Raw genomic sequence first — 57,525 nt, 5'->3', positions numbered from 1 at the left:
TGCCTCAGGTGGAAACGTGCGATCTGCCCCTTCTAAACCCCCAATCCAGGAGAGCTTTAAATCCGACACATTGTCGTCAAAGATCTGCTGTGCAGTTACTCCTTCTAGGAGTAGGGGTTGGGTCATGGAGTGGAGCCCCAGGTCTGGAGTAGGTGGCACACTTGTTCTGGACTGCTTTCGGAGGCTAGCGCCTTACGTGCGTCTGGATCAGATAGTAACTGGGCAATCGAGGACAAAATCTCAAGGTGTTGCTGGGTCGCTTTTTCTGGAACCAGCAAAAATATCAAAATAGAAACGGCTTCACCGTCAGGTGCGGCAAACTCGATTGGATCTTTTAATTTAATAAACGCGGCGATAGGCTGTTTAAGTCCTTTAACGCGGCCATGGGGAATGGCAACGCCTGCGCCTAATGCGGTTGACCCCAAATCTTCACGATCATTGAGAAAGCCCACAATGGCATCAGCTTCAAGGCCGGCTTGCTTGGAGAATAACTTCCCTACGGCCGCAAATGCCTCGGCACGACTCTTGGAGGAGTCATTTAAGGCAATGCGGTCTAGGGTGAAAAGTTCAGTCAGGGCATTCATGTCAAATGATTATATGTGTCCTGACGCCAAGACTTACTCAAAATGCTTTTCGTGATGATGATCTTGAATCTTTTCTTTGTGTTTGACAACTTGGCGCTCGAGTTTATCGACTACGGCATCCATGGCATGGTAGAGATCGGCGTTATGGGCTTCAGCAAAGAGCTCCTTGCCTTTGAGGTGAATAGTGATCTCAGCAGTCTGGCGTAAATCTTTCTCTTTTGCGTTATCCACAATGAAAAAAGCGGAGGCATCTAGAACGTGATCGAAGTGCTTACGAATTTTGGCCAACCCACTTTCGAGGTGGGTACGCATGGCTGGAGTAACTTCAACATGACGGCTATTAATTTTTAAATTCATCAGCAGCTCCTATTCAAAACAAAATGCATGCGCAAAAATTACCCGGGGTGCGCAGCATGCCCCTGTAATGTCGTACTTGTTTATTTGGAAATGGACTTCATGTACCTCCAGCGTATCAGCGATTTTGCTGAAAACCAAGGGGGCAGCTCACTTTTATTGAATAAATATTCGAAAAAATCAGAATATTTACATGCGGAAGTTTTCGCCTAAATAGACTCTTCTGACCGCATCGTTCTCAATAATTTGGTCGGGCTTACCTTCGGCTAGGACGCTACCTTCACTAATGATGTAGGCGTGGTCGCAAATACCTAAAGTTTCGCGAACATTATGGTCGGTAATCAAGACCCCAATCTGGCGATCCCTTAAAAAGCGAACGATTCGTTGAATTTCACCGACGGCAATTGGGTCCACGCCTGCAAATGGCTCATCTAGCAAAATGAACTTCGGTTGGGAGGCCAATGCCCTGGCGATCTCTACACGGCGGCGTTCGCCGCCAGATAGAGAGAGGGCGGGATTGTTGCGGAGGTGGCCGATCTGCAGTTCGCCTAGTAACTCATTTAAGCGATGTTCAATCTCTGCTTTACTTAAAGGTTTGCCACCTTGCACCTGAAGCTCTAGTACTGCTTGAATATTCTCGGCGACATTGAGCTTTCTGAATACAGAGGCTTCCTGTGGCAGATAAGACAGACCCATGCGGGCTCGTTCATGAATAGGTAGATGGGTGATATCCGCGCCATCAAGAATGATGCGACCGCCATCAAGCGGTACCAAGCCAACAATCATGTAGAAGGAAGTGGTCTTGCCGGCGCCATTCGGTCCAAGTAAGCCCACCACTTCTCCGCATTTCACTTCCACTGAAACATCTCGCACCACGGTACGGGAGCCATAGCGCTTCTGTAAATTATGAGCGCTCAGGGTTGCGGGGGTTTGCTTGCTGCTGGAATCCGTGGTCATTTCTCTAGTGTAGCTTTTCGTCTTGGTGAAAGGATGGCTCGGGCCAGAGGCAAGTCTTCTGCTTTGGCATCTGCGGGGGGTGAGACTCGATAGTATTGCTTAACATCGTCATACTCAATTTTCCAGCCACGCAATTGATCTAGCATTTGCATATTATGGAGACGCTTGAGACTGGCTTCTCCGGCAAGAGTGAGTAACTCTGTTTTTGCGTTGTAGGTGACACTTTGCCCACGACCTTGCATGAACTCGTCAGCTGGGCCCTCACGTCTTTGCCTAAAGCTGGCAGTCGATTTAGAGTTGCCCTCAACATCTACATACTCATAACCCTCTGGGTCGACTTTGATATTCCCTTTTTCGCCGGTAATGAGAATGCTGCCTTTAATAAGTACAACTTCACCATCTAATTCGTAGACCTGCTGCACATCATTTACGGATACTTTTTCGGCCTCTAGGATGAGGGGCTTATCTTGATCTGCTTTTTCAGCAAAGGCGTTAGAAGTGGCGCAGCTAGCAACCCATAAGCTAGCAACAGCAAGCTGTCGTAATGTGACAAATATTTTGCTCTTCATGGTTGCGCTCCGGGTTGGACGCGCTCGATGCGACCTTTTACCTGACCAGACAGAACCATGCTTTGCTCAATATTATTAAAGACACCACCATCACTTGAGTGCATTACAGACATGCCTTGCTCAAGGGTGATGGGTTTGTTAGTTTCAATGATGTCGTCGTTGATTAACACCTTGAAGTAAGAGGAGCGTGCAAGCATGCGTGGTCTTGCTGGTTCGGTAGCAGTTGCTGCTTGGGGTGGCCGGAAAATTTCAGCGTTATCTGTTAAATCCAAGATAGTCAGGTCACCATCTAAATGTCCCGTATCCGACTTGACGGTAACCGGAGATTTCTCGGGCGGGAATAAACGGATGCGAGGCGTCTCGATATCAATCGAAGCATCGTCGTCATAGTGGGTTACCTTCTTGCCCAATACGCGGTATTTGGTATTTCCAACTTCATTCAGAGCAGATAGAGCGCCATTTTGAATGGTGTAGTCGGGCTCATGTAACCGGACGCGCTCAATCCGAGATTTTTCAGTAGGGGCGCTCTTTTTAACCAGCCAGAAGGTGACTAGAGTCAAGCTACCCATCAAAATTAAAGGCATAAGGCGCAGTAGTCCACGCGATAAGCCGAGTTTAATTTTTTGAGAGGTAAGCGGCATCGCCAATACCTTAGCCTTTGGCCTGGGCAAGTAATTCGTCGTAGCGGTTTTGTGCTTTCAGAATGAGATCGCAAACCTCGCGTACAGCGCCGCTGCCACCAGATCGCGTAGTAACAAAATGAGCGATGTCTTTTACAGCCTCATGACCTTGAGCGGGACAAATTTTTAATCCAGCAGATTTCATCATTTGAAAGTCTGGCCAATCATCACCCATCACTGCGCAATCGGCAGATTGAAGGCCCAGGGATTGAAGAATCCCCTCTAGGGCAAGGGCTTTATTTTCCACGCCCATGTGTACATGTTTGATGCCCAATTCTTCGCAGCGCGCTAAAACCATTTTTGAGCTACGGCCAGTGATGATTGCGGTTGGAATGCCAACCTTCTCAAGTAGCTTGATTCCCAATCCATCTTGAATATCAAAAGCTTTGATGGATTCTTTGCCGCTATCACCGATAAAAACTTGACCGTTGGTTAATACGCCATCGACATCTAGCACGAGGAGTTTGACTGCACCAGCGCGCTCCCATGCCTGTGGATGTTGGCTTAGAGGGTTGGTGTTGTGGGTATTAAAAGCGCTTGGCATGTATGTGAATAGATGATTTTTGTGAATGAGTTGCAGGTTTAAATCACCTTGGCTGCAAAGAGATCATGCAGATTGAGGGCGCCGAGAAGGGCGCCTTTGGGATCGGTCACCACTAGATGATTGATGCGATGTTTTTCCATCATTTCAATGGCTTCTTCAGCCAACAGCTCTGGAGGTATGGTGCGGGGAGCAGTCGTGACAGCATCCTTTAATGTGAGGCCGTCGAGGTTGGTGCTTTTTTCAAGTAAGCGACGGAGATCTCCGTCAGTAAAGATTCCTGCAACGTGATGATTGGCATCCATAGTAACAACCATCCCCATGCGCTTCGCAGTCATTTCAAGCAAAGCATCTTGTAATGTCGCGGAGATGGAGATCTTCGGAGTTTCATCAAAGTTGCGCATCACTTCGCTGACATGCATGAGTTGCTTACGGCCTAGGCGCCCACCCGGGTGCGAGCGTTGAAAGTCTTCAGCCTGAAAACCACGCGCATCTAGGAGCGCAACTGCTAATGCATCACCCATGGCTAGTGCTGCTGTGGTGCTGGTGGTGGGGGCGAGGTTTAGTGGGCAAGCCTCTTTTTCAACGCTGGTATCAATGTGCGCATCAGCCAGTTTCGCTAAAGAGGAATTTGGAGCGCCAGTGAGGGCAATGAGTTTGGCGCCTGTACGTTTCACAATGGGCACGATGGTGAGTAATTCATCCGTTTCGCCAGAATTAGATAGGGCAACAAAAACATCGTCACGGGTCACCATTCCCAAGTCACCATGACTGGCTTCAGCGGGGTGAACAAAAAAAGCGGGGGAGCCGGTAGAGGCAAATGTGGCAGCAATCTTGCGTGCGATATGGCCTGACTTCCCAATGCCGGAGACTACTATCCGTCCTTTGCAAGAGTGCAAAAGTTCTACTGCCAATATCAGGGCATCGGCATTAGCGCCTTCAAGGCGATCACGCATTGTGTGCAGTGCAGCAGCCTCAATAGTGAGGGTGTCACGCGCAAGCTTTAGGGTTCGGTCACGAGTCTTAGCTATCATGGGGTGAGTATATGCCGTCAGTCCTTCAGTTAACTCTCATCTTGCTGGCCTCCGGAGTGGCCGGGGTGGTTATTTTCCGCTATTTTGGGCTACCCCCTATTTTGGGCTATTTAGCTATCGGGGTCCTCATTGGGCCTCATGCCCTCGCTTTGGCTAATGATTCGGCCACCGTGAAGTATTTGGCCGAATTTGGGGTGGTTTTTCTGATGTTTTCGATTGGCCTGGAGTTTAATCTCCACAAGCTCAGGGCGATGCGCTCGATTGTGTTTGGCTTGGGTGGCAGCCAAGTCATTTTGACCATGCTATTGGCTGTTCCAGCCAGCCTATTGATGAACTGGATTTATCCTATCTCTTGGCAGGCTGCCATTGCCCTCGGGGGCGCCTTGGCCATGTCATCTACTGCCATTGTGACTAAATTGATCTCAGATCGTTCGGAAATTGAAACCGATCATGGCCGCAACATTATTGGTATTTTGTTATTTCAGGATTTAGCAGTTGTTTTTCTGTTGATCCTGCTGCCCTCCTTGGGCAAGAATCCAGGAGATCTCTTTCTTGCGTTAACCGCGGCCTCTATCAAGATTGCCGTTGCCCTTGTTCTGATTTTTGTCATTGGCCAAACTTTAATGAGTCGCTGGTTTAGTTTAGTGGCGAAATTGCGCTCACAAGAGCTCTTCATGCTGAACCTGTTGTTAATTGTTCTGGGTATGGCTGGGTTGACCGAGCACTTTGGATTGTCTTTAGCGTTAGGCGCTTTCTTGGCGGGTATGTTGATTGCTGAGACCCCCTATCGTCATCAAGTGGAGGAGGACGTTAAGCCTTTTAGGGATGTCCTGCTTGGACTCTTCTTTATTACCGTCGGAATGTTGTTGGATTTCGAGGTGATTTACCAACAATGGGTATTGGTTTTACTCCTCTTAGTTGGTCCATTGATATTTAAGTTTGGCCTGATTGCTTTGTTATCACGCGCCTTTGGTTCAAGCCCTGGAATTTCTATACGTACTGGTTTGTGTTTGGCGCAAGCCGGTGAATTTGGTTTCGTGCTGCTCAATCAGATTGATGGCCTAGATTTGATTGATCCTGCATTGAGTCAAGCAGTGCTTGCTGCCATGTTGTTATCCATGTTTGGTGCGCCCTTCCTGATTCAATACAGTGATCGTATTGCGATGCGCTTTTCTAGTAATGAGTGGCTACTGCAATCTTTGGCGCTTACGCGAGTGGCTGCAAAAAGTGTACGTACCGAGAATCATGTAGTGATTTGTGGATTTGGTCGTTCAGGCCAAAGTCTGGCGCGGATGCTCGATCAAGAAAAGATTCCATATATCGCCTTGGATATGGATCCTGATCGTGTGAAGGAAGCTGCGGGCGCGGGCGATAACGTGGTGTATGGTGACGCAAGTAGAGAAAATTATTTAGTAGCCGCTGGTTTAGCAAGAGCTAAAGCCGTAGTGATTACTTACGCGGATACCCCTGCGACATTAAGAGTCTTGCATCAAGTAGAACGTTTGCGTCCAGGAATGACTATCTTGGTTCGCACGAAAGACGATGCTGACTTGGCGAAGTTACAGGCGGCAGGCGCAACTGAAGTGGTGCCTGAGTTGATTGAGGGTAGCCTCATGATGGCATCGCATGTGTTGCTGATGATGGGTGTGCCTATGCGCAAGGTAGTGCGTCGCATTACTAGTGCGCGTGAGGCCCGCTATAGCCTATTGCGAGGTTATTTCCGTGGCTCTGCCGATGATGCGGAATCCAAGGAATCTTGGCGTTTACACCCTGTCACTTTATTGCCTGAGTCAGCCAGTATTGGCAAGACTCTTGATGAGCTACATCTTGAAAATGAGGGCGTTAGTGTTCAAGCGGTCAGACGTAAGGTGGGTGGATCTGACTATGTCAAGCTAGAGCTGACTCCGGATTTACGACTTCAGGCCAACGATATCTTGGTGCTTTCAGGCAATTCAGAAGCGACGGATTTAGCCGAATCTAAATTGCTCTGATTGCATCAACACTAACGTTGGTTCAGTTATTTCTTCTTTTTAGCAGAGGTTAATTTACGAACCAGTAGTGGTGCTAAATAGTGACCCGTAAAACTGGCTTCATTTTTAGCAACTTCTTCCGGTGTTCCGGTAGCAATGATTTGTCCGCCACCAGCGCCACCCTTAGGGCCTAAGTCAATAATCCAATCCGCAGTTTTGATCACATCTAAATTGTGTTCAATGATCACGATCGTATTGCCTTGCTTCTTTAAAGTCTGAAGTACTGTCAGCAAAAGTTGGATGTCATGGAAGTGCAGGCCGGTTGTCGGCTCATCCAAGATGTACAAGGTTCTGCCAGTGTCTCGTTTTGATAGCTCTAAGGAAAGCTTGACGCGCTGTGCTTCACCACCAGAGAGCGTAGTGGCGCTTTGGCCTAACTTGACATACCCCAAACCCACATCAAGTAGGGTTTTGAGTTTTCGCTTAACAATCGGAACGGCTTCAAAAAACTCATGCGCTTGCTCGATGGTCATCGATAGCACTTCATGAATGTTTTTACCCTTATAGCGAATGTCTAAAGTTTCACGGTTGTAGCGTTTGCCATGACAAACATCACATGGGACGTAGACGTCTGGCAAGAAATGCATCTCCACCTTTAGTACGCCATCACCTTCACAAGCATCGCAACGGCCACCCTTCACATTGAAAGAGAAGCGTCCCGCTTCGTAGCCACGCTCACGCGCAGCAGGCACTCCGCAGAAGAGCTCTCTGATCGGGGTAAATAAGCCGGTATACGTTGCTGGATTTGAGCGGGGTGTTCTGCCAATCGGTGACTGGTCTACGCTGATAACTTTGTCAAAGTTCTCTAGACCCTTAATGGAATCGTGTGCTGCAGGCTCAGCATTTGAACCGTAAATATGCTGTGCGACAGCATGGTGCAAGGTGTCGTTAATCAGAGTGGATTTACCGGAGCCAGATACGCCAGTCACGCAAGTGAGCAACCCAACCGGAATCTTGGCGTGGACAGATTGCAAGTTATTGCCACGCGCTCCAATAATTTCGAGGAATTTATCATTTACAGGAATACGCTTTTCTGGAACGGCGATGCATTCGCGGCCAGATAAATAAGCGCCAGTTAATGACTTGGGATTGGCTTCCACCTCTTCAGGCGTGCCCTCTGCAACTACTTCGCCACCATGCACTCCTGCACCGGGACCAATATCAATCACATAGTCAGAAGCGCGGATCATATCTTCATCATGCTCAACCACCAGTACGCTATTGCCTAAGTCGCGCAAGTGCTTGAGTGTTCCAATCAGGCGATCGTTATCCCGTTGATGCAAGCCAATAGATGGCTCATCCAATACGTACATAACCCCTGTCAGGCCGGAGCCAATTTGAGATGCAAGACGAATGCGTTGAGCCTCTCCGCCGGAAAGTGTATCGGCGCTACGCTCTAGTGAGAGATAGTCCAAGCCCACATCATTTAAGAAGCGCAGGCGTGAGCCAATCTCTTTGACAATCTTGTCGGCAATCTCGCGTTTAGCGCCTTTGAGTTCAAGCCCTTCAAAATACTCTTTAGCCTCTTTTAAAGGGAGTGCGCTGATCTCGTAAATGGCGCGAGACTGCTTGCCTTCACCTACTTTGACAAAGCGAGCTTCTTTGCGCAAACGACTGCCGTTACAGGCAGGGCAGGTTTGTACGTTCTGATAGCGGGACAATTCTTCACGAACGGTCATCGAATCTGTTTCACGATAGCGTCGCTCAAAATTAGCAACGATGCCTTCAAAGGCATGCTCACGAACGCTGTTTTTACCCCGTTCATTGATGTACTCAAATGGAATGGTGACATCACCCGAGCCTAGCAAGATTAAATCTTGCTGTTTCTTGTTTAGTGTTTCGAATGGCTTTTCCACATCGAAGCCACCATGCTTGGCAAGGGTTTGCAATAGCTTGAAATAAAACTGATTGCGACGATCCCAGCCTTTGATGGCGCCTGATGCGAGTGATAGGTCGGGGTGGGCCACAATCCGCTTTGGGTCAAAGAAGGATTGATGACCAAGGCCGTCACAAGAAGGGCATGCGCCCATCGGGTTATTAAATGAGAAGAGGCGTGGCTCAAGCTCTTGTAATGAATAAGAGCAAATTGGGCAAGCAAACTTGCTTGAGAAAATCATCTCTTTGCCAGTATCCATATCAACAATCATGGCTTTGCCATCGGTCAAACGCAGAGCGGTCTCAAAAGATTCCGCTAAGCGCTGTTGAATGTCTTGTCGAACCTTAATGCGATCTACTACCACTTCAATTGAATGCTTATCGTTTTTCTTGAGGGTGGGTAATTGATCCACTTCAAAAATTTCCGCTTTAGCAGTATTGGTTGTTCCGCCACCAGAGCGAACGCGAAAGCGGACAAATCCTTGCGCTTGCAAATCCTGGAATAAGTCTACGAATTCACCTTTGCGCTCGCTAACCACTGGAGCAAGAATCATTAACTTGGTGTCTTCAGGCATTGCTAAAACGGTATCCACCATTTGAGAAACACTTTGCGCTTCTAGTGGCAGATCATGTTCAGGGCAATGTGGTGTACCTGCGCGCGCAAATAGTAGGCGTAGGTAATCATGAATTTCCGTTACCGTCCCCACGGTTGAGCGTGGATTGTGGCTGGTTGCTTTTTGTTCAATGGAAATTGCTGGAGAGAGACCCTCAATCGTATCGACGTCTGGTTTTTCCATCAGCTGCAAGAACTGGCGGGCATAGGCTGAGAGAGACTCTACATAGCGGCGCTGTCCTTCCGCATACAGGGTGTCAAAAGCGAGGGAGCTTTTGCCTGAACCTGAAAGTCCGGTCAAGACGACCAATTTCTCTCTAGGGATGTCTAGATTGATGTTTTTGAGGTTGTGCGTGCGCGCACCGCGGATCTTAATTTCGTTATTCATGATTTTTTAGCGTAACTTGTTAATATAGCCCTTTCTCATGAATCCTTCTGAACTTCGCTCCACTCTGGCCTTAGCAGGCATCTTTGGCCTCCGTATGCTGGGCCTATTTCTGCTTTTGCCGGTTTTTAGCATCCATGCGCGTGGCTTGCCGGGTGGTGAGCATGCCTTGTGGGTAGGTCTAACCCTGGGGATTTTTAATATTGTTCAGGCTTTTTTCTACATCCCTTTGGGCCGGCTTTCTGATCGTATTGGTCGAAAACCGGTTGTTTTATGGGGGCTTTCCTTATTTGTCGCGGGTGCCTTAATTTGCGCTGCCCAGGATAGTCTCCTGTGGATCGCTATTGGACGGGGCGTGATGGGCGCAGGTGCGGTTTCTGCGGCCATTTCCGCTTGGGTGGCTGACTTGACGCGTGAGCAGGTGCGTACCCGTGCTATGGCCCTAGTAGGTGGCAGTATTGCTCTCTCATTTGCCCTGTCTCTGGTGATAGCGGCTCCAATTTATCGGATGATCAGCTTAAGCGGTATTTTTGTAGTGTTGGCGATTCTGGGCGTGGCAGCGATGTTTGTGGCTTATTACGTGTTGCCAAGCGCTAAGCCTGAAGCAAAGGTGCAGCAGGCTAGCTTGAAAGCAGTTTTCCTGCGCCCTGAGCTAATGCGCCTCAATGCGGGTGTGTTTGTTTTGCATGCGACTCAAGTGGCGATGTTCCTCGTGGTGCCCCGTTTACTTGTTCAAGCAGGTCTCCCTCTGGCATCACATTGGCAGATCTATCTTCCTGTGGTTCTGCTGTCTTTCTTTTTAATGGCACCGATTCTGATTTTTGGTGAAAAGAAGCAGCAGTTGCGCACCATTTTGTTGTTGGCGATTGTCTTGTTATTTGTCGCGGAAATTTTGTTTACTAATACCGCTTCGATTATTTCCATTGCGATTGCTTTATTGATTTACTTTGTAGGATTTAATTTGTTGGAGGCCTTGCAACCCTCCTTGGTATCGCGCTTTGCAAAAGAATCCAAGGGTACCGCATTAGGCGTTTACAACACCACTCAGTCAATTGGTCTTTTTGCTGGAGCTGTGATTGGGGGCTATTTAATGGATAGCCACGGGGATTTATCGGTTTTTGTCATGGGCGCAGTGCTGCTTTTATGCTGGCTTATAATTGCTTGGTCGATGCGTGAATTGCCTGCCAAAGTAGTGAATTCAAGTGATTCCGCGGCAAAGACAACACCTTAGCTTTACATTTAATTAACTGCATTATTTTCTTCGGGAGACAACATGGCTTCGGTAAATAAAGTCATCATCGTAGGTAACGTAGGGCGCGACCCAGAGACACGTTACATGCCAAGCGGCGACGCCGTAACCAATATTTCAGTAGCGACATCTGATCGCTACAAAGATAAGCAATCCGGTGAAATGAAAGAAACTACTGAATGGCATCGTGTTGCCTTCTTTGGCAAGCTTGCTGAGATTGCTGGTCAGTACCTTAAAAAAGGTTCACAGGTATATGTAGAAGGTCGTTTACGTACACGTAAATGGACTGATGCTAGTGGCCAAGAAAAATACTCCACTGAGATCGTTGCAGAGACAATGCAAATGCTCGGCGGCAAGCCTGTAGGTGGAAGTGGTGACGGTGGCGAAAGTTATAGTCGTTCAAAGCCGGCTGAGCAGTCAGCTCCCGCATCATCAAGCGCTGCATCACTTGGCGCAATGGATGACGATATTCCATTTTGATTGATCTCTAAGCAGTCATTTGACTGCGCAGTAATTAACCCCAGCAAGCGCCTGCTTTCTGGGGTTTTCTTTTTGCTACAGACACAGATTAATCCTGAATTTTCTGTATTCATCTTAAAATGAATCCATGAATTTCCTAGGGATAATCAAATCTCCACTTTTGGCATGCATAGCTATTTGTATTACTGCTTTGCCTCAACAATCCTTAGCAACCCCTTTTTTCTTTCCGGACATGAATCCCGCATTTGTAAAAGGGGACCCTCCGGATTGGCTGCATGACGGACGAGGTAACGATGGATATCTCACGATTAGCTCAGAAGTGATTCCTGTGAGTAGCTGTACGCAAATGGCTAGTCGTAGTTTTTGGGGATCGGATAAAACACAACTCGTGTTATCGGTTGCGACCTATGGCTTCAAAGGTAAGCTCGATAAGTTAGAGATTCCGATTGCTACGTTTGATGGTAGAGAGGGTGGTTCTGAGTGCGCCTCTCTGAGCACTACTCCATTATCAGTGGTGCCAACGACTGTATTGGGAACGCATTCCATATTTAATCCAGGGACACTCTCTCTGGTGCTCAATGTGAGAAGTTCGAATGACTCCAACCAGGATTTTGTGGGATCAGCCAAATTATTATTGGGGGCTGCTGCAATTGTGGCGACTGGTGGTTCGGCTGCTGCTATTGGCGGGATTTCGGCAACAGTTGGGAATTCGGTAGTGGGCGAGACACAAAAGAAAGCGAATAGTCTTTTGCAGGGAATGATTGATGCGAAGGTGCCCGTTACTTTTAGCTGGCCAGAGTTACGTAAAGGAATTCGGGCGGTTGAAATCTCAGTTTATAAAGCTGATCAAAGTGTTGGTAACCTCACTGACAAACAAATTCTGCAATTGCAAAAAGACCCCAAAGCAGAAAAACAACTTCTATTTACTGTGAAGCTGGAGTTTCAATTTTTCCGTAGCGTGTTTTATCCAACGGTATCCCACATTGAGGGATTGGCAAGCAGAGAAAATCTTTCATCTGAATACATTTTGAATTTTGTAATGCCGGGTTCGGGTCAAAATTTTATGCAGATCTTAAATAATTCTGCCCCTAGCCTACTGCAGCGTATTTCCAAGGCAGAAGGCTCTGATTTAGCAAAAGCCTGTTCTTCGGGATTTACGAAATTAAAAGCCGCAGGGCTTGATGATGTTGATAGCGCTATTGTTATGAAATCATTTGTTGACGAAGCAAGAGGCGATGCCGATTGGCTTACAAACCCAAGTCTAGTAAAAAGTTGCTTTTCTCAGGTGCCTAGCATTCAAAAAAATCTTGAGTTGATTTATGGCGCCAACACACCACCCTCAAAAGAGGTGCTCGAGCCTTAGTTATTGTCTGGCGTGACGGGTATTGTCTGGCCATGGCGCATTGTGATCGGTGCGGAAGGGGTTGATATCCAAACCGCCGCGACGGGTATAGCGCGCGTAGACTGAGAGCTTCTCTGGCTTGCATTGACGTTTGATGTCACAGAAGATGGTTTCGACGCAATGCTCATGGAACTCACCAAGTTGCCTAAAGCCAATGAGGTAACGCAGCAAGCCCTCTTCCAAAATTGGTCTGCCCTGATAGCGAATTTCCACGCTAGCCCAATCCGGTTGACCGGTAACGGGGCAGTTTGATTTCAGTAAATGAGAGACCAAGCATTGCTCAATGGGCCCAAAAGATTCATTCACTTCAAGCAAGGCGGGATCAGCAGTTAAGCTGGGGTCTATCTCAATATCGAGACGATCCATTAAGACCCCACTCATTTCTCGCATACCCTTTTTGGCGACTAACTCAGTTGGGTTGATGCGTGTAGAAACTGCGCTACCGGCAACGGCAGATAGATCGCTTATTAATCTCTCGCGTACTTCATGTTCATCTTCGAAACGAGCGCTATTCAAGCTATTGAGATAGAGCTTGAACGATTTTGATTCAATCATATTTGGCGAATCTGCCGGCACTTGAAATTCTGCTAGAGCAATTTGTGGCTTCCCTTTTTTATTGAGCCAGCTGAGTTCAAAGGCATTCCAAATATCTACCCCGACAAAGGGCAGGGCTTGATTTGGTTTGATGTCTAACTTCAGTCGATTTTCGGATCGAGGAATTGGGAATAATAGACTGGGATCATATCGGTCTGGATATTGCGAAGCTTGACCTAGTGGAAGTGTTGCCATGGATTTATTTAGTCTTTAGGCTTATTGGATACGCCAGATACAACGTGACCGGTAGGCGCTACCGATGCGGCAGATTGGCAGTGACCTGTTTGATCATCAAAGAAAAAGTCTGGTTCGAATTCGCGGAGGAATTCGCTCTTAGAGAGGCCGCCTAAGAACATCGCCTCATCGACATCAACTCCCCATGCCATCAGGGTGCGGATAGCGCGTTCATGTGCGGGTGCAGAGCGAGCGGTTACGAGCGCAGTGCGGATACGCATCCCCTTTTCACTGGTGGAGCGTTGCAAGCGATGCAATGCTTCTAATAAGGGTTTGAAGGGGCCTGGCGGTAAAGGAATGTCGGCCTTCTTGCTTTCATGATCTACAAAGGCAACTAAGCCTTCGCTCTGAAATACTTGTTCCGCTTCATCTGAAAAGAGAACGGCATCTCCGTCAAATGCGATGCGGATTTCATTGGGATGTGACTCCGCAGTTTTGCTGGACTCTGGATATACGCGCGCGGCAGGAAATCCTGCATCAATAGTGGCGCGAACATCATCCTCGTTTGCCGAGAGAAATAAGTTGGCATGCAGCGAGCGGAGGTAATGATAAGGTGGGCGCCCACGAGTGAACACGCCACGCTCTAGATGCAAGCCATGGTGTTCGGCGGAACGGAAAACTCTCAGACCGCTTACGGGATCATTGCGAGACAGTATGACCACTTCAACACGTTGCTCACCTTCTTCATTGAATGCTAATAGTTTCTTCACTAGCGGGAAAGCCACGCCTGTCTGAGCTGCTTTGGATAAACGCTCCAATTGCAATTTCATATAAGCGCTGTCATCAGTCGATTCAAAGATACGGTTCTCTTCTTCGAAGTCAAAGAGTGCGCGTGATGAAATCGCTACGACAAGTTTTCCGCTGAGTGTGTATGACATTATTTCAAGAACAGACGATAAGCTGGGTTATCGGTTTCATTCCAATGTGGATAACCGAGTGAGGCTAAGAAGTTCTGAAATTTCTTCTGTTCATTTTTAGGTACTTGAATGCCCACCAAGATGCGGCCATAGTCGGCGCCGTGATTGCGATAGTGGAACAAGCTGATATTCCAATTTGGCGCCATGCTAGTGAGGAACTTCATCAGAGCGCCTGGGCGCTCCGGAAATTCAAAGCGATAGAGCAATTCATCTTTGGCAAGTGTTGAGCGGCCACCAACCATATGACGCAGGTGTGACTTGGCTAACTCATCATGCGTGAGATCAATCGTGGCAAATTTTGCCTTGCGGAAATGCTTTGCAATCGCCGCGCTGTCTGTTGCCTTTTGTGTGCCGATGCCTACAAAGATGTGCGCTTCACTTTGATCGGCGATACGATAGTTAAATTCGGTGACATTGCGATTGCCGAGTAGTTCGCAGAAGCGCCGGAAGGAACCGCGCTCCTCAGGAATAGTGACTGCGAAAACCGCTTCGCGGAATTCACCAACGTCAGCGCGTTCAGCAACAAAGCGCAAGCGGCTGAAGTTCATATTGGCGCCACAAGCGATGGCTACTAATGTTTTCTTTTTCAGGCGATGCTTTTCAACATATTTCTTCATCCCTGCAATCGCCAAAGCGCCGGCTGGTTCAAGGATACTGCGCGTATCTGTAAAGACATCATTAATTGCTGCGCAGATTTCATCGGTATCTACTGTGACGATGTCATCGACAACGCGTTTACAGATCCTGAAGGTTTCTTTGCCAACAAGCTTAACGGCCGTGCCATCAGAGAAGAGGCCAACATCCTTCATCTCAATGCGCTTATTTGCTGCGAGCGATCTTCTCATAGCATCAGAGTCGACCGATTGAACGCCAATCACTTTGGTCTTTGGGCTTACCGCTTTGACGTACTCGCCAATGCCAGCAATTAAGCCACCACCACCGATTGCGACAAAAATGGCGTCAATTGGCTCTTGGTATTGTTGAAAGATTTCTTGGGCAATAGTGCCTTGCCCAGCAATGACATCTGGATCATCAAAGGGGTGAACGAAGGTGAGCCCTCGTTTTTTCTCTAAAAGCTCAGAATGCTTGAAGGCATCGCTATAGGATTCGCCATGCAGGATCACTTCAACCCAGGATCCGCCTCGAGCCTTCACGGCATCAATTTTGACGCTTGGAGTGGTGAGGGGCATCACGATTACTGCTTTGCACTTCATTTTTGCTGCCGAGAGGGCAACCCCTTGAGCGTGGTTGCCTGCGGAGGCCGCAATGACGCCCCGTTTTAGGGCTTCCGGGGGTAAATGGGCCATTTTGTTATAGGCGCCACGCAGTTTGAAGGAGAAAACCGGCTGGTTATCCTCTCTTTTGAGCAAAACCTGGTTGCCTAAGCGCTTAGTGAGTTCGGGGGCTAGCTGAAGTTCTGTTTCCCTGGCCACATCGTAGACACGGGCCGATAAAATTTTCTTTAAATAGTTCGTTGCCATGCGATGAGCGTACCATGAATGGCCTCTAAGCCCTTAGATTTGCAAGGGTTTATCCCTCCAGCCAGCATCTTTCTTCGTTTCCTGCCAATATCAGGATCCCTCAATTAAAATGCATATTTATCAAATATGACGCTATGAACGCTCCATTAGCTTTGAACCAGTTGCTAGATTCCGATGCGGGTTCACCCCGCCTTCGTGAAATCCCCTACAACTACACCTCTTTTTCTGATCGAGAAATCGTTATTCGCCTACTAGGCGAGGAGTCATGGCGCGTTCTGAACGATTTGCGTGGGGTGCGCCGCACTGGACGTTCCGCTCGGATGCTCTTTGAGGTGTTGGGTGATATTTGGGTGGTTCAGCGCAACCCTTTCTTGCAAGATGATTTGTTAGATAACGCCAATCGTCGTCAATTGCTGATTGATGCTTTGTGGCATCGCCTTGGTGAAGTGAAAAAACGATCCAGCGGAGATTCTGTCGAGCAGGTTCAAGTTTTATTAAATGCCGCGCATCGCGCTGTGGAAAGTTTTGAGCAGGGTTTTAAAGAAGTTACTGAAATTCGGAAGCGCGCTCGCAAAGAGCTTGGGCGTCACACTGCCTCTGACAATATTTGCTTTGATGGCGTGTCTCGTGCTGCGCACGTAACAGATGCGACTGATTGGCGTGTCGAGTTTCCACTGGTTGTTCTAAAGCCTGACTATGAATCTGAAATTCCTGGATTGGTGAAGGCTTGTATCGAATTGGGCTTAACCATCATTCCACGTGGAGGTGGTACTGGTTATACCGGTGGCGCTATTCCACTCTATGCAATGTCGGCTGTAATCAACACTGAAAAATTGCAAGATATCGATGGCGTGAAGAGCAAACGTTTGCCGGGTGTTGATCACGAAGTATCGACAATTTTCACTGGCGCTGGCGTGGTGACGCGTCGGGTCTCTGACGCTGCAGAGCATGCTGGGCTTGTGTTTGCGGTTGATCCTACCTCTGCCGATGCAAGTTGTATTGGCGGCAATATCGCAATGAATGCTGGCGGTAAAAAGGCGGTTCTCTGGGGTACTGCTTTGGATAACTTGGCCAGCTGGCGCATGGTTGATCCAGAGGGCAATTGGTTAGATATCGAGCGTCTTGATCACAATCTTGGAAAAATTCACGTTGTAGAAAAAGTGCGCTTTCAGTTGACTTGGTCTGATGGCTTAAGTGAGCCAGGCGAGCGTATTCTCAAAACAGAAATTCTTGAGGTCGAAGGAAAGCGTTTCCGCAAAGAAGGTTTAGGTAAGGATGTGACTGATAAATTTTTATCAGGCTTACCTGGCGTTCAGAAAGAAGGCTGCGACGGTTTAATTACCAGTGCAACCTGGATCTTGCATCGCATGCCAAAGTTCATGCGAACAGTTTGTCTGGAGTTTTTTGGTCAGGCGCAAGAAGCTATTCCTAGCATTGTGGAGATTAAGGCTTATCTTGATGGCCTAAGTAAAGACGGTGGACCAATCTTAGCTGGCTTAGAGCATTTGGATGATCGCTATTTAAGGGCGGTCGGTTATTCCACAAAATCCAAGCGCAACAGCTTGCCAAAAATGGTATTGATCGGTGATATCGCTGGCGATGATGAAGAGGCGGTTGCCGCGGCCACTAGTGAAGTCGTGCGCATGTCCAATAACCGTGTGGGTGAAGGTTTTGTTGCGGTCAGCGCTGAAGCGCGTAAAAAGTTTTGGCTGGACCGGGCGCGAACTGCCGCCATTGCGCGTCATACCAATGCGTTCAAGATTAACGAAGACGTGGTGATCCCCTTGCCACGTATGGGTGAGTACACCGAAGGTATTGAGCGTATCAATATCGAACTGTCCCTTAAGAACAAGCTACAAGTATTGGATGGTCTCGAATCATTCTTGAAAAAGAGTGCGTTGCCATTAGGTAAAGCCACTGAAGATTACGAAATACCAACCGCGGAAATTTTGGGTGATCGTGTTCAGCAAGCGCTTGAGTTAATTGCTGGAGTACGGGCACGTTGGTCTGAGTGGTTGGCGCAGATGGATACCCACTTCCCGGATTTACAAAACTACAGTTTGCGCGCTTCTTGGAAATCTGAAGTGCGCTCCGAGCTCAGAATTATTTTTGGTGGACTAGCTTTTGAACCCATCTTAAATGAGCTGGAAGCTATCCATAAAAACATTTTGCGTAAGCGTGTATTTGTGGCATTGCATATGCATGCGGGGGATGGCAACGTTCATACCAATATTCCCGTGAACTCTGATGACTACGAGATGCTGCAAGATGCGCATCGTGCGGTAGATCGGATTATGAAATTAGCTCGCTCATTAGATGGCGTGATTTCTGGTGAGCATGGTATTGGTATTACCAAATTAGAGTACCTCACCGAAGATGAGTTGAAAGATTTCCGTGCTTACAAGAAGCGCGTGGATCCAGATGGACGATTTAATAAAGGTAAGTTGATGCCGCATGCTGATCTCAGCATGGCTTACACGCCGAGTTTTGGCTTGATGGGTCACGAATCCATCATCATGCAACAAAGTGATATTGGTGCAATCGCCGATAGCGTGAAAGATTGCTTGCGTTGCGGCAAATGTAAACCCGTCTGCTCAACGCATGTGCCACGTGCGAATTTACTCTACAGTCCTCGCGACAAAATCTTGGCTACTTCATTGCTGATTGAGGCTTTCCTCTACGAAGAGCAAACTCGCCGTGGTGTATCCATTCGCCATTGGGAAATGTTTGATGACGTTGCTGCGCATTGCACTGTGTGTCATAAGTGTTTGACTCCATGTCCAGTGAAGATTGACTTCGGTGATGTCACCATGAATATGCGTAACTTATTACGCAAGATGGGGCAACAGCGCTTTAACCCAGGAACAGCAGCATCCATGCTCTTCTTGAATGCTACTGATCCAGACACAATCAAGTTAGCTCGTAAGACCATGATTGGTTGGGGTTATAAGCTGCAACGTTTAGGCAATGATGTATTCCGCAAGCTAGCTCGTAAGCAAACTGCGCATCCACCGGCGACTGTCACTAAGCCAAATATCAAAGAGCAGGTGATTTTCTTCGTCAATAAGAAGATGCCCGGCAATCTTCCTAAGAAGACTGCGCGTGCATTGCTCGATATTGAGGATGCAAATTACGTACCGATTATTCGGGATCCAAAAACAACCTCTGCCGATACTGAGGCAGTGTTTTATTTCCCGGGTTGTGGATCAGAACGATTGTTTTCTCAGGTTGGCTTAGCAACGCAAGCAATGTTGTGGAATGTGGGCGTGCAAACTGTATTGCCTCCAGGCTACCTCTGCTGTGGATATCCTCAGCGTGGCAATGGTGACTTTGATAAAGCCGAGAAAATGATTACGGACAATCGCGTGCTTTTCCATCGCGTTGCCAATACTCTGAATTATTTGGATATCAAGACGGTTGTAGTGTCATGCGGTACTTGTTATGACCAGTTGGCGGGTTATCAGTTTGAGCAGATTTTCCCGGGCTGCCGCATCATTGATATTCATGAATACTTGCTGGAGAAGGGCGTCAAACTTGCTAACGTCACTGGCGTGAAGTACATGTATCACGATCCTTGTCACTCCCCGATGAAATTACAGGATCCCATTAAAACGGTGAATGAATTAATTCAATTGGAAGACGGCAATGCGATTCAGAAGAATGATCGTTGTTGTGGTGAGTCTGGAACGCTGGCAGTAACGCGTCCTGATATCTCTACACAAGTACGTTTCCGTAAGCAGATTGAAATGGAAAAGGGCGCGAATGATTTGCGTAAAGGTGACTTTACAGGCGAAGTTAAGGTGCTGACGAGTTGCCCATCTTGCCTGCAAGGTTTGACCCGTTTTGATGCTGATAGCGATACGACTGCCGATTACATCGTGGTTGAGATGGCTCAAAAATTATTAGGCGATGACTGGATGCAGGACTATGTGACCAAGGCTAATCAGGGTGGTATTGAGAGGGTATTGGTTTAATGATTCCAACAAACGTCGTAGTGCACCAGCAGTCTAAAGTGTTAGAGCTCAGCTATGACAACGGCAATACTTACCGTCTACCTTTTGAGTTTCTGAGAGTGGTCTCGCCTTCTGCTGAAGTGCAGGGCCATGGCCCAGGGCAGGAGACACTTCAAACAGGTAAACGGGATGTGCTGATCGCTAACATTGAACCGGTAGGGCATTACGCCCTCAAGCCCTCTTTCTCTGACGGGCATGATTCTGGTTTGTATTCCTGGGATTACTTACACTTTTTATGTGAAAACTATGAGCAATTATGGAAAGAACATCTAGATAAATTAGCTGCCGCTGGTTTAGATCGTGATACTCCAATGAGTGTTGCTGGTGGAAAATCTTGCGGTAGTCATTAAGTATTCTTCAATAAAGTAAAAATATGAGTAAGACCCATTTTGGATATCAAAGCGTTGATGAAGCTGAAAAAGCTGGCAAGGTCGCGGAAGTATTTCACTCAGTAGCGAGTAAGTACGATGTGATGAATGACTTGATGTCTTTTGGCTTGCATCGTTTGTGGAAAAAAATCACCATTGCTCGCGCTCAAGTTCGACCTGGCCAAAAGGTATTGGATATTGCTGGCGGCACAGGTGATTTAGCTGCTGCGTTCGCTCGTGCAGCTGGCTGGGGTCACAATGCGGAAGCGCAGGTATGGCTAAGCGATATCAACGCTTCTATGTTGGGTGTTGGACGTGATCGCCTCCTGGACAAAGGATTGGCTTTGCCTTGTGTTCAGTTTGATGCTGAGAAGATTCCTTTTCCAGCCAACCATTTTGATGTTGTCACAGTGGCTTTTGGTTTGCGCAATATGACCCATAAAGATGTTGCTCTGGGTGAGATGCGTCGCGTGATTAAGCCAGGCGGTCGAGTATTGGTTTTGGAATTTTCAAAGCCGGATGCATTTTTGCAGCCTGTATATGACGCTTACTCTTTTAAAGTGCTCCCTTGGTTGGGGGAAAAGATTGCTCAAGACTCTGAAAGCTATCGGTATTTAGCTGAATCTATTCGGATGCATCCAGATGCCCAAGCCCTTAAAGACATTATGTTGGGGGTTGGCTTTGATGAGGTTGAAACCCACAGAATGACTGGGGGTATCGTTGCCTTGCATATTGGTATTAAATACTAGTGAGTTTGAAATTTTTAGCAGATAAAAATAAGAGCAGTTCAACAGGGGATAAAAGTATGAATAAGCATTTTTTCAAAGCAGTGTTCTTGAGCCTGAGTTTGTTACTTGCTTCCGTAGGTCATGTTGATGCAGCCCGTTTGGGTGGCGGCAGAAGCATTGGTAGGGCGCCGAGTGCACCCATTCAAAAACAGGCGGCACCTGTACAAAAACCTGTGCAACAAGCTCAACCTGCTGCTCCCGCTCCCCAGGCGCCAACCCCTAGCCGCTTTGGCGGTATGGGTGGGATCTTGGGTGGCTTGGCTGCAGGACTTGGTATTGGCTATCTCTTATCTCACTTTGGCCTAGGCGATGCAGCAGCATCTTTGATTGCCGGGCTATTTATTGCGGTTGTAGCTGGCTTTGTAGTGATGTTTCTCATTAGAAAATTACTGCCGGCCTTATCTGGCGCGGGACAATCTCCCCATATTCCTTCGCAGGGAATGCAGCGCACTTCTGACAATTCAGTGACCAGACAAGAGCCTGCGTTTACGCCAGCATCCAATGCATTTGGTGGCGTTGCTTTAGAGGCGCCCGCATTTCAATCAACCCTGCCCCCTGGCTTTGATGAATATGCGTTTTTGGAGAACGCTAAACAATACTTCGTCGGGCTACAAAAGGCGTGGGATCAAGGTGATTTGGCCGCTTTACGTGAATTTACGACCCCTGAAATGTTTGCCACGATTGAGCAGGATCTTTCGGGTCGTGCAGATAGCCTTAATCAAACTGATGTCGTTTCTATTAATGCTCAATTATTGGGTATTGAGACCGCGGACAATGCCTACTTCTGTAGTGTTCAGTTTTCCGGAATGATTCGTGAGCAGGCTGGGGCGCAAGCAAACAATTTCTCCGAAATTTGGAATTTGAGTAAGCCTGTGACGGGTCCTGGTGGTTGGGTGCTGGCCGGCATCCAGCAGTTGGTTTAAGCTTGAGGTACTTTCCATTGAAAGCCCGCACTTGTGCGGGTTTTTTACGCCCATGAATACTGCTTCACCTACCACTCACACTATTGCAGCCGCTGCCGCGTGCCGAGGGATTAATCATGTGCTGATGGCAGAGCCTTGGGCTACGGCTGAGCTAGCTAAGCATTCCGGGAAAGTCATTTTGCTTAAGCTGCCTATTGGCAACCTGGGTTTTGAGTTAACGCCAGGTGGCCTATTGAATTCTGTGGCACCACTTCAGCAACCCTCCTTGGAGTTGGACATTTCCGCAGATGCGCTGGGTTCCCTGCTTGGCGGCCCCGGCAATTTACGTGAGCAAGCAATCAAAGCGGTCAAAATTACTGGTGATGCTGATTTAGCGCAATTATTAGGACGCTTAGCGGGGCAAGTGCGCTGGGAATATGAAGAAGATTTGGCTAAATTGATTGGCGATGCTCCCGCAAACTTTGCTATTCGCCAAGGAAAGAAAGTGGTTTCCTCTGGAAAATCTGCTGTTTCTGACTTGCTGGAAAATGTAGTGGAGTACGTCAGCGAAGAAAGAAAAGTGCTTTTAAATAAACGAGATTTTATGGTTCGCAAGAATGAGTTAAATGAATTGCGTGATGCGGTTGATCGTATGGAAAAGCGGATTCAACTTCTAGAGAAAAAAGGTTAATCCATCATGCGTAGACTTGCTCGCCTCTCTTTTATTTTCTTTACCGCATGGCGTTATGGTTTGTTGCCTTTATTGCGCGATATTCTCAAGCCGGGTATTCGCCGTGGTCTGCTAACGGTAATTTGTTGGACCTCGCCTGGTGAATCTTTGCCTAGGGGCGAGCGTATTCGTTTAACGCTAGAGGCACTGGGTCCAATCTTTGTGAAGTTTGGTCAAGTTCTTTCCACGCGACGGGATTTATTGCCTGAAGATATTGCGAATGAATTAGCGAAGTTACAGGATCAAGTCCCCCCTTTTTCCAATGAAGAATCTTGTCGTTTGATTGAGCAGGCACTCGGACAATCGATTCAAGAAGTGTTTATCAGTTTTGATCCAACCCCAGTGGCTAGCGCTTCTGTGGCACAAGTGCACTTCGGCCTATTGCGTGGAACTGAGAAGCATCCTGAGTGGGAGGGGCGCGCCGTAGCCGTTAAAGTGCTTCGCCCCGGAATCTTACCGGTGATTGAGGGTGACCTTGCGCTGCTCTATGACTTAGCAAAAATTATCGAGAAAAGTTCAGAGGACGGTCGTCGCTTAAAGCCACGCGAGAACGTGGCAGAGTTTGATACCTATTTGCATGATGAATTAGATCTCATGCGTGAGGCGGCAAATGCAAGTCAGTTGCGCCGCTATTTTGTTGATTCAAAAAAATTGATGATCCCTGAAATGTATTGGGATTTATGTCACACCAATGTCATCGTGATGGAGAGGATGGATGGCATCTCCATTGGGCGAACTGCAGAGTTGCGCGCGGCGGGTGTCGACTTTAAGAAATTAGCGGCAGATGGAGTGGAAATATTCTTCACTCAAGTATTTCAGTATGGTTTCTTCCATGCTGATATGCATCCGGGAAATATCATGATTAGCTTGGAGCCGGATACATTTGGCCGCTTCATCTCCCTGGATTTTGGAATTGTTGGCGCGCTTAGTCAGTCTGATAAGAGTTATTTGGCGTTAAATTTCCTGGCATTTTTTAATCGTGATTACCGTCGTGTCGCGGAGTTGCATATCGAGTCTGGTTGGGTTCCTGCTGATACGCGGGTTGAGGAGCTCGAGGGTGCGGTGCGCTCAGTTTGTGAGCCTTATTTTGATCGCCCTTTAAAGGAAATTTCCTTGGGTATTGTGTTGATGCGCTTATTCCAAACCTCTCGCCGCTTTAAGGTGGAGATCCAGCCGCAACTGACGCTCCTGCAAAAAACCTTATTAAATGTTGAGGGACTAGCTCGCCAATTGGATCCGGATCTGGATTTATGGAAAACCGCTAAGCCAATTTTGGAAAAATGGGTCAGCCAGCAATTGGGTTGGAGAGCTTTAGTCGATGGTTTGAAGGCTGAAGCGCCAGGATGGGCGCAGATTTTGCCGACTTTGCCCCGGTTGCTGATAGAGAGTTTGGCTCGTGATCGCGGTCAGCAAAGAGGGCAAAACCTTGAATTGGAGGTTCTAAAGGGCCTTTTATTGCAAGAAAGGCGTACACATCGCCTATTGGTTGGTGCCTTGCTCTTTGCGGGTGGATTTTTGGCGGGAATATTGATTATTGGCCTAGGGCTCTATTAGTCTGTCGCCGTTCCCCGCTTAAACCGCTAAAATGCTAGGTTAGGCAAAGCGCAAGCATAGGGACATGAAAAAATACTTTATCGCAGGGATCTTGGTGTGGGCACCAATGTCAATCACCATTTGGGTGATTGCAGGGGGCTTGGGCTTGCTCGACGGTGTTTTTGGTTCTGTAATGCATGCCATTATCGCCATATTTCCGAACCAATTTGCCGCTGATTTACAGCATTTCCGGGAGCTTCCGGGCGTTGGAATTTTGATCGTGATATCGGTCATTATGTTTACTGGCGTACTTGCGATTAGTTTTGCGGGCCAGTGGTGGATGAAGATTTGGAATCGATTGATGAATCGAATTCCGATCGTGCGCTCCATTTATTCCAGTGTGCAGCAAGTTTCTTCGACTTTATTTTCGGGAAGCGGCCAAGCATTTAGTAAGGCGTTACTGATTCGTTATCCGCATGCGGATTCTTGGGCAATTGCGTTTCAAACGGGTATTCCAGCAAAAGAAGTAGCGGCTAAGTTGGGTGAGGACTATGTCAATGTATTTTTGCCAACAACACCCAATCCAACGTCGGGCTTTTTCATGATCGTTCCTCGCGCCCATACTATCCAATTAGAGATGAGCGTTGAAGAGGCGCTCAAACACATTGTTTCAATGGGATCTGTTCCTCCCACCAGTTCAACTGGTTTGACAGCTAGTCAGTCAAACCATCATTTTTGATTTATAGGAAATTGTTATGTCGATGCGAAGCCATACCTGTGGCCAGGTAACTGAATCACTTATTGGTCAAGAAGTTACTCTCTCCGGTTGGGTTAATCGCCGCCGCGATCATGGTGGCGTGATCTTTATTGATTTGCGTGATCATCAAGGATTTGTGCAGGTAGTATGCGATCCAGATCGTCCAGATATGTTTGCTTTGGCTGAGCAGGTTCGCAACGAGTTTTGCATTCAGATCAAAGGCTTGGTGCGTGCCCGTCCGGCTGGTACCGAGAATAATGATTTAGCGAGTGGCAAGATTGAAGTGCTTTGCCATAGCTTGGTGATTTTGAATGCCTCTATCACTCCTCCATTCCAGTTGGAAGATGAGAATCTTTCTGAAACAACGCGCTTAACGCATCGTGTTTTGGATTTGCGTCGTCCACAGATGCAAAAGAATCTACGTCTACGTTACAACGTAGCAATGGAATGCCGTCGCTATTTAGATGCTGCTGGTTTCATTGATATTGAAACACCGATGTTGACGAAGAGTACGCCTGAAGGCGCACGCGATTACCTAGTTCCTTCACGCGTTCATGACGGACAGTTTTTTGCTTTGCCACAATCACCCCAGTTATTTAAACAGTTGCTGATGGTTGCCGGCTTTGATCGTTACTACCAAATTACAAAATGTTTCCGTGACGAAGATTTGCGTGCCGATCGTCAGCCTGAATTTACTCAAATCGACTGTGAAACCGCATTCTTGAGCGAGTTAGAGATTCGTGATTTATTTGAAAACATGATCCGTCATATTTTCAAAAAGACGATGAATGTGGAGTTGCCAAATCCATTCCCAACAATGCCTTACTCCGAAGGCATGGCGCGTTTTGGTTCCGACAAGCCAGATCTACGGGTGAATTTTGAGTTCACTGAATTGACTGATCTGATGAAGGATGTGGACTTCAAGGTCTTCTCAGGAGCTGCTAATCAAGTGGGTGGTCGCGTAGTTGGTTTATGTGTTCCTGGCGGCTCTGAGATTAGTCGTAGCGAAATCGATGATTACACTCAATTTGTCAGCATCTATGGCGCCAAAGGTTTGGCATGGATTAAGGTGAACTCTGTGGCTGAAGGTCGCAATGGCTTGCAATCTCCAATCGTCAAGAACTTGCATGACGCTGCTATCGAGGGCATCCTCAAGCGCACTGGCGCTAAAGATGGCGATATTATTTTCTTCGGTGCGGATAAAGAAAAAGTCGTGAACGATGCCATCGGTAACTTGCGCCTGAAGATTGGTCATTCTGCTTGGGGTAAAGAGCATGGCCTATCAACTGAAGGCTGGAAGCCATTGTGGGTAGTGGATTTCCCAATGTTTGACTACGATGAAGGTGAAGCCCGTTGGGTTGCTTGTCACCATCCATTCACCAGCCCTAAAGATGAGCATATGCAGTACCTAGAATCTGATCCAGGCAGGTGCTTAGCTAAAGCGTATGACATGGTTCTGAATGGTAGCGAAATTGGTGGCGGCTCAGTACGTATTCACCAAGAGGCTGTGCAGAGTCAGGTATTCCGCGCATTGAAGATCGGCGCCGAAGAAGCCCAAGCGAAGTTTGGCTTCTTATTGGATGCTTTGCAGTATGGCGCCCCTCCTCATGGTGGTATCGCATTTGGTCTGGATCGCATTGTCACCATGATGACTGGTGCGGAATCGATTCGTGATGTGATTGCCTTCCCTAAAACACAACGTGCTCAGTGTTTATTAACTCAAGCTCCGAGCCCAGTTGATGAGCGTCAGCTAAAAGAGTTGCATATCCGCTTGCGTCAAGCAGCTCCTGCCGCCTAATTCATCGGGTCATTACAGCATCTTGAAAATCCCCATCTCGGTTTTAGTGGTTATTTACAAATCGAATGGGGAGGTTTTGCTAATAGAGCGAGCCGATAAGGCGGGCTTTTGGCAATCGGTCACTGGCAGTCTGGATGCTCCAGATGAGGATCTCGGTGTAGCTGCCGCCCGGGAAGTCTTGGAGGAGACGGGGATTGATGTTGAATCATTACCCGTAGGCGCTCTACAAGATATGCATCACCAAATTGACTACGAAATATATCCTCAGTGGCGTCATCGCTACGCCCCTGGTGTTACCAGAAACACAGAGCATTGGTTCTCATTACTAGTGCCTGATGCGACACCGGTGACATTGGCGCCAAGAGAGCATGTCGCTTACCAGTGGCTTCCATATCTAGAGGCGGCAAAGACTTGCTTTTCTGAAAGTAATGGCGAAGCCATCGTGAAATTATTCTCAGCAACCGAAGGCGGAAGTGTCTAAGATAGAGCGATGAGACATTCATCTAGCCGACATCATTCAACAATAGATTCAAATCCTTCCCGTGGCAGTGATTGGAAGGTCATCCGTGATCTTCTTCCCTATTTGCTGGAATACAAATTTAGAGTTGCCATTGCACTGTCATGCTTGGTTGCAGCTAAGGTTGCCAATCTAGGCATCCCCATTTTGATGAAGCGCTTGATTGATGCTCTCAATATCAAAGCAGATTCCCCGCAAGCCTTATTGGTAGTTCCGGCCGGATTAATTCTGGCCTACGGATTGCTAAGGGTATCAGCCTCCCTATTTACTGAGTTACGCGAATCGCTTTTTGCTCGCGTTACTCAAAATGCGGTTCGCAAAGTTGCGCTCCAAGTGTTTGAGCATCTTCATGCCTTGGCTCTAAGTTTCCATTTGGCAAGACAAACCGGTGGTGTGAGTCGTGATATTGAACGTGGCACTCGTGGTATTCAATCGCTTATCTCCTATTCGCTTTACAGCATCCTCCCAACCTTAATTGAGTTTTGTTTGGTGCTTGGATATTTTGCCTATTCTTATGATGTTTGGTTTGCGGCAATCACCCTCACTGCTTTAGTTCTCTATATTGGCTTTACGGTGGTCGTGACTGAATGGCGCACGCATTTCCGCAGAACTATGAACGACATGGATTCAAAGGCGAATCAGAAGGCGATTGATTCTTTACTCAATTTTGAGACGGTAAAGTATTTTGGAAATGAAGCTTTTGAGGCGAGTCGTTACGATCAAAATTTAGTGCGCTATCAAGCGGCTGCGGTTAAGTCCCAAAAGTCATTAGCACTACTCAACTTCGGTCAGCAAACCATTATTGCGATTGGACTGGTCATGATTTTATGGCGCGCTACTTTAGGCGTCATTGATGGATCAATGACCTTGGGTGATTTGGTTTTGGTAAATACATTAATGATTCAGCTGTATATCCCGCTGAATTTCTTGGGCGTGATCTATCGCGAGATTAAGCAGGCTCTCACTGATATGGATCGGATGTTCTCACTTCTCAATACTGAGAAAGAGATTGCTGATACTCCTGATGCGAAGCCGCTACACATTGACAACCAAGGAAGAGGCCCAGATGTGCGCTTTGAGCATGTTTCATTTCACTATGATGCCAAGCGAGCAATATTGCGCGATGTGAGCTTTAATATCCCAGCCGGTACGATTACTGCAGTAGTGGGTCAAAGTGGTGCAGGAAAAAGCACCTTGGCCCGTTTATTGTTTCGTTTCTATGACGTACAGTCCGGAAAGATTTTGATTGATAGTCAAAATATTACTGAAGTGACTCAAGCAAGCTTGCGCAAGGCTATTGGAATCGTTCCACAAGACACGGTGCTCTTTAATGACACCATTGGCTACAACATTGCTTATGGAGATCCAAGCGCTTCTATCGAAGAAGTGCATGAGGCCGCCCGTGCCGCGCAGATTGACCGGTTTATTCAACATCTTCCTGACGGTTACGACACCCAGGTTGGGGAGCGTGGCTTAAAGTTATCTGGCGGAGAAAAACAAAGAGTCGCCATCGCACGAACATTGCTAAAGAAGCCTGCCATGCTCATTTTTGATGAAGCTACTTCGGCGCTAGACTCCAAAACAGAGCGTGCGTTTCAGGATGAGCTGTTAAATCTGGCCAAAAATCGTACAACTTTAATCATTGCTCATAGACTCTCAACCATTGTGCATGCGGATCAAATTCTAGTAATGGATCATGGGCAAATTGTTGAGCGAGGCACACACTCTGAACTCTTGATGGCTAATGGTCGATATGCTGAGATGTGGCAAATGCAAGAGCGTGCCGCTCTTGATTAGAATGGTCTCATGAGCAAGCAAGAACTTATTTTAAAAAATGCCTTTGCAGCTGCTTTAGCGGTTGCTGATCCTCAGAAGATTGTTCCCGTCTATTTGCGGAATATTTTCCCAGTAGGTGAAGAGCCACAAGGAAAATGTTTGGTTGTAGGTGCTGGTAAGGCTAGCGCCTCTATGGCTAGCGCCTTAGAGTCTTATGCAAAGACACATTGGCCCAAGGTGACGTTAGAAGGAGTCGTCTTAACTCGCTATGGCCATCATTCGCCGACGAGTCATATTCGAATTATTGAAGCTGGACACCCCGTTCCAGATCAAGCTGGCATGGATGGTGCTAGAGAAATATTTCAGCTGGTAAGCCAGTTAAAGCAGGGTGATGTGCTGGTTGCCTTGATATCCGGTGGCGGATCCAGTTTGCTAACCTTGCCACAACCCGGAATCACTATTGAGGATATGCGCCAGACTACGGAGGCGTTATTGCGCTCAGGTGCACCGATCGAAGAGATGAATGTCATTCGCAAGCACTTGTCGGCGATTCAGGGTGGCAATTTAGCAAGAGTGGCTATTGCTAACGGCGCACGTGTTGAGGCTCTGTTAATTTCCGATGTGACAGGGGATTCTCCGGCAGATATTGCAAGCGGTCCATGTGCCCCAGATTATTCAACCTACCAAGATGCTTTGAATATTTTGGCTCAATATCAGCTGGGTGAGGGATCTATTCCTGAGGTGGTCCTAAGGCATTTGAATCGAGGTGCGGCTGGAGAAATTCCAGAGACTTTGAAAGAGGATGACGTGCAGGGCGCCCAAGTACGAAATCATGTCATTGCTACTGCTTATAAGAGCCTAGAAGCTGCCGCCGAATACGTGCGCACCCAAGGCTATGACCCGGTTATATTGGGCGATACGATTACCGGAGAGGCTCAGGCTGTTGGTGTTGAGCAGGCTAATATGGCGCGACAATACCAGCAAGGCACCGGATCGATCAAGTCACCGTTAGCTCTTATTTCTGGTGGGGAGTGCACTGTCACTTTGCCGGCGGGGGTAAAGGGTCGAGGCGGTCGCTGTAGTGAATACCTGCTGTCACTTTTTAACGCTAGTGCTGGTATGGAGAATGTTTCTGGCTTGGCTGCGGATACAGATGGTATTGATGGCAGCGAGAAAAATGCGGGTGCCTGGTTCACGCCGGAGATTCGTCAAGTTGCGCAAGATCAGAAATTACTTCCCAATGATTATTTAGACAAGCATGATTGCTATGGATTCTTTGCGCAATTACAGGCTTTAGTGGAAACTGGCCCTACACTGACCAATGTGAATGATTTCCGCATCATCTTGCTTGATTAATCTTTAATTAAAAATTCATGACTAATACCCAAACTCAGATTCAGTTGATCCAGCCAGATGACTGGCACTTGCACATTCGTGATGGTGATGTCATGAGGGATGTTTTAGCGGATACCGCGCGTCAGTTTGCGCGCGCGATCATCATGCCAAATTTGAAGCCGCCAGTAACTACAGTAGGTTTGGCAAATGCTTACCGCGCTCGTATTGAAGCGAATCTCAAATCGCTTGGTATAACGGGTTTTACGCCATTGATGACTTTGTATCTCACTGACAATACTTCTGCTGATGAAGTTCGAAAAGCAAAAGCCGAGGGTGTTGCCGCTTTCAAGCTGTATCCAGCAGGTGCAACCACTAATAGTGATGCTGGAGTGAGCGACATTAAGCGTTGCTATAGCGTTTTAGAGGCAATGCAGGCAGTAGGCATGCCCTTATTGGTTCACGGTGAAGTCACCAGTTCTGATATTGATATCTTTGATCGAGAAGCGGTCTTTATCGACCAGGTTTTAGAGCCCTTGCGTAAAGATTTTCCTGCTCTCAAGATTGTGTTTGAGCACATCACTACTAAGCAAGCTGCTCACTATGTGCGTGACGCTCAGACCGGTGAAAAAAATATTTTGGCCGCGACGATTACGCCACAGCATTTGTTGATGAATCGCAATGCGATTTTTGCTGGCGGTATTCGTCCGCATAACTATTGCCTGCCAGTACTGAAGCGTGAGGAGCATCGTGTGGCCTTGCTTGAGGCAGCTACTAGTGGAAGTTCTAGATTCTTCTTGGGCACGGATAGCGCGCCACATGCGAAAGGTGCCAAAGAGGCTGCTTGCGGTTGTGCTGGTTGCTATAGCGCTTTTAATGCCTTGGGTTTATATGCAGAAGCATTTGAGAGTGTGGGTAAGTTAGATAAGTTGGAAGGCTTTGCAAGCTTCTTTGGCCCTGATTTTTATTCTTTGCCACGGAATACCAAGAAAATTACTTTGGTGAAGCGGGCACAAAGTATTCCTGACGAACTGCCTTTGGGTGAAGCCACGATTGTTCCGCTGCGTGCCGGTGAGACTATTGCTTGGTCCTTGGCTTAGGTGCCAAGTATTTCCAGAATTCATTTTTTGAACTAAATTTCTGCGACTGCGTTAGACTGCAGTCGCAGAGTCAATTAGGCAATCGCCGCCTCTTTATTGAGGGGGAGGAAAGTCCGGACTCCATAGGGTAGGGTGATGGCTAACGGCCATCCACGGTAACGTGAGGAATAGGGCCACAGAGACGAGCGTATTTAGTTACGGTGAAACGCGGTAACCTCCACCTGGAGCAATCCCAAGTAAGCAGACGATGAGGCGACCCGCTGAGTCTGCGGGTAGGGAGCTTGAGCCGTCAGGTAACTGCCGGCCTAGAGGAATGATTGCCCCTAGGTGCGAATCTAGGCGACAGAATCCGGCTTATCGATTGACTCTGCACTTACTCTGCAATGATTTCAACGCTGTAACTCAGCTCAGCTGTCTTTGCGAGCATGGTCGTAGCGGAACAGTATTTCTCATGGGAGAGCTTCACGGCGCGATCTACTTTTGCGGGATCGAGGTCTTTCCCTTTCACTTGGAAGTGCAGATTGATCTTGGTGAACACCTTGGGATCTTCTGTTGCTCGCTCTGCCTGCAGTTTGACATTGCAGCCACTAATCGCCTGCCGGGACCTTTGTAGGATTAAAACCACATCAAATGCTGAGCATCCACCAGCACCGGCCAACAAGAGCTCCATTGGTCTTGGGGCCAGGTTTCGGCCACCAGCTTCAGGGGCTCCATCCATATTAACGAGGTGGCCGCTACCGGTTTCTGCTGAAAAAGCCATCCCATTAGTACCCAACCAAGAAACTGTACATTCCATATTAGTGACCCCTAACTTCTTAAATTAATCAATATTATCAATAGTTTACCAACTTATTAAAGATTGTTTTTAGATGAGTTTTGGCTAAAAAGCATCAAAAAATTGATTTTGGTCAATTTTCTTGCATTGCACCATAGTTCTCGATACAATAACCATATAGGTAGTCAGTCTTATATAAGAGACCGATTCACCTCCCAGTGTCTCCTCCACTTAAACATAGGTGGATTCCAACCCAGGACTCGTTCCTGGGTTTTTTTTGGGTTACAATTCAAGGCTTTACTGAATTACCGAACCAGTCAGCGGTAATTGTTTTACCAGTTAGATTACAGAATCTGCGAGCTTGCAAACATAAGCAGGGCCAAGGTGGACGTAGTGTGATTGGAGTAATTTTTTTGACTATAACAATTTGAGAAATCATGAAAACTTTTTCTGCAAAATCCCATGAGGTAGTGCATGAATGGTTCGTGATTGACGCTACGGACAAAGTCCTCGGTCGTGTCGCCAGTGAAGTGGCACTCCGTCTACGCGGCAAGCACAAGCCTGAATACACCCCACACGTTGATACCGGCGACTTCATTGTTGTCATCAACTCTTCTAAGCTGCGTGTCACAGGCACAAAAGGCTTGAACAAAATTTATTACCGTCACAGTGGATACCCAGGTGGTATTAGCTCGACTAACTTCGACAAGATGCAAGACCGTTTCCCAGGTCGCGCTTTGGAGAAGGCTGTGAAGGGTATGTTGCCAAAAGGCCCACTAGGCTATGCCATGATCAAGAAATTAAAAGTCTACGGCGACGCCAATCATCCGCATGCGGCTCAACAGCCAAAAGCGTTAGAGATTTAAGGAAACCAAATGGCTATTAATTACGGAAATTGGAATTACGGCACAGGTCGTCGCAAGAGCTCTGTGGCACGTGTATTCATTAAATCTGGCAAAGGTGAGATTACTGTTAACGGTAAACCTATCGATGCTTACTTTGCTCGCGAAACATCACGCATGATCGCTCGCCAGCCTTTGGCTCTCACAGCGCACCTCACCACCTTTGATATCAAAGTGAACGTGAGTGGTGGCGGTGAAACTGGCCAAGCTGGTGCAGTTCGTCACGGCGTTACACGTGCATTGATCGACTACGACAACGCTTTGAAGCCAACTCTGTCTAAAGCAGGTTTGGTAACTCGCGATGCTCGTGAAGTTGAGCGTAAAAAAGTTGGTCTGCACGGCGCGCGTCGTCGTAAGCAGTTCAGCAAGCGCTAATTCTTTCAGTCGCTTATGTTTTATCGAAAGGGTCGCGCAAGCGGCCCTTTTTGTTTCTACAATTAAGCAAATTGTAAGAATTCAGTATTAAGCTCTGTACGATAATTTACCGCTAGAGCATTTTGGAGATTGACATGATTAAAGTAGGCATCGTAGGTGGGACTGGCTATACGGGTGTAGAGCTATTACGTTTGTTGGCTCAGCATCCTGAGGTGAAAATTGTCGCTATTACTTCTCGGACAGAAGCTGGCATGCCAGTGGCTGAGATGTTTCCATCGTTACGCGGCCGTGTAGATCTTCAATTCACCACACCTGACGAAGCCAAGTTAAATGAGTGTGATGTGGTGTTCTTTGCAACGCCACATGGTGTCGCAATGGCTCAAGCAAAAGAATTGCTCGCCAATCATGTGAAGATTTTGGATCTTGCTGCTGATTTCCGTCTGCAAGATGTCAAAGAATTTGCCAAGTGGTATGGAATGGAACATAGCTGTCCAGATATTTTGGCTGAGGCTGTATATGGTTTGGCAGAAATTAATCGCGAGGCCATTAAAAAAGCACGCGTAGTGGGATTGGCGGGTTGCTACCCTACATCGGTTCAATTGGGTCTTGCACCATTGCTTTCACCAAAGTCAACTGGCGGCAAACAATTGATTGATGGCACACATATTATTTCTGATTCAAAGTCAGGCACTTCTGGTGCTGGCCGCAAAGCGGAGATTGGTACATTACTTTCTGAAGCGAGCGATAACTTCAAAGCTTATGGTGTGAAGGGCCATCGTCATCTTCCAGAAATTGTTCAGGGATTGAAGGCGATTGCTGGTCACGATCAGATTGGTCTGACATTTGTGCCGCATCTAACGCCTATGGTGAGAGGTATTCATTCCACTTTATATGTGCGCTTGACTGAGGCAGGGATGGATGTTGATTATCAAAAACTCTATGAGAACTTCTATAAGGGCGAACCTTTTGTCGATGTCATGCCAGCAGGCAGTCATCCAGAGACACGTTCAGTGCGCGGAAGTAATGGCTTGCGGATTGCTATCCACCGTCCGGGTGGTGGTGATACTTTGGTGATTTTGGTAGTTGAAGACAATTTGGTGAAAGGTGCTTCGGGCCAGGGTGTGCAATGTATGAATCTGATGTTTGGCTTGCCAGAAACAACTGGTTTGACCCAAATTGCGGTTTCTCCCTAAGCTAGAGACCAGTAAAGACCCTTCAGCAAGCTTGGCATTTAAAGCCTAAAATAAGATATTGCCTTTTGAATTAGGAGTAAATCATGACCGAATTAGCGACACAAACTGCACAAGATTTAGCCGAGCCACCAACTCCATTGGTGTTTACGGATAGCGCTGCTGCGAAAGTGGCTGACTTGATTGCTGAAGAGGGTAATCCAGAATTGAAGTTGCGCGTGTTCGTTCAAGGTGGTGGTTGTTCAGGTTTTCAATATGGCTTCACATTTGATGATGCTGTGAATGAAGATGACACGCTCTTTGAAAAAAATGGCGTGACCTTATTGGTGGATTCAATGAGCTTCCAATATTTAGTGGGTGCTGAGATTGACTACAAAGAAGATATCAACGGATCACAATTTGTGATCAAGAATCCAAACGCCCAAACTACTTGTGGCTGCGGATCTTCTTTTTCAGCATAAGTAAAAAATTACGCTGGATAGCAAGCGCCTAGAATTCTAGGACCCCTCGCTCCTGTAACGGCTGGCAGATTTGCTGGCCGTTTTTCTTTGTGAGCCCAAGCAAGCCAGGCAAATGCAAGACCTTCAACCAATTGTGGATCAATGCCAAGCACATCGCTTGTCACCACTTCCAACGAGTGTTTAAACACGCTATTTGTACTTGCCTTTAATAACTGCATCAAAGCGGTATTGCGCGCCCCACCTCCGCAAACAATGAGGGTTGTTGTTTCTGGCGCATGTTGCGCTAAGGCTTGTAGTGCGGAGTGTGCTGTGAGATGTAGCAACGTTGCCTGAACATCCTCGGGATTGATGTTGTCGGCGCCAATATATTTTTGTAGCCACTCTAGATGAAAGTCATCGCGGCCTGTGCTCTTGGGTGGTGCTTTAGTAAAAAATGGATCACTTAGCATCTTATTAAGGAGTGTTTTGTGCACTTCACCTTGCAGTGCCCAGGTACCGTTTTCATCAAAGGCATGACCTTGTTGATCTGCAATCCAGGCATCCATCAGCATATTTCCTGGGCCGCAATCAAAGCCCTTTACTTCTCCGGTGGCGGGAAGGAGGGTTAGGTTGGCGATGCCACCGATGTTGAGAACAGCAAGATGTTGGTCCGAGCCAAATTGCTGCGCATGAAAGGCTGGAACGAGTGGAGCGCCATGACCTCCGGCCGCTAGATCGCGGCTTCTAAAGTCTGCAATGACATCAATCCCGGTGAGTTCAGCAAGTAATGCTGGATTGAGGGTTTGATGGGTATAGGCAAGCGGATGAGAAAGATCTGCCTGATGACGAATAGTTTGGCCATGAGCGCCGATGGCGCTGATATCCGAGGGCTGATGCTTTGTCTGGGTCAGCAATTGCTGAACCGCTGCTGCATAGGCGATTGCAAGGGCGTTTGCTGCTTGATTCTCCCGGTGGATCTCATTTGGTCCAGGCGTTTGCAGGTCCAGCAGGGCTTTGCGTAATTGAGGGCTAAACGGGGCGCTGACGGCCCCCAACAGAGTCGCTTCACCTGTGACCGCTAGTTTTGTAAGGACTGCATCAATCCCATCTAGGCTAGTGCCAGACATCAGGCCAATGTACAGGGAATCAGGTTTGTTCATGCGGTATCGGGGCTTTTTTCTCAGGAATGCGACAATAATGTTTTAGCAATTTAACTACTAATTTAACTGAATCACTTAACCGAATCAGCATGACGGCTAAACCAGAACAAAAATACCCACTGACTCCTGAAGTTTTTGCGGCCCTTGAAGTGACTAAGCGGGGCTGTGAGGAGCTTTTAGTTGAGGCGGATTGGATTCAAAAGCTAGCGAGAAGCCAAGCTACCGGCGTTCCTTTGCGCATTAAATTGGGCTTGGACCCTACAGCGCCTGATATTCATTTGGGGCATACCGTTGTTCTGAATAAATTGCGCCAGTTGCAAGATTTGGGCCATACCGTCATTTTCTTAATTGGCGATTTCACCAGCATGATTGGCGATCCTTCTGGACGCAATGTCACGCGCCCACCATTAACCGCTGAAGAAATTGCAGTGAACGCGCAGACCTACTATCGCCAGGCGAGTATGGTGCTTGACCCAGCGAAAACTGAGGTCCGCTATAACAGTGAGTGGTGCGATCCTTTGGGCGCGCGTGGCATGATTCAGTTGGCTGCTAGATATACCGTTGCGCAAATGCTAGAGCGCGAAGACTTTACAAAACGCTACCGTAGTGGCGTACCAATCTCCGTACATGAATTTTTGTATCCGCTGATGCAGGGCTATGACTCGGTTGCTTTGAAGAGTGACTTAGAGCTTGGCGGTACAGATCAAAAATTCAATCTTTTAGTTGGCCGTGAACTCCAGCGTGAGTACGGTCAAGAGCCGCAATGTATTTTGACTATGCCACTGTTAGTTGGTTTGGATGGCGTAGACAAGATGAGTAAGTCCAAAGGTAATTACATTGGCATTAGCGAGCCTGCTAGTGACATGTTTGGTAAGCTCATGAGTATTTCGGATGACTTAATGTGGGATTACTTCACATTGCTCTCTTTCCGCCCAATGACCGAGATTGATCTCATGAAGCAAGAAGTCGCTGCTGGTCGTAACCCGCGCGATTGCAAAGTGCTGCTAGGTCAAGAAATCGTAGCGCGTTTCCATTCTCAAGCTGCGGCAGAAAAAGCTTTAGAAGACTTCAATCACCGTGCTAAGGGTGGCGTTCCTGATGAGATTCCTGAGGTTGGCCTGACTGGTGCTCCAATGGGAATCGCCAGTCTGCTCAAGGCTGCGGGACTTGCCCCGTCAACATCAGAAGCTATGCGCAATATTGAGCAGAACGGCGTCAAGATTGATGGTGTCACTATTGCCGACAAGCAAGCAAAGATTGAGTCGGGCACTTATGTAGTGCAGGTCGGGAAACGTAAGTTTGCCAAAGTCACTCTGACCTAATTTTTATTTGCGGCACGAAGATCAACAATCTCATTGGTTTTGCAGATCTAAATGGAGTAAGAACTGATGTATCGGGAACTCCTCAAAACTTTACAGCCACACAATGGGTGTATGGAGGAGCAGCGATGCTTGGCGGAACTTACTTCTTAGATAAGTCCTACTTCGTAGACTTTAGCTACATCTATGCAATGACACAAAATAAAACCTCAAATTACTATTCAACATTTAATAATCCAGGCTCTACCACCAGTTATCAAGACTCTTTAATTGGTAACAGCACTGGAACGGCAACCATTCAAACTATCGGATTAACTCTCAATAAATTGTTTTAATGCTTTGTTATTAAGGATGTAATAATACCCGCTCTGGCGGGTATTTGATTGAGCGCTACTTAAGTATCTGAGCTAATGCTGCTGGGCGGGGTGAGCCCAAAATGCTCATAGGCTTGACGTGTTGCTACTCGGCCGCGAGAGGTTCTCTGTAAATAGCCTTGCTGAATCAGGTAGGGCTCTAGGACATCTTCAATAGTGTCGCGCTCTTCACCAATTGCCGCAGCTAAGTTATCAATACCTACCGGGCCACCATCGAACTTATGCAAGATGGCTTCCAGCAGTTTTCTATCCATCACATCAAATCCGCTCGGATCTACGTCAAGCATTTTCAGCGCGGCATCAGCCATGGCCTTGGTAATCGTACCCGTGCCCTTCACTTCTGCATAGTCGCGTACGCGACGCAGTAGGCGATTGGCGATACGTGGGGTACCTCTAGCGCGCTTTGCAATCTCAATCGATCCATCTGGATCAATGTCGGCTTTGAGTAAGTTGGCTGAGCGCGTGATGATTTTGGTGAGCTCTTCAGTAGTGTAGAACTCTAGGCGTGCCACGATGCCAAAACGATCGCGCAAAGGATTGGTGAGCATGCCGGCGCGAGTAGTCGCACCAATCAAGGTAAATGGTTTGAGATCGATCTTGACGCTGCGTGCCGCTGGGCCTTCGCCAATCATGATATCCAGACTGTAATCCTCTAGAGCGGGGTAGAGGATCTCTTCTACAACGGGTGAGAGACGATGAATCTCATCAATAAAGAGCACGTCATTGGCTTCTAAATTCGTGAGTAGGGCTGCAAGATCACCTGGTCTATCCAATACGGGGCCACTTGTTTGTCGCAAGTTCACGCCAAGCTCTCGTGCAATGATGTGCGCCAATGTCGTTTTGCCGAGTCCAGGAGGGCCAAACAAAAGAACATGATCCAGAGCCTCTTGTCTTGCTCTGGTCGCGGTAATGAAAATCTCTAACTGGGCGCGAGCTTTCGTTTGACCAACATACTCATCGAGCTGTTTTGGGCGCAATGCTCTTTCGAAGACAGCCTCAGCGTTACCTGCGGCACCGCTCACAATGCGATCGTTACCCTCCGGTAAATCTTCGGGAATAGAGCTAAGGTCTTCTGTGTGGATTGCCATGCTGCAAGTGTAGTGGTGTTTGAGTAACTAGTGATTAAGACTTCGAGAGGTATTTCAGGCCCATACGGATGCCGTCGGAAACCGAGGTATCAGGTGGGATTTGCTTAAGCGCGAGATGTGCCTCTTTTTCTGAATAACCGAGAGCCAAGAGCGCTTGCAATATTTCACTACTTGCTTCAATCGCCTGGGGTTTGCCGCCAATCATTCCTAAATCAGGAGCAAGCTTGCCTTTGAGCTCCAAGCAAAGACGTTCAGCAGTCTTTTTTCCGATGCCAGGAACTTGGGTCAAGCGGCTAGCCTCTTGCATGGTAATCGCTTGCGCTAGCTCATTCACGCTCATGCCTGATAGGACGGCCAATGCAGTGCGCGAACCGACGCCGCTAATTTTGACCAACTGCCTGAATGCTTCGCGCTCTGTTTCTGTCGCAAAGCCAAAGAGTTGCTGCGCATCCTCGCGAACCTGGAAGTGCGTTAGTAGAGTAATTTTTTGATTGGTCTCTGGTAGTTGATACAGCGTGCTCATTGGCACATCAATTTCATAACCAACGCCTTGGCAATCTACCAAGAGTCGAGGTGGATGAACTGAAACGAGAATTCCTTGAATGCGACCAATCATGTGAAGATCTTAACCTGTAATGTCTTTAGATATTTTTTGCTTATTATTTACTTGCTGCGTTTCTTAGGGGCTAATGCGGCGGTAATGGCTTTGGGAATCTGGGCGTGGTGCGCAGCGCAAATGGCTACCCCCAGCGCATCTGATGCATCCGTACCTGGAGCGCGATTAAGGCGTAATAGTCGTTTCACCATCTCTTGGACTTGAGGCTTGGCAGCTCGGCCAGTGCCGACGATTGCTTGCTTCACTCTTAAGGCGCTGTATTCAGCAACAGAGAGCTTTTCAGAAACCAAGGCAGCAATCACCGCCCCTCTTGCTTGTCCCAGCATCAGAGTCGAGCGTGGATTGACATTAAGGAACACCTCTTCAATTGCGGCTGCCTCTGGGTGATAGGTCTCTAAAACTTCTTTTACACCAGCATAGAGCGCGCCTAGGCGCTCTGGTAGCCCCTTGGCTGGATCACCACTTTCAATCGTTCCGGAGGCCACATACGTGAGTTTTTGACCATCAACATCGATGACACCAAAACCTGTTGTACGTAATCCCGGGTCGATTCCAATCCAGCGCATGGGGTACTCAGAGATTCTCTAGTGTCGTTTAGTGGCGGAAGTGGCGTGTGCCGGTAAAGATCATGGCGATGCCATGCTCATTTGCCGCCGCGATGATTTCATCATCACGCATGCTGCCACCTGGTTGAATGGCACAACTTGCACCGCCATTTACCACTACATCCAATCCGTCGCGGAATGGGAAGAACGCATCGCTTGCTACCGCGGAGCCTTTGAGACTCAAACCAGCGTTCTCCGCTTTAATGCTCGCCATACGCGCAGAATCCACGCGACTCATCTGTCCTGCACCAATTCCGAGGGTCATACCGTTGGCGCAATACACGATAGCGTTGGATTTCACGAATTTAGCAACGCGCCATGCAAACATCATGTCGTGCATTTCGCTTGGAGTTGGCAAACGTTTGCTCACTACGCGCATTTCGCTTTCCAACACATTCTTCGCGTCAGGAGATTGCACTAATAGACCGCCACCAACACGTTTGAAATCAAAAGCATTAAATGCAGTGCCAAGTGGGATTTCTAATAGGCGCACATTTTGTTTGGTGGCGAAGAGGGCTTTTGCTTCATCGCTAAAACTGGGCGCAATTAACACTTCTACAAATTGCTTAGAGATGGCTTCTGCCGCAGCACCATCACAAGGCACATTAAAGGCGATAATGCCGCCAAATGCAGAACTTGGATCGGTCTTAAATGCTTTCTGATAAGCCTCGAGCGCATTTGCGCCAACGGCTACGCCACAAGGATTGGCATGTTTAATGATTACGCAAGCTGCGGCACCACCAGCATTACCAGTAAAGCTCTTTACGCATTCCCAGGCAGAGTCTGCATCAGCAATATTGTTATAGGAAAGTTCTTTCCCTTGTAGTTGTTTGTAATTGGCAAGCGCGCCATCTACTGGGTAAATATCTTTATAGAAGGCAGCTGACTGATGTGGATTTTCACCGTAACGCATCTCTTGTACTTTTTCAAAAGCGAGATGGAGTGTTTTAGGATAGGCTGAGCGTGCCTTATGGTCTAAGTCATCGCCTAATGCGCTCAGATAGTTTGCAATAGCGCCATCGTATTGGGCGGTATGGGCAAATGCTTTCTTAGCTAATCCCAGATTCGTCTTATAAGAAACCACATTCTTGTTTGCCTTCATCTCATCCAATACAGGAGCGTAGTCTTCTGGCGAGATCAATACAGTGACATCTTGATGATTCTTCGCAGCGGCACGCAACATTGCTGGACCGCCAATATCAATGTTCTCAACCGCATCTTCAAATGAACAGTCTGCCTTAGCAACCGTCTCGTTGAAGGGGTAAAGATTGATCACAAGCATATCAATTGTGTCGATGCCGTGCTCTTTCAGTGCAGCCATGTGCTCAGGAAGGTCTCTGCGAGCAAGCAGACCACCATGCACCATCGGGTGTAATGTCTTCACGCGGCCATCCAACATTTCTGGAAATTTAGTTAATGAAGAAACTTCTACGACAGGCAGCTTATTTTCAGCCAAGAGCTTAGCTGTGCCGCCAGTAGAGATTAGCTTGACGCCTTGCTCATGCAGGGCTTTAGCAAAAGGCACGATGCCGTTTTTATCGGAGACGGAGAGGAGGGCTGTACGGATCATATTCAGTAGGAAGGTTTAATGGGTAAATAATTTAGGAATGAGTTTGTATTACTTGAGTAATTGATGTTCAAGTAATTTCTTATGCAGGGTATTGCGATTGATGCCGAGATATTGCGCTGCCAAGGACTGATTCTGTTTGGCGTGTTGCATCACTAGCTCTAACATTGGTTTTTCGACTACCGCTAAAACCATTTGATACAAATCTGATGGCGGAGTTCCCTTGAGGTCATCCAAGTAGCGTTGCAGTTGGGTTTCAATGCATTCGGTAATGGGGTGCTTATTTGTCATAGGTAATCAATCACTAAAAACTGAAGTTAGGCTGCTTCTAAAAATAACAAACGGTCTGAATGGGATTTCATCTCATCAAAAAAATCATTCACCATCTGTAATTGTGTTTTGCAATCATCGGCCGTATTCATTCTTTGGCGGAATGCATGTGAATTTCGCAGTCCTTTGCAGTACCAGCCAATGTGCTTGCGTGCAGTGCGAAGTCCGATGTACTCGCCATAGAACTCATAGTGGTCTATGAGGTGGGCGTTCATGATGCTTTGAATCTCATTAATTTGTGGTGTGGGTAATTTGCCACCCGTTTCCAGGAAATGATTAATCTCTCGAAAAATCCAGGGACGTCCTTGGGCTGCGCGACCAATCATGATGGCATCTGCACCAGTCTCTTGTAAAACAAAAGCTGCTTTTTCCGGGGTAGTGATGTCGCCATTGGCTACTACTGGTATGGAGACGCTACTTTTCACAGCCGCAATCGTTTCGTATTCCGCTTCACCGTGATACAGATCCGCTCTAGTGCGGCCATGAACAGTCAACATGGAAATGCCAGACTGTTCGGCAAGACGGGCAATATCAATAGCATTCTTGTGTTCGCGATCCCAGCCAGTGCGAATCTTTAAGGTCACTGGTACCGCATCCGGGCCTGTGCTAACCGCTTGAACTACCGCCTCTAAAATCTGCTGCACCAAAGGTTGATCTCTTAGCAGTGCGGAGCCCGCCGCGACATTGCAAACCTTTTTTGCGGGACATCCCATGTTGATATCGATGATCTGTGCGCCATGGTCAACATTGAGTTTTGCAGCCGCTGCCATCATCTGGGGATCTGCTCCAGCGATCTGCACCGCGATCGGCTTAAATTCCCCCTGGTGATTGGCGCGACGTTGTGTTTTTTCGCTTTTCCACAAGAGGGCGTTGGACGCAATCATTTCAGATACGGCATACCCAGCCCCAAGCTTTTTGCAAAGCTGCCTAAAAGGGCGATCGGTCACTCCGGCCATTGGGGCGACAAACAGCTTATTCGCGAGGAGGTGTGGACCAATCTTCATTTTTATTGTGCTGGGCTAGGTATAAAGAAAGGGGTATGTCTGGTGATCGGGAAGCCTGACACTTTAGCACAATCACCCCTCAATTTGCCTAAAAAATAGGCAAATTCCGTGATTTAGGTGAAACGAGTAATGCTTGGGTTTTAGGGGCTATTTCAGGCTCTTAGCGCCTGCCGAACATCATCTGGCGGGCTAAGGCTGTCTTGACTGGGGGAAGCCATTGGAGGGCCGATAAAGCCAATCCCCTGGCCACAACCACTGGAAGTAGGTTTGAGGTGAAAACCCGTGCCATAAAGTCGGTCAGGCCAATGGTGGCAGTACGGTCCACTTTACGACTTTGGGCATAGTCCCCCAAGGTTTTTTGAATGGCTGCGGAAGTTTTTTCATCATCTGACCTCGAGAAAAGGGCGCTCAGCTTTTCTGCCAATAGATAAGCGTCGCGGAGTCCCAAATTGAGGCCTTGCCCAGCAACCGGGTGCAGGGTCTGTGCGGCATTACCAATCCAAACTTCATTGCCTTGAGTAATCTCTTTGCGGTAATTAAGGCCTAACTCATACAGACGACGATCTTGAACCTGGAGGAATTGACCGATACGTGAGCCAAATTCTGCTTGCAAACTTTTTAGAAAATCCGCATCACTCAATTGCAGTCTTGTCTGAGAGGATTGCGGGGAGCCGCACCATACAAGATTCAAAATATTCGGGCCATAGTGGCTTGGCAAAACCGCTAGGGGACCTTCCGCGGTAAATCGTTCCCATGCTTGGTGAGGCGCCGCATTCTCAACTTCAACTAAACCTACTAAAGCAGATTGTTCATAGTCACGACCGGACTCTACCCAATCTTGCGTTCTAAATAGGCCACCTTCGGCATGCACGATGCATTTAGCTTGAATCGCGTTGGTATTGGTGTCCGCATCAATATGGCGCCATACAAAATTCGGGCTTTGAGCTTGAATGGTTCTTAAGGCTTTGCGAAGCGTGAGATGAATATCGCGATAGCGAATGATGTGACCCAGCGCATCTTGTTTCAGTTCTTCACGAGTCATTAAGGCTCTACCAAAGCGGCCCGCTTGGGATACATGTACTCGATGAATATCGGCGCATTCTGTAGGCCATGCATTGATCGTATCCAGCAGCAACTTGCTGCCATGGGAGAGGGCGATACCCCTGCTATCGGCCGCAACCAGATCGGCATCGTTTTGCGGGTTGCGATCCAGTAATGCGATTTTTGCTTCGGGGAATTTTTGTAAGCACCATGCTGTACAAGCAAGGCCGACAGGCCCGCCCCCTTGAATCAAAATATCGTAACTATCGTTTGGCATGCTGGCTGACGTATTAATGGTTTTGCATCAGAGATTCGATCTCATCGGCCTTGACTGGAACCCCGCGAGAAATTAATTCACAGCCAGAATCATTTACTACGGCATCATCCTCAATGCGGATGCCGATATTCCAAAATGATTCATCCACATCATCTGCTGGGCGTACATATAGGCCTGGCTCAATCGTGAGAACCATGCCTGTCTTCAGAACACGCCAAGGTTTTTCCTCGGAGGAATTTTTGCTGGCACTGAACTGTTCGCGATAAGAGCCGACATCGTGAACATCCATGCCTAGCCAGTGCGAAGTGCGGTGCATATAAAAGCGACGATAGGCGCCAGATTCAATAGCGTTATCTAGAGAGCCTAGCTCAGAGAGCTTCAAGAGTTTTTCATCTAGCAGACCTTGCGTTAAAACTTTGAGTGCCGCTTCATGGGGTTGCATGAAAGTGTTGCCAGGTTTTGTTGCGGCAATGGCTGCTTCTTGCGCTGCCAACGTGATGTCATATAAGGCACGTTGAGGACTAGTAAATTTACCGTTCACTGGAAATGTGCGTGTGATATCTGAGGCATAGCCATCGAGCTCGCACCCGGCATCAATCAGGCATAGCTCACCACTGCGTAATTCAGTAGAGCCTGCGCGGTAGTGAAGAATGCAGGAGTTCGCACCACTAGCCACAATGCTGTTGTAGGCCACGCTCTGCGCTCCGCTATGGCGGAACTCATGGAGTAATTCTGCTTCGAGATGGTATTCGCGCATTCCTGGCTTGCATACTTGCATTGCACGAATATGGGCGCGCGCGGATATTTCAGCGGCTCTTCGCATGATGTCGATTTCATGCGCATCTTTAAAGAGACGCATCTCATGAACCAAGGCTTCAATATCATGCAGCTCGGAAGGTGGATTGACACCGGAACGGGCTTGTTGGCGCACCTGTTTCATCCAGTGGCGTAAGCGACGATCGGTCTCTGCACTCTCTGAGAGGCGAATATAGATAGCCTCTTGGTCTGCCAATAGCTCGCTGAGTTTTTGATCAAGCTCATGATTGCTGTGAGCGTATTCCACGCCTAAAGCTTCGGGCGCTGCTTCTGGCCCCAAGCGGATGCCATCCCAGATCTCGCGCTCAGCATCTTTAGGCCTGCAAAAGAGGTGGGACTCCAATTGAGGGTTGCTACTGCTACCGGCAATTTTGAGGACTAGCGTTGCTCCTGGCTCTTCAAAACCAGTTAAGTAGAAAAAATCACTGTCATGGCGATATGGAAACTCGCTATCGCGGTTGCGGGCAGATTCAGGGGCGGTGGTAATGATGGCAATACCACCGGCTGTCTTGGCGCAAATCTGTTTCGCTAATTCAATTCGGCGTTGTTGGTAAATATTAGACTTATTCATTAGCTGCATTGAGCTCTTGTAATCGTTGTGGAGTACCTACATCGTGCCATGGTCCGCTGTATTTTTCACCGGAGACCCTATTTTCAGCCATAGCCTCCCTGAGGAGAGGAGCCAGCTTTGCTGGAATATCAAGCTCTAAACCCTTAAATAAATCACGGTGATACAAGCCAATCCCTGAGAAAGTAAGCTTTTCAGCTCCTTCTGTGGGGCTATCGCTTACCCCGGAGTTCTGAAGGTAGAAATCCCCCTCAGGGTGTTGGACGGGGTTCGGAACCATTACGAGGTGGGCCAGTGGCGGATTGGTTTGCTGGCGACACGCTTTCAGCTGCTCAAGCAATTGGCCAATGGGAAAATTTGGGCAAAAGACATCGCCATTGATTACAAAAAAGTAGTCGGCCGGATTCAGTAAAGGCAGGGCTTTACGAATACCACCGGCAGTTTCTAGGGCGCTTACTTCTGGGGAGTATTGGATCTTGAGATCAAATTGACTGCCGTCACCAAGCGCATCTTCAATCTTCTGACCAAGCCATGCATGATTAATCACAATCTGTCGAATGCCGGCTCTTGAGAGTGCTTCCAAGTGCCATGCAAGTAAGGATTTATTTTTGATTGTTAGCAGCGGCTTTGGTAGATTGTCCGTCAGTGGACGCATACGCTCGCCACGTCCTGCTGCAAGTAGCAGGCAGGGTAGGGCAATCGCATTGCTAGTTTGATTCATACTGACTTATTTTGGGTGACTGAAGTGCGGGTTGACTCCAGAATACGCGCTAACGGTTTAAGTTCAATATATCGATGGGCAGTCGCAATCGCGTATTCCAAAACTAAAGGAATATCTTTGAGGTATCCATCTTTGCCATCTCGATGAAAGAGTCTGGCAAAAATACCTAAGACTTTGAGGTGGCGCTGCAAACCCATCCATTCAAAGTCACGATAGAACTGTCCAAAATCATCGGTCATGGGTAGCCCAGCTTTGCGACCTTCCTCCCAGAATTTAATCACCCAATCAATGACGCGTTCTTCAGGCCATGCAATGTAAGCATCGCGCCATAATGAGGCTGCGTCGTAAGTAATTGGCCCATACACTGCATCTTGAAAATCAATCACACCTGGATTATTCACTTCCGTCACCATGAGATTGCGTGAATGAAAGTCGCGATGTACGTACACTTTTTCTTGAGCTAAATTATTTTTAATGATGAGTGCAAATGCTTGTTTGATTTGGGACTCTTGAACCTCCATTAATTCCATTTGGAGATGCTTCTTCAAATACCACTCCGGAAACAAATCTAATTCGCGTTGCAGTAGAGCTTCATCATAGTTTGGCAATACGTCTGGCTTGCTCGCCAATTGCATCTGTACTAGAGCATGCGTCGCATCTTTGTAAAGGTGATCAGCGCTCTCAGGATTAAGCTCTGCTAAGTAAGTTTTGGTGCCCAAGTCATTGAGTAAAAGAAAGCCTTCAACAACGTTCTGTTCCAAAATTTTAGGAACATTTAAACCTGCTTCCGCGAGCAATAAATCCACCTTTAAAAAGGCATCTAGGGGCTCATGTTGGGGTGGGGCATCCATCACGATCAAAGTCCCAAATTCCGGATTTTTCGACTCAATTCGGAAATACCGTCGAAAGCTGGCATCTGCCGAGGCAGGGGCCAAACTGGGGAGATCTAATTGCCAGCTAGGTTTGAGGCCTTTTAGCCAGCTGCGGAGGGTGTCTAAGCGAGAGTCAGTCATGGTCGATTCGTATAATAAGGCGGGTCTGGATCTATGAGTCATTATCGCCGTCGCGCCGGCCTTTGCGCCCCTCTTATTTTAGCTGTCACCCTGCGCGTCATCATGGGGGTTGCATTGTCGCAATTTGCCCTTCCAGTGAGCGCGCAAGCACCCGCTCCTTTGCCCCCAATTAGTGATCCCAATAAGTCCCAAAATACCGTTTTAATTCCAGATCGTGGTGAGGTTACTGTTCTCAAGTTAGATGACCAGTTACGCGTTGGTAAACCAATTGAAGATGGCAAGGCGTTGACGTTTACATCGAGCGATTCGATCGAGGGAACTGTTGATCGTGAAATGCGTCTCAAAGGACGAGCTCAAATCCGTCGCAATGGCGCAGTGATAAAAGCGGACGAAATTCAGTACGATCCCGATACCGATGTGGCAGATTTAATTGGTAATACAGAATTTTCAAAAGGGAATGCAACATTCAGGGGGCCCAAGGCGCGTTTCAAAGTAGACGCACGCGAAGGTGAAATGGATGCCCCCAATTATGAGTTGCGCGATAACCGCGCGAGTGGCAATGCAAAAAAATTAACCATCGAAACATCAGATGTTTTTGTATTTGATAAAGCAACTTATACAACCTGCACTCCAGAAAATTTAGATTGGTATTTCACAGCCAGTACGCTTGAGATTGATAACGAGCAAAAAGAAATGGTGGGCACGCATGGAGTGATGCGTTTCTTCGATGTGCCTATCGCTTATGTGCCGTATTTCACGGCGCCAACATCAAACCAAAGGCGTTCTGGAATATTGGCGCCAGTGGCGGGGTATAACTCCAATAACGGTATTGATATTACTCAGCCGTATTACGTCAACATCGCCCCTAATCGAGACTTGTTATTAATACCTCGGGTGATGGCTCAGCGCGGTGTGCAGTTGGGTGCTAAGTATCAATTCTTGGATAAGCAATACGCAGGAACGTTGGGCGGTGATTACCTGCCTTACGATCGTAAAACGGGCACCGATCGCTGGCGCTATGACTGGCAGCAGAGACAAAACTTTAGTGGTGACTTATTAGGTTTGGGTGGCATTCCTATTGCGGGCGCTTGGACGGGCTATGCCAACGTGGCGCGCGTTTCAGATAATTTGTACCCAACGGACTTCTCACAAAGTATTGCTGGCGCAGTAACCAGTCAGTTCCGCCAAGAGGTGGGAACGACCAAGAATTTGACTGGTAGCTTGAGTAATTGGAATGTGTCAGCCAAGGCGGTTACCTTCCAGACCTTGCAGCCGGATCCAACCGCCATCGTTCAGTCTCCATACAACATCCTGCCAAACATTAATGCGAGTTATAGCAATCGCCTTACACCGACGGTTTCAGATGCCACCGGTAAGTACTTAACGCTACCTTCTGGACCGATTACTACTTTCTCTACCGACTACACACGGTTTTCTTATAACGTGAACGGTAACTTGGCAGCGGCCCCAGCCGGCTACCTATATAGCCAGGCTGACCGAACTGTGATTAAGGGTGCAATGGCCTTGCCTCAAGTCACCCCTGGTTACTACATCACCCCTAAGGTGAGCTTTCAGGCGAATAACTATGCTGCTAGTGCATATACGCCAGGCGCCCCTCCAGCCCAGGGGTTTGCTATTCCAACATTTAGCTTGGATTCAGGTTTGGCGTTCGAAAGAGATGCTGCTGAGTTGAAGGGTTTCTTTGGGCGCGATATGTTGTTAACTATGGAGCCTAGGGCGTTCTATGTGTATACGCCTTATCAAAACCAAGCATTGACACCGCTATTCGATACAACCGATGCGGGCTTTGGCGTAACGCAAATTTTTAGTGAGAATACCTTTGTTGGTAATGACCGTATTGCGGATAACAATAAATTGACCGGTGGTCTTACAAGCCGAATGATTGAGGCTAGCACTGGCGCAGAGCGGGCAAACGTCACGATTGCACAACGCCAAGACTTTACTGGCCAGCGCGTAGGCCTAAACGGGAATATTGTGAATCCAACCACTTATTCTGATACCTTAGGCTCGGCATCCGTTCGACTACTTGGTAACTTTAGTGCTGATATGTTCGGGCAGTACAACACCCAATTAAATAAGTTTGTTCAAACTACCGTGGGTGGTAGCTGGCGCCCAACCCCGGGGAGAAGTTTGAACTTTGGTTATCGAAATGTTTGGACGCCTCCAACGCAGGCGCTTGGACCAACCCCAGCTACATTGGCCCAGACCACTACCGATCAATACAACATCTCAGGCCAATGGCCCCTCACCCGTGAAATCTCTGTATTGGGTCGCTGGGGTTACGATGCGCTTACTACTAAAACTTTAAACAGCCTAGTGGCTCTAGAGTGGATGCGGGATTGCTGGACTTTCCGTGGAGCATATTCACAAGTGCTCAATACTTCGCAAATTACTACCACTCAAGTTTTATTCCAAATAGAATTTAGGGGCTTTGGTAGCGCGGGAAGCAATCCAGTTGATATCATGAAGCTTAATGTTCCAGGATATATGCCTACTTCTAAGCCTATACCACCTTCCATATATGAGAACTATCAATGATGCATAGGAATCAATTTAAAAATGTCTTCGTTGCCACGATGCTGGCTGGCGCAGCTTTGCTTGCTCATAGCGCGTTTGCGCAAGATAGCTCAAAGACTACATCGGGTGGGGATAGCAAAATTCGCAACATCGATGGCGTTGCTGCAGTAGTAAATACCGGTTATGTAACGCGCAAAGAAATTGATGATCGAATTGCAGCGCTTCAGAAGCAAGGAACAAAATTGCCTGATGCTGCAACTTTGAGGAAAACAATTCTTGAGCGTTTAATTATTGAAAAAATTCAACTGCAGAATGCGGAACAAGAAGGCATTATTGTTACCAATAAAGAGCTCGACAAAATTATTGCGGATATCGCTGCAAAAAATAAATTAACAGTAGCGGAATTAAAGGTCAAAATCGCCGCCACAGGTAGTAGCTATGATCGCTATCGCCAAATGTTACGAGATGACGTGATTATTAGCCGTTATCGCGAGAGAGAGGTTGAGGGCAAGATTAAGATTTCTGATGCTGAAATTGATAACTTCATTACCGATCGCAATCGTGCGGTGTCTGGAGGAGGTGCAACACGTTCTGCTCCTGCCGCCAAAGGTGCGCCAGAAGAGATTGATGTAGCGCAGATTTTTATTCCTGTCGATGTTTCTAGTGGTGCTGGGGCGCAAGCTGAGGCCAAAAAGAAGGCGGAGTCTTTATTGCGTGAAGCGCGTGGTGATGTCGATTTCTTGCAGCTGGGTGCGATGGCAGCAAAAGATAATCCAAAGATTAAATTCCAAGAGTTGGGTTATCGCACCCCCGATCGTTTGCCTCAATTATTTTATGAAGCGATCAGAAATACTGGCGGCGGTCAGGTTGCTAATGCTGTAGTGAAGAGTCCGGCCGGTTATCACGTTCTTAAAGTGCTTGATCGTCGCGCCTTAGTTGCTGGTGCCCCTGAGGTCCAACAAGCGGCTCCACAAGAGAGCGCACCATCTACCCCGCAAAATATTATGGTGACCCAGACAATGGCTCGCCATATTCTATTGCGTAGCCGTGCTGGCTTAACTGATCAAGATGCGGAAAGACGCTTGGCCGGTTATCGCGATCAGGTTCGCGCTAAGACTGCAGATTTTGGTGAGCTAGCGAAAAAGTATTCTGAGGATGGATCTGCACCTAACGGTGGTAATCTGGGTTGGATGGGTCCTGGAGATCTTGTTCCAGAATTTGACCAGGCCATGAATCGCCTACAAATAGGTGAGGTGAGTAATCCAGTTAAAACAGAATTTGGCTGGCATCTCATTCAAGTTCTGGAGCGACGTGAGGCGCAGTTGACTGTTGAGAAGCAGCGTCAATTTGCCCGTGCGGCAATTCGGGAACGTAAATTTGAGCAGGCTTATCAAGACTGGCTTCGCGAATTACGCGACACCGCTACGGTGAAGATCATTAATGCAGATGATCCAGCATCCAGCTCCCGTTAATTTAGTTGTTAGCTCTGGTGAGCCGGCAGGTATTGGCCCAGAGGTTTCTATCGTGGCAGCGATTGATTTCTTAAAGGAGCAGCCTGCCGCCACCATCACCTTGCTTGGTGATCCTGGTTTATTGCAGCCATCCAATATCCCAAGGGATTTATTGGGTCGCCTCAAGGTTGAGTCAATTGCTCTTTCGGCACCAGTAACGCCTGGCAAGTTGAATCCCGCCAATGGGCAGTACGTTTTAGACATTCTCAATACTGCGACTCAAGCTTGTCTCGAAGGGTGTTTCGATGCAATGGTCACGGCGCCATTACAAAAAAGCGTTATTAATGATGGCCTTGACTCTGGCGAAGGCTTATTTACAGGTCATACCGAACATCTAGCGAAGCTTTGTGGCAAAGAGCATGTGGTGATGATGCTATGCGCTACTTTGCCATCAGGATTTTTGGGGCTGCAGAAAAGTCGAGATCTTAGAGTTGCTCTAGTGACCACCCATTTGCCTTTAAAGGATGTGGCTTCGGCGCTTACCTATCAGCACATTCTGGAAACCATTCAAATTGTCCATCATGACTTGCGTACTAGATTTGGTATTGTTAATCCTGTAATTCGAGTTGCCGGAGTAAATCCGCATGCAGGTGAGTCGGGTTACTTGGGTCGCGAAGAGATTGAGATCATTGCTCCGGCGATTGAGGCTGCCAAAGACGCTGGCATACGCGTATCTGGCCCTTATCCAGGCGACACGATGTTTGATGCAAGCGCCTTAAATACGGTTGATGGGTTTATTGCCATGTACCACGATCAAGGTCTGGCGCCATTCAAATTTGTTAGCTTTGGCGGTGGCGTCAACGTTACCTTAGGTTTGCCCATTATTCGCACTTCAGTGGATCATGGAACTGCCTTGGGCCTCGCAGGTAAAGGTCTTGCCGATTCTGGCAGCATGCTCGAAGCCTTGCGCTTGGCATATCAATTAGTAGTTCATTCAAAGTTAGCAAAGACATGATGCATCGCGCTCGTAAACGATTTGGCCAGAACTTTTTGCAGGACTCTGGAGTGATTTATTCCATTGTTGCCGCCATCAATCCAAATCCAGATATGCATGTTATTGAAATTGGCCCAGGGCTTGGCGCACTTACTAGACCCTTGCTCAGCAATCTGGAGAAGTTGGATTTGTTGGAGATCGATCGCGATTTAGTGGCTTATTGGAATCACGAGAATCTCCCGGGACTCAATGTGATTGAAGGGGATGCGCTCAAGTTTGATTTTCTGGAATGGGCTAACTCTCGACCGGCTAACAGTGGTTTGTGTAAAGTTGTCGGTAATCTGCCTTACAACATTTCTTCGCCACTACTGTTTCATTTGGTCTCTGCCGCGAGTGTGATTGATGAGCAGGTATTTATGTTGCAGGCAGAGGTGGTGGAGCGCATGGTTTCTAAAGCTGGCGGCTCAGAGTTCAGTAGGCTTTCTGTCATGTTGCAAGCTCGATACGACATGGAGCTGGTCTTAGAGGTTCCGCCAGAAGCATTTGATCCGCAGCCTAAAGTGAACTCAGCAGTTGTGCGTATGATTCCAAGGCGGGATTTTGATTTAAATGATGCCCAATGGCACGCGCTGGAGAAGGTTGTGGCGGCAGCGTTTTCTCAGAGAAGAAAGATGTTGCGAACCAATTTATCTGCCTTCGCTGATAGGATCACTCTATCGGAAGCTGAGCTAAAGTGTCGCGCCCAGGATATTTCCGTAGAGCGCTATATTGAGTGGGCTAAAACACTAGCCGCATAGGGTCTGTTACTTGTAGGCTGATGGATCAATCACACGCATTTCTGCTTCAATCCACTTTTCGACTTCTTGATGTAATTGACCACCGGTTTTGCCAGCGGAGGCAATCGCAGGGCCGATTGAGAAAATCACAGTTCCAGGCTGCTTCAGAAAGCTATTCTTAGGCCAGCATCGGCCGGCATTGTGGGCGATGGGGATGACAAGTGCTTCCGTAGCGCTTGCTAGTCGTGCGCCACCTTTGCTGTACGGCTTATGTGAACCAGTAGGTGTTCTGGTGCCCTCTGGAAACAATAAGATCCACTTGCCTTCGCTGAGACGCTTACGTCCTTGTCCCACCACGGAGAGTGCAGCGGTTTCTTTGCTATTGCGATTAATGTGAATCATCTTTAGCAAAGCCAGTGCCCAGCCAAAGAAAGGAATCCAAAGTAACTCCCGCTTAAAAACAAAGCATAGTTGTTTTGGCAGTAAAGCGATATAAGCAATTGTTTCGTAGGCGGACTGGTGTTTGCTCAGCACTACGACCGGCTGATCCAAGACGGCAGTCATATTTTCCATGCCACGAATTTCATAACGAATTCCGCAAAGCGGCTGCAAAATCCAAATGACAACCTTATTCCATAAGCCGATGAAGCGGTAGCGATTCTCAGGATTTAAGAATGGAAATGCCAAGATACAGAGCACTGACCAAATTGGCGTGAAGATCAATAGAAATAGGGCGAAAAGGGTGGAGCGTAAATACATCATTTTTGCTTTAGACCTTATCTTGTAAGAGTGCGTTTGCAAATGCCATTAAGTCCGCATGAATTTGCGTCCCTTCAGGCAGATTACCCTTTTCCAAGGTTTTTCTACCTTTGCCAGTCAATACTAAATGAGGGCTCGCACCAAGAGCAATCCCTGCTTGTAAATCACGTAATGAGTCGCCAACAATAGGTACACCCAACAAAGGAGTGCTGCTATTATTTTTTTTGTAACGTAGGGCGATTTCTTTCATCATCCCTGGCAAGGGCTTGCGGCAGTCGCAGGCATTTTCATCAATGTGCGGGCAAAAGAAAACGCTATCGATATGGCCGCCCAAAGGCTTTAGTAATTTAGCCATTTTGCTATGCATCGCATGTAAGTCGTTGATGCTGAGGTAACCACGGGCTAAACCAGATTGATTGGTGGCAACAGCAATTTGGTAGCCAGCTTGATTGAGCAATGCGATAGCCTCTAGGCTGCCAGGCAGGGGAATCCACTCTTCACTTGATTTGACGTAGTCATCTCGATCTTCATTGATCACGCCATCGCGATCGAGAATAATCAATTTAGAGGAGCTAGTGCTCATGCTAATTTGCCGAGATCGGCAATGAGATTCATTTTCTGGTGAAGTTGTTGCAGGAGGGCTAAGCGGTTATCGCGCAGCTCGGGATTGGGATCCATCACCATGACATCGGCAAAGAATTGATCGATCGGACCACTCAAAGCCACTAGCGCCTTTAAGAGCTCTACGAACTGACGTTGCTCATAGGCTGAAGTCAGGGTTGGCGCAATACTCTCAAGGGCTTTGTGAAGAGCAATTTCCGCTGGAACTTGTAAGAGCGTGCTTGAGCAAGCGGCAGGAATGGCGGTAGCCGTCTTTTTGAGGATATTGCTAATCCGTTTGTTAGCAGCGGCGAGCTGAGCCGCTTCCGCCAAGGCATTGAATTCACGCAAGGCGGTTAGACGATCAATTAAATCATTGAGTTGCGCTGGTGATTGACTTAAAACAGCATCGATCTCTTCAGTGGTAAATGGCTTTCCAGCGACAGATTGATCGCGCAAGTAAGCGCGGAGACGATCAATGATGAAGGCGTAAATGTCCTCGCCCTTGGCTTTTTCTTGAACGTCTTTCTGTGGAAATTGCTTGCGCGCAAGCTCAATCAACTCTGGGAGATTGAGAGCAAGATTTTTCTCTAACAAGAGGCGACAGATGCCTAGGGCATGGCGACGTAGAGCATATGGGTCCTTATCGCCAGTTGGGGCAAGTCCAACACCCCAGATGCCTACGAGTGTATCAAGCTTGTCAGCAATTGCGAGAATAGTCCCGGTTTGGCTTTCAGGTAAAGCATCGCCAGCAAAGCGCGGCATATAGTGTTCGCTACAGGCGGAGGCAACTTCAACATTCTCGCCATCATGCGTTGCGTAATAACGACCCATGATGCCTTGGAGCTCTGGAAACTCGCCAACCATATCGGTTAACAAATCCGTCTTAGCAAGCTCAGCAGCGCGGCTAGCAAGCCTCTCATCAGTACCCAGTGCTTTTGCAATGCCCACTGCAATGGCTTGGACACGCTGAGTGCGATCTAATTGATTGCCTAGTTGGTTGTGATAAACCACTTTACCGAGATCCGCAACACGAGATGCTAATGGACGTTTTTGATCTTGCTGGAAGAAGAAGCGAGCATCTGAAAGGCGTGGGCGTACAACGCGCTCGTTGCCGGAAATAATGGCTTCAGGCTTATCAGTTTCGATATTCGACACAATCAAGAAGCGATTGCGTAACTTTCCGTTCTTGTCAGTCAACGCAAAGTATTTTTGGTTGGTCTGCATAGTTAAGATCAAACATTCTTGAGGCACTTCCAAAAACTCTTGATCAAAATGACATTCGTAAATTGCAGGCCACTCGACTAGGGCGGTAACTTCATCTAGCAAGCTATCGGGCATCAGAACCAAGTCGCCACCTGCGGCTTTGAGCAAGGCGGATTCTATATATTCACGGCGCTTATTAAAGCTAGGCAACACCCTTGCTTTAGCGGTAAGGTCGGATTCGTACTGATCTGCAGAGGCTATCGTGATTACGCCTGGAGCAAGAAAGCGATGCCCTTCTGTTAGCTTATCCGCATCAATTCCAAGCGCGCTTAAGGCGAGTGTGTTTTTGCCGTGCATGGCAATGATGCGGTGTGCGGGACGCGCAAACTCAACATCAGCCAACTCACCATTTTTTTGTAGCACTTGGTAGTGCATCATTTTGGCGATCGGTAGCTTGCTTAGTGTTTGCTCAAGCGCTTGCTGAGCAGTTTTTTCTAGCGCTGCGCCTTTGGCAATCACATTGAGATAGAGCGCTTCGTTTTTGCCTTCACCTGATTTTTCAAGTGTAGAAATATCGATATCAGCGTAGCCTAATGCACCAAGCTTCTTTTGTAGCGGGGCAGTGGGTTTTCCTTCGGCATCAAAAGCAATGCTCGTTGGCAATAACTTTTCACGCACTGGGAAATCAGGGGCTTGACTTAAAACATGGCTAATCTGAACGGCCAAGCGGCGCGGGGTCGCGAAGCTTGTAGCTATAGAGTGTTCACTCAAGAGTCCCGCGGTTTTTAGTGCGGCAAAAATACCACTGCTAAATGCATCGCCTAAGCGGCGCAGCGACTTTGGTGGAAGCTCTTCAGTAAATACTTCAATCAATACAGAGTCTGATTGAGAGAGAGGGTTCGATGTACTCATATTTAGATTGCGCTACTTATACTTTGGCTTGGCGTTGGCACATAGGGAATCCCAGCTTTTCTCGAGACTCAAAATAAGCTTGTGCTACGGCGCGAGAAAGATTGCGAATACGGCCAATATAGGCTGCACGCTCAGTGACAGAGATGGCGCCACGGGCGTCCAATAGATTAAAAGTGTGCCCGGCTTTGAGAACCATTTCATAAGCGGGTAGAGCCAATGGCACTTCCATCAAGCGCTTCGCTTCACTCTCGTAGTTAGTGAAATTCGCAAAAAGGAGGTCGGTATTAGAGTGTTCGAAGTTATAGCAAGATTGCTCCACTTCGTTTTGATGGTACACATCACCATAAGAGATGCCATCCGCCCAAACCAAGTCATATACATTGGAGCAGTTTTGGATGTACATCGCCAAACGTTCAATACCGTATGTGATTTCACCGAGCACTGGCTTGCAATCAAGGCCGCCAACTTGTTGGAAGTAGGTGAACTGAGTCACTTCCATGCCGTTAAGCCAAACT

The 57,525-nt window shown here is 47.7% G+C and carries 54 protein-coding genes and 1 other RNA gene (2 of these 55 cut by a window edge); 27 read left to right on the top strand and 28 right to left on the bottom strand.

Features of this window, described 5'->3' with window-relative positions; all coding sequences use genetic code 11:
* The 8 genes from hprK to FD960_RS09555 all read right to left on the bottom strand — a co-directional run.
* Nucleotides 1–126 carry the 5' portion of an HPr(Ser) kinase/phosphatase gene (gene hprK / locus FD960_RS09590; protein WP_215298975.1) on the bottom strand. The gene continues 861 nt to the left of window position 1, outside the view, so 126 of the gene's 987 nt are visible here — the first part of the coding sequence; it begins with the start codon at nt 124–126; the stop codon falls past the left edge of the window.
* Nucleotides 123–584 (bottom strand): PTS sugar transporter subunit IIA, encoded by a 462-nt coding sequence (locus tag FD960_RS09585; protein WP_215298973.1) that lies wholly within the window; start codon nt 582–584, stop codon nt 123–125. Before FD960_RS09585 ends, hprK begins: the two co-directional genes overlap by 4 nt.
* Before the next feature lie 33 nt (nt 585–617).
* Nucleotides 618–941 carry a ribosome hibernation-promoting factor, HPF/YfiA family gene (gene hpf, locus FD960_RS09580; RefSeq protein ID WP_215298972.1) on the bottom strand — a complete coding sequence of 108 codons (324 nt, stop codon included), beginning with the start codon at nt 939–941 and terminating at the stop codon, nt 618–620.
* A 186-nt stretch (nt 942–1,127) separates the two neighbouring features.
* Entirely contained in the window at nt 1,128–1,895 is a 768-nt protein-coding gene (gene lptB / locus FD960_RS09575; protein WP_215298970.1) for an LPS export ABC transporter ATP-binding protein, read from the bottom strand.
* Complete coding sequence (gene lptA, locus FD960_RS09570) at nt 1,892–2,464, bottom strand: lipopolysaccharide transport periplasmic protein LptA (protein ID WP_215298968.1); 573 nt, start codon at nt 2,462–2,464, stop codon at nt 1,892–1,894. Before lptA ends, lptB begins: the two co-directional genes overlap by 4 nt.
* Nucleotides 2,461–3,105: an LPS export ABC transporter periplasmic protein LptC gene (gene lptC, locus FD960_RS09565; RefSeq protein ID WP_215298967.1), complete on the bottom strand. Its 645-nt coding sequence runs from the start codon at nt 3,103–3,105 to the stop codon at nt 2,461–2,463. The genes lptA and lptC overlap by 4 nt, the downstream gene beginning before the upstream one ends.
* Nucleotides 3,106–3,115: 10 nt before the next feature.
* Complete coding sequence (locus tag FD960_RS09560) at nt 3,116–3,688, bottom strand: HAD family hydrolase (protein WP_215298965.1); 573 nt, start codon at nt 3,686–3,688, stop codon at nt 3,116–3,118.
* A 38-nt stretch (nt 3,689–3,726) separates the two neighbouring features.
* Nucleotides 3,727–4,719: an SIS domain-containing protein gene (locus tag FD960_RS09555; protein WP_215298963.1), complete on the bottom strand. Its 993-nt coding sequence runs from the start codon at nt 4,717–4,719 to the stop codon at nt 3,727–3,729.
* A gap of 11 nt (nt 4,720–4,730) precedes the next feature.
* Here FD960_RS09555 and FD960_RS09550 point away from each other — a divergent pair, with 11 nt between their 5' ends.
* Nucleotides 4,731–6,710, top strand: a complete 1,980-nt coding sequence (locus FD960_RS09550; protein WP_215298961.1) for a monovalent cation:proton antiporter family protein — start codon at nt 4,731–4,733, stop codon at nt 6,708–6,710.
* 26 nt (nt 6,711–6,736) lie between these two features.
* Here FD960_RS09550 and uvrA read toward each other — a convergent pair whose 3' ends face one another.
* Entirely contained in the window at nt 6,737–9,625 is a 2,889-nt protein-coding gene (gene uvrA / locus FD960_RS09545; RefSeq protein WP_215298959.1) for an excinuclease ABC subunit UvrA, read from the bottom strand.
* Nucleotides 9,626–9,662: 37 nt separating this feature from the next.
* On the opposite strand from uvrA, the gene FD960_RS09540 reads away from it, so the two are divergent.
* From FD960_RS09540 to FD960_RS09530, 3 genes are all read left to right on the top strand, one after another.
* A complete protein-coding gene (locus FD960_RS09540; RefSeq protein ID WP_215298957.1) occupies nt 9,663–10,853 on the top strand; it encodes an MFS transporter in 1,191 nt (396 codons plus the stop codon).
* 42 nt (nt 10,854–10,895) lie between these two features.
* Nucleotides 10,896–11,351 (top strand): single-stranded DNA-binding protein, encoded by a 456-nt coding sequence (ssb, locus tag FD960_RS09535; RefSeq protein WP_215298956.1) that lies wholly within the window; start codon nt 10,896–10,898, stop codon nt 11,349–11,351.
* A 160-nt stretch (nt 11,352–11,511) separates the two neighbouring features.
* Nucleotides 11,512–12,714, top strand: coding sequence for a hypothetical protein (locus tag FD960_RS09530; RefSeq protein WP_215298955.1), 1,203 nt, complete (start codon nt 11,512–11,514; stop codon nt 12,712–12,714).
* Here the strand turns inward: FD960_RS09530 and queF are convergent, their stop codons facing one another.
* Genes queF through ilvA form a run of 3 tightly spaced genes read right to left on the bottom strand, consistent with a single transcriptional unit; the run spans nt 12,715 to nt 15,979 of the window.
* The gene (queF, locus tag FD960_RS09525; RefSeq protein WP_215298954.1) at nt 12,715–13,542 is read right to left on the bottom strand and encodes an NADPH-dependent 7-cyano-7-deazaguanine reductase QueF; all 828 of its coding nucleotides are present in this window, start codon (nt 13,540–13,542) and stop codon (nt 12,715–12,717) included.
* Between the two features lie 8 nt (nt 13,543–13,550).
* Complete coding sequence (locus FD960_RS09520; protein WP_215298953.1) at nt 13,551–14,459, bottom strand: 5'-nucleotidase; 909 nt, start codon at nt 14,457–14,459, stop codon at nt 13,551–13,553.
* On the bottom strand, nt 14,459–15,979 hold the full coding sequence (gene ilvA / locus FD960_RS09515; RefSeq protein ID WP_215298952.1) for a threonine ammonia-lyase, biosynthetic: 1,521 nt from the start codon (nt 15,977–15,979) through the stop codon (nt 14,459–14,461). The genes FD960_RS09520 and ilvA overlap by 1 nt, the downstream gene beginning before the upstream one ends.
* Nucleotides 15,980–16,113: 134 nt before the next feature.
* On the opposite strand from ilvA, the gene FD960_RS09510 reads away from it, so the two are divergent.
* From FD960_RS09510 to rnpB, 13 genes are all read left to right on the top strand, one after another.
* On the top strand, nt 16,114–19,953 hold the full coding sequence (locus FD960_RS09510; protein ID WP_215298951.1) for an FAD/FMN-binding oxidoreductase: 3,840 nt from the start codon (nt 16,114–16,116) through the stop codon (nt 19,951–19,953).
* Nucleotides 19,953–20,342 (top strand): gamma-butyrobetaine hydroxylase-like domain-containing protein, encoded by a 390-nt coding sequence (locus tag FD960_RS09505; protein ID WP_215298950.1) that lies wholly within the window; start codon nt 19,953–19,955, stop codon nt 20,340–20,342. Before FD960_RS09510 ends, FD960_RS09505 begins: the two co-directional genes overlap by 1 nt.
* Before the next feature lie 23 nt (nt 20,343–20,365).
* The gene (gene ubiE, locus FD960_RS09500) at nt 20,366–21,109 is read left to right on the top strand and encodes a bifunctional demethylmenaquinone methyltransferase/2-methoxy-6-polyprenyl-1,4-benzoquinol methylase UbiE (protein ID WP_215298949.1); all 744 of its coding nucleotides are present in this window, start codon (nt 20,366–20,368) and stop codon (nt 21,107–21,109) included.
* Between the two features lie 56 nt (nt 21,110–21,165).
* On the top strand, nt 21,166–22,071 hold the full coding sequence (locus FD960_RS09495) for a Tim44 domain-containing protein (RefSeq protein ID WP_215298948.1): 906 nt from the start codon (nt 21,166–21,168) through the stop codon (nt 22,069–22,071).
* 52 nt (nt 22,072–22,123) lie between these two features.
* Nucleotides 22,124–22,741, top strand: coding sequence for an SCP2 domain-containing protein (locus FD960_RS09490; RefSeq protein ID WP_215298947.1), 618 nt, complete (start codon nt 22,124–22,126; stop codon nt 22,739–22,741).
* A 6-nt stretch (nt 22,742–22,747) separates the two neighbouring features.
* The gene (gene ubiB, locus FD960_RS09485; protein ID WP_215298946.1) at nt 22,748–24,334 is read left to right on the top strand and encodes a ubiquinone biosynthesis regulatory protein kinase UbiB; all 1,587 of its coding nucleotides are present in this window, start codon (nt 22,748–22,750) and stop codon (nt 24,332–24,334) included.
* Nucleotides 24,335–24,398: 64 nt separating this feature from the next.
* Nucleotides 24,399–25,052, top strand: a complete 654-nt coding sequence (locus FD960_RS09480) for a DUF502 domain-containing protein (RefSeq protein ID WP_215298945.1) — start codon at nt 24,399–24,401, stop codon at nt 25,050–25,052.
* A gap of 16 nt (nt 25,053–25,068) precedes the next feature.
* The gene (gene aspS / locus FD960_RS09475; protein WP_215298944.1) at nt 25,069–26,868 is read left to right on the top strand and encodes an aspartate--tRNA ligase; all 1,800 of its coding nucleotides are present in this window, start codon (nt 25,069–25,071) and stop codon (nt 26,866–26,868) included.
* A 22-nt stretch (nt 26,869–26,890) separates the two neighbouring features.
* A complete protein-coding gene (nudB, locus tag FD960_RS09470) occupies nt 26,891–27,349 on the top strand; it encodes a dihydroneopterin triphosphate diphosphatase (protein ID WP_215298943.1) in 459 nt (152 codons plus the stop codon).
* Nucleotides 27,350–27,358: 9 nt separating this feature from the next.
* Nucleotides 27,359–29,182, top strand: a complete 1,824-nt coding sequence (locus tag FD960_RS09465; RefSeq protein ID WP_215298942.1) for an ABC transporter ATP-binding protein/permease — start codon at nt 27,359–27,361, stop codon at nt 29,180–29,182.
* Nucleotides 29,183–29,191: 9 nt separating this feature from the next.
* A complete protein-coding gene (locus tag FD960_RS09460) occupies nt 29,192–30,517 on the top strand; it encodes a glycerate kinase (RefSeq protein WP_215298941.1) in 1,326 nt (441 codons plus the stop codon).
* Nucleotides 30,518–30,534: 17 nt separating this feature from the next.
* Nucleotides 30,535–31,593 carry a dihydroorotase gene (gene pyrC, locus FD960_RS09455; protein WP_215298940.1) on the top strand — a complete coding sequence of 353 codons (1,059 nt, stop codon included), beginning with the start codon at nt 30,535–30,537 and terminating at the stop codon, nt 31,591–31,593.
* Nucleotides 31,594–31,659: 66 nt separating this feature from the next.
* Nucleotides 31,660–31,966, top strand: an RNA gene (gene rnpB / locus FD960_RS09450) — RNase P RNA component class A.
* On the opposite strand, the gene FD960_RS09445 is transcribed toward rnpB, so the two are convergent.
* Nucleotides 31,967–32,389, bottom strand: coding sequence for an OsmC family protein (locus FD960_RS09445; protein ID WP_215298938.1), 423 nt, complete (start codon nt 32,387–32,389; stop codon nt 31,967–31,969). It abuts the RNA gene before it with no gap.
* A 416-nt stretch (nt 32,390–32,805) separates the two neighbouring features.
* On the opposite strand from FD960_RS09445, the gene rplM reads away from it, so the two are divergent.
* The 4 genes from rplM to erpA all read left to right on the top strand — a co-directional run bounded on the left by rplM (nt 32,806) and on the right by erpA (nt 35,296).
* The gene (gene rplM / locus FD960_RS09440; protein ID WP_011903721.1) at nt 32,806–33,234 is read left to right on the top strand and encodes a 50S ribosomal protein L13; all 429 of its coding nucleotides are present in this window, start codon (nt 32,806–32,808) and stop codon (nt 33,232–33,234) included.
* A gap of 9 nt (nt 33,235–33,243) precedes the next feature.
* Entirely contained in the window at nt 33,244–33,645 is a 402-nt protein-coding gene (gene rpsI, locus FD960_RS09435; protein WP_015422033.1) for a 30S ribosomal protein S9, read from the top strand.
* Between the two features lie 134 nt (nt 33,646–33,779).
* Nucleotides 33,780–34,838: an N-acetyl-gamma-glutamyl-phosphate reductase gene (argC, locus tag FD960_RS09430; protein WP_215298936.1), complete on the top strand. Its 1,059-nt coding sequence runs from the start codon at nt 33,780–33,782 to the stop codon at nt 34,836–34,838.
* 83 nt (nt 34,839–34,921) lie between these two features.
* Nucleotides 34,922–35,296, top strand: coding sequence for an iron-sulfur cluster insertion protein ErpA (gene erpA / locus FD960_RS09425; RefSeq protein ID WP_088526457.1), 375 nt, complete (start codon nt 34,922–34,924; stop codon nt 35,294–35,296).
* Nucleotides 35,297–35,304: 8 nt separating this feature from the next.
* On the opposite strand, the gene FD960_RS09420 is transcribed toward erpA, so the two are convergent.
* Entirely contained in the window at nt 35,305–36,435 is a 1,131-nt protein-coding gene (locus tag FD960_RS09420; protein ID WP_215298934.1) for an anhydro-N-acetylmuramic acid kinase, read from the bottom strand.
* 89 nt (nt 36,436–36,524) lie between these two features.
* Here FD960_RS09420 and tyrS point away from each other — a divergent pair, with 89 nt between their 5' ends.
* Entirely contained in the window at nt 36,525–37,757 is a 1,233-nt protein-coding gene (gene tyrS / locus FD960_RS09415; protein WP_215298932.1) for a tyrosine--tRNA ligase, read from the top strand.
* A gap of 125 nt (nt 37,758–37,882) precedes the next feature.
* Nucleotides 37,883–38,089 carry a hypothetical protein gene (locus FD960_RS09410; protein ID WP_215298930.1) on the top strand — a complete coding sequence of 69 codons (207 nt, stop codon included), beginning with the start codon at nt 37,883–37,885 and terminating at the stop codon, nt 38,087–38,089.
* Between the two features lie 59 nt (nt 38,090–38,148).
* Here FD960_RS09410 and ruvB read toward each other — a convergent pair whose 3' ends face one another.
* From ruvB to FD960_RS09360, 10 genes are all read right to left on the bottom strand, one after another.
* The gene (gene ruvB / locus FD960_RS09405; protein ID WP_215298928.1) at nt 38,149–39,216 is read right to left on the bottom strand and encodes a Holliday junction branch migration DNA helicase RuvB; all 1,068 of its coding nucleotides are present in this window, start codon (nt 39,214–39,216) and stop codon (nt 38,149–38,151) included.
* Between the two features lie 34 nt (nt 39,217–39,250).
* Nucleotides 39,251–39,832: a Holliday junction branch migration protein RuvA gene (gene ruvA / locus FD960_RS09400; RefSeq protein WP_215298927.1), complete on the bottom strand. Its 582-nt coding sequence runs from the start codon at nt 39,830–39,832 to the stop codon at nt 39,251–39,253.
* A gap of 47 nt (nt 39,833–39,879) precedes the next feature.
* Nucleotides 39,880–40,398: a crossover junction endodeoxyribonuclease RuvC gene (gene ruvC / locus FD960_RS09395; protein WP_215298925.1), complete on the bottom strand. Its 519-nt coding sequence runs from the start codon at nt 40,396–40,398 to the stop codon at nt 39,880–39,882.
* 28 nt (nt 40,399–40,426) lie between these two features.
* Nucleotides 40,427–42,007: a bifunctional phosphoribosylaminoimidazolecarboxamide formyltransferase/IMP cyclohydrolase gene (purH, locus tag FD960_RS09390; protein WP_215298924.1), complete on the bottom strand. Its 1,581-nt coding sequence runs from the start codon at nt 42,005–42,007 to the stop codon at nt 40,427–40,429.
* Nucleotides 42,008–42,055: 48 nt separating this feature from the next.
* The gene (locus FD960_RS09385) at nt 42,056–42,295 is read right to left on the bottom strand and encodes a helix-turn-helix domain-containing protein (RefSeq protein WP_215298921.1); all 240 of its coding nucleotides are present in this window, start codon (nt 42,293–42,295) and stop codon (nt 42,056–42,058) included.
* 26 nt (nt 42,296–42,321) lie between these two features.
* Nucleotides 42,322–43,338 carry a tRNA dihydrouridine synthase DusB gene (gene dusB / locus FD960_RS09380; protein WP_215298919.1) on the bottom strand — a complete coding sequence of 339 codons (1,017 nt, stop codon included), beginning with the start codon at nt 43,336–43,338 and terminating at the stop codon, nt 42,322–42,324.
* A gap of 160 nt (nt 43,339–43,498) precedes the next feature.
* Nucleotides 43,499–44,656, bottom strand: coding sequence for an FAD-dependent monooxygenase (locus tag FD960_RS09375; protein ID WP_215298917.1), 1,158 nt, complete (start codon nt 44,654–44,656; stop codon nt 43,499–43,501).
* Nucleotides 44,657–44,669: 13 nt separating this feature from the next.
* Nucleotides 44,670–46,043 carry a Xaa-Pro aminopeptidase gene (gene pepP / locus FD960_RS09370; protein ID WP_371817430.1) on the bottom strand — a complete coding sequence of 458 codons (1,374 nt, stop codon included), beginning with the start codon at nt 46,041–46,043 and terminating at the stop codon, nt 44,670–44,672.
* Complete coding sequence (gene murU / locus FD960_RS09365; protein WP_215298913.1) at nt 46,036–46,761, bottom strand: N-acetylmuramate alpha-1-phosphate uridylyltransferase MurU; 726 nt, start codon at nt 46,759–46,761, stop codon at nt 46,036–46,038. The genes pepP and murU overlap by 8 nt, the downstream gene beginning before the upstream one ends.
* Nucleotides 46,758–47,774, bottom strand: a complete 1,017-nt coding sequence (locus tag FD960_RS09360) for an aminoglycoside phosphotransferase family protein (protein ID WP_215298911.1) — start codon at nt 47,772–47,774, stop codon at nt 46,758–46,760. The genes murU and FD960_RS09360 overlap by 4 nt, the downstream gene beginning before the upstream one ends.
* A gap of 33 nt (nt 47,775–47,807) precedes the next feature.
* On the opposite strand from FD960_RS09360, the gene FD960_RS09355 reads away from it, so the two are divergent.
* Genes FD960_RS09355 through rsmA form a run of 4 tightly spaced genes read left to right on the top strand, consistent with a single transcriptional unit; the run spans nt 47,808 to nt 53,554 of the window.
* Entirely contained in the window at nt 47,808–50,333 is a 2,526-nt protein-coding gene (locus FD960_RS09355; RefSeq protein WP_215298909.1) for an LPS-assembly protein LptD, read from the top strand.
* Nucleotides 50,330–51,784 (top strand): peptidylprolyl isomerase, encoded by a 1,455-nt coding sequence (locus FD960_RS09350; RefSeq protein WP_215298907.1) that lies wholly within the window; start codon nt 50,330–50,332, stop codon nt 51,782–51,784. Before FD960_RS09355 ends, FD960_RS09350 begins: the two co-directional genes overlap by 4 nt.
* A complete protein-coding gene (gene pdxA / locus FD960_RS09345; protein WP_215300670.1) occupies nt 51,759–52,778 on the top strand; it encodes a 4-hydroxythreonine-4-phosphate dehydrogenase PdxA in 1,020 nt (339 codons plus the stop codon). The genes FD960_RS09350 and pdxA overlap by 26 nt, the downstream gene beginning before the upstream one ends.
* On the top strand, nt 52,778–53,554 hold the full coding sequence (gene rsmA, locus FD960_RS09340; protein WP_215298906.1) for a 16S rRNA (adenine(1518)-N(6)/adenine(1519)-N(6))-dimethyltransferase RsmA: 777 nt from the start codon (nt 52,778–52,780) through the stop codon (nt 53,552–53,554). The genes pdxA and rsmA overlap by 1 nt, the downstream gene beginning before the upstream one ends.
* 6 nt (nt 53,555–53,560) lie before the next feature.
* On the opposite strand, the gene FD960_RS09335 is transcribed toward rsmA, so the two are convergent.
* The 4 genes in view from FD960_RS09335 to glyQ are tightly spaced (at most 16 nt apart) and all read right to left on the bottom strand, a layout consistent with a single transcriptional unit that may run on beyond the window.
* Nucleotides 53,561–54,295 carry a 1-acyl-sn-glycerol-3-phosphate acyltransferase gene (locus tag FD960_RS09335; RefSeq protein ID WP_215298904.1) on the bottom strand — a complete coding sequence of 245 codons (735 nt, stop codon included), beginning with the start codon at nt 54,293–54,295 and terminating at the stop codon, nt 53,561–53,563.
* A 7-nt stretch (nt 54,296–54,302) separates the two neighbouring features.
* On the bottom strand, nt 54,303–54,875 hold the full coding sequence (gene gmhB / locus FD960_RS09330; RefSeq protein WP_215298902.1) for a D-glycero-beta-D-manno-heptose 1,7-bisphosphate 7-phosphatase: 573 nt from the start codon (nt 54,873–54,875) through the stop codon (nt 54,303–54,305).
* Entirely contained in the window at nt 54,872–57,010 is a 2,139-nt protein-coding gene (glyS, locus tag FD960_RS09325; RefSeq protein ID WP_215298900.1) for a glycine--tRNA ligase subunit beta, read from the bottom strand. Before glyS ends, gmhB begins: the two co-directional genes overlap by 4 nt.
* Nucleotides 57,011–57,026: 16 nt before the next feature.
* Nucleotides 57,027–57,525, bottom strand: the 3' portion of a protein-coding gene (glyQ, locus tag FD960_RS09320; protein ID WP_215298898.1) for a glycine--tRNA ligase subunit alpha. Its footprint extends 386 nt past the window's final position; the window shows 499 of its 885 coding nt (coding positions 387–885); its start codon lies beyond the right edge, outside the window; the stop codon is at nt 57,027–57,029.

It is taken from the genome of Polynucleobacter sp. AP-Nino-20-G2, from assembly GCF_018688235.1.
Taxonomy (GTDB): domain Bacteria; phylum Pseudomonadota; class Gammaproteobacteria; order Burkholderiales; family Burkholderiaceae; genus Polynucleobacter.
The sequence above is the reverse complement of the archived record's forward strand: the minus strand, read 5'-3'. Positions and strand labels throughout refer to the sequence as shown.

Excerpts from the sequence above, each read along its gene's own strand:
- FD960_RS09335 (WP_215298904.1), bottom strand. The coding sequence starts at position 54,295 with ATGATGTATTTACGCTCCACCCTTTTCGCCCTATTTCTATTGATCTTC.
- glyS (WP_215298900.1), bottom strand. The coding sequence starts at position 57,010 with ATGAGTACATCGAACCCTCTCTCTCAATCAGACTCTGTATTGATTGAA.
- pdxA (WP_215300670.1), top strand. The coding sequence starts at position 51,759 with ATGATCCAGCATCCAGCTCCCGTTAATTTAGTTGTTAGCTCTGGTGAG.
- ruvA (WP_215298927.1), bottom strand. The coding sequence starts at position 39,832 with ATGATTGGTCGCATTCAAGGAATTCTCGTTTCAGTTCATCCACCTCGA.
- uvrA (WP_215298959.1), bottom strand. The coding sequence starts at position 9,625 with ATGAATAACGAAATTAAGATCCGCGGTGCGCGCACGCACAACCTCAAA.
- FD960_RS09495 (WP_215298948.1), top strand. The coding sequence starts at position 21,166 with ATGAATAAGCATTTTTTCAAAGCAGTGTTCTTGAGCCTGAGTTTGTTA.
- FD960_RS09410 (WP_215298930.1), top strand. The coding sequence starts at position 37,883 with ATGCTTGGCGGAACTTACTTCTTAGATAAGTCCTACTTCGTAGACTTT.
- FD960_RS09350 (WP_215298907.1), top strand. The coding sequence starts at position 50,330 with ATGATGCATAGGAATCAATTTAAAAATGTCTTCGTTGCCACGATGCTG.
- FD960_RS09585 (WP_215298973.1), bottom strand. The coding sequence starts at position 584 with ATGAATGCCCTGACTGAACTTTTCACCCTAGACCGCATTGCCTTAAAT.
- rpsI (WP_015422033.1), top strand. The coding sequence starts at position 33,244 with ATGGCTATTAATTACGGAAATTGGAATTACGGCACAGGTCGTCGCAAG.
- FD960_RS09355 (WP_215298909.1), top strand. The coding sequence starts at position 47,808 with ATGAGTCATTATCGCCGTCGCGCCGGCCTTTGCGCCCCTCTTATTTTA.
- FD960_RS09385 (WP_215298921.1), bottom strand. The coding sequence starts at position 42,295 with ATGACAAATAAGCACCCCATTACCGAATGCATTGAAACCCAACTGCAA.
- FD960_RS09550 (WP_215298961.1), top strand. The coding sequence starts at position 4,731 with ATGCCGTCAGTCCTTCAGTTAACTCTCATCTTGCTGGCCTCCGGAGTG.
- murU (WP_215298913.1), bottom strand. The coding sequence starts at position 46,761 with ATGAATCAAACTAGCAATGCGATTGCCCTACCCTGCCTGCTACTTGCA.
- pepP (WP_371817430.1), bottom strand. The coding sequence starts at position 46,043 with ATGAATAAGTCTAATATTTACCAACAACGCCGAATTGAATTAGCGAAA.
- ssb (WP_215298956.1), top strand. The coding sequence starts at position 10,896 with ATGGCTTCGGTAAATAAAGTCATCATCGTAGGTAACGTAGGGCGCGAC.
- FD960_RS09540 (WP_215298957.1), top strand. The coding sequence starts at position 9,663 with ATGAATCCTTCTGAACTTCGCTCCACTCTGGCCTTAGCAGGCATCTTT.
- ruvC (WP_215298925.1), bottom strand. The coding sequence starts at position 40,398 with ATGCGCTGGATTGGAATCGACCCGGGATTACGTACAACAGGTTTTGGT.
- FD960_RS09420 (WP_215298934.1), bottom strand. The coding sequence starts at position 36,435 with ATGAACAAACCTGATTCCCTGTACATTGGCCTGATGTCTGGCACTAGC.
- queF (WP_215298954.1), bottom strand. The coding sequence starts at position 13,542 with ATGGCAACACTTCCACTAGGTCAAGCTTCGCAATATCCAGACCGATAT.
- rsmA (WP_215298906.1), top strand. The coding sequence starts at position 52,778 with ATGCATCGCGCTCGTAAACGATTTGGCCAGAACTTTTTGCAGGACTCT.
- pyrC (WP_215298940.1), top strand. The coding sequence starts at position 30,535 with ATGACTAATACCCAAACTCAGATTCAGTTGATCCAGCCAGATGACTGG.
- FD960_RS09510 (WP_215298951.1), top strand. The coding sequence starts at position 16,114 with ATGAACGCTCCATTAGCTTTGAACCAGTTGCTAGATTCCGATGCGGGT.
- FD960_RS09375 (WP_215298917.1), bottom strand. The coding sequence starts at position 44,656 with ATGCCAAACGATAGTTACGATATTTTGATTCAAGGGGGCGGGCCTGTC.
- FD960_RS09560 (WP_215298965.1), bottom strand. The coding sequence starts at position 3,688 with ATGCCAAGCGCTTTTAATACCCACAACACCAACCCTCTAAGCCAACAT.
- FD960_RS09445 (WP_215298938.1), bottom strand. The coding sequence starts at position 32,389 with ATGGAATGTACAGTTTCTTGGTTGGGTACTAATGGGATGGCTTTTTCA.
- aspS (WP_215298944.1), top strand. The coding sequence starts at position 25,069 with ATGTCGATGCGAAGCCATACCTGTGGCCAGGTAACTGAATCACTTATT.
- ilvA (WP_215298952.1), bottom strand. The coding sequence starts at position 15,979 with ATGGCAACGAACTATTTAAAGAAAATTTTATCGGCCCGTGTCTACGAT.
- rplM (WP_011903721.1), top strand. The coding sequence starts at position 32,806 with ATGAAAACTTTTTCTGCAAAATCCCATGAGGTAGTGCATGAATGGTTC.
- hpf (WP_215298972.1), bottom strand. The coding sequence starts at position 941 with ATGAATTTAAAAATTAATAGCCGTCATGTTGAAGTTACTCCAGCCATG.
- ubiB (WP_215298946.1), top strand. The coding sequence starts at position 22,748 with ATGCGTAGACTTGCTCGCCTCTCTTTTATTTTCTTTACCGCATGGCGT.
- lptB (WP_215298970.1), bottom strand. The coding sequence starts at position 1,895 with ATGACCACGGATTCCAGCAGCAAGCAAACCCCCGCAACCCTGAGCGCT.
- FD960_RS09520 (WP_215298953.1), bottom strand. The coding sequence starts at position 14,459 with ATGTCATACACACTCAGCGGAAAACTTGTCGTAGCGATTTCATCACGC.
- lptC (WP_215298967.1), bottom strand. The coding sequence starts at position 3,105 with ATGCCGCTTACCTCTCAAAAAATTAAACTCGGCTTATCGCGTGGACTA.
- purH (WP_215298924.1), bottom strand. The coding sequence starts at position 42,007 with ATGATCCGTACAGCCCTCCTCTCCGTCTCCGATAAAAACGGCATCGTG.
- gmhB (WP_215298902.1), bottom strand. The coding sequence starts at position 54,875 with ATGAGCACTAGCTCCTCTAAATTGATTATTCTCGATCGCGATGGCGTG.
- lptA (WP_215298968.1), bottom strand. The coding sequence starts at position 2,464 with ATGAAGAGCAAAATATTTGTCACATTACGACAGCTTGCTGTTGCTAGC.
- FD960_RS09465 (WP_215298942.1), top strand. The coding sequence starts at position 27,359 with ATGAGACATTCATCTAGCCGACATCATTCAACAATAGATTCAAATCCT.
- FD960_RS09555 (WP_215298963.1), bottom strand. The coding sequence starts at position 4,719 with ATGATAGCTAAGACTCGTGACCGAACCCTAAAGCTTGCGCGTGACACC.
- FD960_RS09360 (WP_215298911.1), bottom strand. The coding sequence starts at position 47,774 with ATGACTGACTCTCGCTTAGACACCCTCCGCAGCTGGCTAAAAGGCCTC.
- ruvB (WP_215298928.1), bottom strand. The coding sequence starts at position 39,216 with ATGGCAATCCACACAGAAGACCTTAGCTCTATTCCCGAAGATTTACCG.
- ubiE (WP_215298949.1), top strand. The coding sequence starts at position 20,366 with ATGAGTAAGACCCATTTTGGATATCAAAGCGTTGATGAAGCTGAAAAA.
- tyrS (WP_215298932.1), top strand. The coding sequence starts at position 36,525 with ATGACGGCTAAACCAGAACAAAAATACCCACTGACTCCTGAAGTTTTT.
- dusB (WP_215298919.1), bottom strand. The coding sequence starts at position 43,338 with ATGAAGATTGGTCCACACCTCCTCGCGAATAAGCTGTTTGTCGCCCCA.
- FD960_RS09460 (WP_215298941.1), top strand. The coding sequence starts at position 29,192 with ATGAGCAAGCAAGAACTTATTTTAAAAAATGCCTTTGCAGCTGCTTTA.
- argC (WP_215298936.1), top strand. The coding sequence starts at position 33,780 with ATGATTAAAGTAGGCATCGTAGGTGGGACTGGCTATACGGGTGTAGAG.
- FD960_RS09505 (WP_215298950.1), top strand. The coding sequence starts at position 19,953 with ATGATTCCAACAAACGTCGTAGTGCACCAGCAGTCTAAAGTGTTAGAG.
- erpA (WP_088526457.1), top strand. The coding sequence starts at position 34,922 with ATGACCGAATTAGCGACACAAACTGCACAAGATTTAGCCGAGCCACCA.
- FD960_RS09480 (WP_215298945.1), top strand. The coding sequence starts at position 24,399 with ATGAAAAAATACTTTATCGCAGGGATCTTGGTGTGGGCACCAATGTCA.
- FD960_RS09490 (WP_215298947.1), top strand. The coding sequence starts at position 22,124 with ATGAATACTGCTTCACCTACCACTCACACTATTGCAGCCGCTGCCGCG.